Below are 57,671 nucleotides of genomic sequence, written 5' to 3' on the forward strand. Positions count from 1 at the left end.
CGGATACGCTTCTTATGGCCGGACCTCGGGCAATTTAGATTTCTCCCAATACCATACGTACACGGTGGAGTGGGACTCAAGTTATATCCGCTGGTTCGTGGATGGTGTCCAATATAATGAGTTTTACATTGCAAACGGAACCGGAAATACGGAAGAATTTCAGAAGCCGTTTTTCCTCCTGCTGAATCTGGCCGTCGGCGGCAATTGGCCGGGCAGTCCGGATGGGTCTACGCCGTTCCCGGCGCAGATGCTGGTGGATTATGTACGTGTCTATCAGGACCAGGGCGGTACTTCGCCTACTCTTGAGAATGGCGCAGTTTATACCATCGCGTCAAAAGCCAGCGGTAAGGTGTTAGATGTGGTGGACGTCTCCACCGCGGATGGGGGCAAAATTCAACAGTGGACCAATTACAGCGCCAGCAATCAGCGCTTCCGCTTGGATAGCACGGGCGATGGATACTACAAGCTGACCGCTATCCACAGCGGCAAGGTACTGGATGTGCCAAGCGCGAGTACGGCCACCGGCGTGCAGCTGCAGCAATGGACCGACAATGGTACGGATGCTCAACGTTGGCGAATCGTTGATGCGGGCGGCGGATATTTCAAGCTGGTATCCAAAGCCAGCGGTTTAGTGGTGGATGTGTCCGGCGCTTCGACGGCGGACGGTGCAGCGGTGCAACAGTGGACGGATAACGGCACGGACGCGCAAAAGTGGATGTTTACGAAGGTGAACTAAGCAGGATACAGATTCGAAAGAGCAAAAAGGGGCGGGCATCCGCCCTTTTTCAGGTTAGTTAATTTTTGGGAGAGAACGTTGGATTTGGATGCTGGCTGGAATATGTCCGATCCCCAGAATTAGGCTGCAAACCAATAGCGGGACGGAATGCATCAGCAGCGAGGCGCTTATGAAATACAGGACCGGCATGACCGCCATCGGCACGGGAATACCCAACATTGCCGCGTATAAGTAGCGGTACTCGCGTTCATTCCGAAGATAGCGAATCCAGCCACTGCTGTAAATTCCTAAGCTCAGGAGCATTATCCCGAGTGCGATCGATTCAAGTCCGCCTTCCATTCTTATCGCCGAGAACAAGGGTAGAACCATGACGCCTACCCGTCCGAGGTTTTCGGTGATTTGATACATTCGGTTTTGTTTGGTTTCCTTCCATCCGGGTAGGGGCTTCGGGGGCCAAACGATAAACAATAAATTGGGGAGTAACACCGCTGCCGGAATGAGTAAACTGGACACATGCACCATGAGATAAGCACACCTTCTCTTCCCCTGCTTTTCCCTCTAGTTTAGCAAAATTGGACTTGCGGCGATGTGACCTGCATCCCAACGCTTAGGATCTATCAACGATTTGAATGGAGTTGTTACGCCGAATCAGCTCTTCGATGAAACGCTCCTGATCCGCCGGTGAGACCACAACGCTGCCAAGGGCGCCGGTTCGGTAATGGATCTCTATCGCATCACGTGAGGAGATGAGTCGGTACCCCACCCAAAGATTCGGATGACGCGTAATTTGAGTAATCTCCTCATAACGAATTTTGGAACGGAACATACCTCCCTTGACAAATAGCACCTCCTCTTTGAACACATAGGAGATATCGATCGCCAGCCATCCCAGCAAGGCGGTCACAAGCACATCGGGCACGATAAGCCCAACGAGTCCTCCCGACGATAACACCTGTGGATCAAGAAGCAGCGGCCATAGAATCACCAAATTCGCAACCAGAATCAACGCCGTCCAAAGACTTGTGAACAACGGATCTCGTTTTGTTTTGAATCGCATAGCAACCCTCCTGCAATACAGGTTGAATTTCAGGAATTTCTATTTATATCCAAACCTTACCCTCCTCATAACCGATTGGCATGAGATAATGGCAAAAGAAGAACCGATTACATAGGGGGTTAAGGATTGATAACGTACACGATTCGAGAAATACGGAAACCGGACGATTATAACGCGGTCGCCGAACTGATTAACTTCATTGCCTCAGAGCCAACGTCCGGGATGTTATTAGAGGAAGAAGACGCCAAAATTCCGCCGGGCCAGTTGGACTATAACGAAGAGGGGAAACTAACGGGCTGGGATCATCCCAAATGGGTTGCTGAAGACGAGCAGGGCCGGATCATTGCATACGCCCATGCTTGGCGCGCTCCTTGGACGGAGCCGGGCGAGCTCATGTTCACCTTAGTGGTGCGGCCGGAGAAGCGAATGAACGGCGTTGGCCGTGCCATTTACAATGAAGTTCAACGCTGGTCTACCAAAGTCAAAGCCAGTCGTCTGACCATTTACATGAGAGATAACGATGCCTCTTCCTTGGCTTTTGCAACGCGCAGAGGATATGACCAGGAACGCCACACATTCGAGTCCGTACTGGATCTGGCGGCGTTCGATGACGGTAACCTGCTTAGCGCGATTCCTGCAGCTCAGAGCACCGGCATCGAGTTCATTACATTGGCGGATGAGCCCGGTGAAGCTAACGAACGAAAGCTGCATGAGCTATACCAGGCAACTCACCTGGATATCCCCGGATTCTCTGGAAGCTTTCCCTGGTTCGAAGAGTGGAAGAAATGGAGTATCAACCAACCCGGCGTCCGCCCCGAGTGGATTCATATCGCCAAAGACGGGGAACGTTACGTCGGCGTCGTGACGCTTCAGCAAAACGAGCAAACGCAGGCGATGTACCACGAGTTCACCGGCGTGCTGCGGGAATACCGCGGACGGCATATCGCTTTAGCCTTGAAGTTGCTGGCGATCCAGACCGCAATGGGTTGCCGCGTCCCCTACTTGCGGACGCATAACGATTCCATGAACGGTCCCATGCTGCGCATCAACCGCGATTTGCTTGGTTTTCGTGCCGAACCCGGCAGTAATAAGATGATACTGGAGCTAAAGTGATCGCCGAAGGAATTCCTTAATTCTAGCAAAACGCCCCAACCTAAGCTGTATTGTCTAGGTGGGGCGTTTTGCGGTTGAGTTCGTTTCTTTCTATTTTACGATTAAGCCAAGCAGTTTGGCAAAGCCCATCGCTTGTTCCTGAGAAACCGTGCAGCCTACCAAAGCATAGGTTGGAATATCCACGCGTTCAAACGTGCATGTGCTGATATCCATTCCCTTCAGAGAGGTGTCGTTAAAATCAGCCTCATTGAGATCCGACCCCAGAAGCTCGACCTCCTTGAATTTGCAGCCGTAAAAATTCGCGTTTTGCAAGGAACAGTCCTGAAATCTGACCAGTTTCAAGGAGGCTTCCACCAGATCGCTCAAATTCATAACGCAATGTTCAAACGTTACGGAGCCTGCATTGACTTTCGAGAAATTGAGCCCCGTCAACTTGCAATCCTTGAAATGCACCCGATGGATGATCGCTTTCTCCAGCACCGCGTTGGACAAATCGCAATTTTCCAGCACGACATCGGTCATGTCCATCCGCTCGAATACGGTACCAGCAAAAGAGCAGCCCCGGAGCACCACTTTGGATAAAATGCATTTTTCCATGACTTCCTGCTCATAAGACGCGCCCACCACCGTTGCTCCAACCAGTTCATGGTCCTCATCGCGCAACACTTCATTCCAATCGGCTTCTATGAAATCGGCCATGAGCTGCGGGGCGCTAATTTTCGATTTTGCGGTCATTCAGATTCCTCCCCCGTTGGCTTCTTCGCCAATTCATGTACCTCATCTATTAAGGTTCGGAGTTCATGAATGCTCTCGTGGATTCCCTGCGGGTCCGGTCCAAGCTTTCCGTAAACGAGATCCAATCGTTCTTTGTAACGCTCCGGTCGGATGTCAAACGATTGAATGTTGCGTACCGCCTTCTTCTCGTTCAAGCAATAGCGCCCATTTAACGCATAAAGTGCTTGGTTGAGGCTGGACACGCTACGAAAAGCATGCCCGGTTACGTATGAGATATCGTCACGATCGGCACTAGATTCCATAAGCATCAGAGAAAAGCCTGCTTCAAACAGAAACTGCCGTAACATGCCCTCTCTTAATAGAGGCGGGTACGGATGGGTTTGAATTTTCAGCTGGGTCAACCGGTCTTCCCGGTCCCACAAGATCCGGCAAACCGCTACCTCCCCCATATGCATGCTGTTCAGGAAAGCATGAGGATGCCCCGTTTGGTACATCATTTGGACTCTTCCTTCGCAGCAATCCTCAACTGCCTTACCGACAACGGTTATATCCCGGTACAGGAAGTCAACATGATATCCGCCGATGACGAGCCAACCGCCGCCGTTAACCCCCGGTCCCCATTCGCCGATCCCCGTCAGCAAATCGCTACGGTGCTGATCATCAAGTTCCGTCGCGATTTGACTTAACCCGGCGATATCCAAACCTTTCTCGCCTTCATAATACAGACCGATGTCAATATCCGAATCGGGGCGATGGGTATTCGTCGCCCGCGATCCTCCCAGTACAATAGCCTGAAGGCCTTCCGTTCTCTGCAGGCGGGTAACAATCCGCTCTAAGATGTGTTCAATACTCATGGTCGTCCTCCTCTACTCATCAGAACTACTCGATCCGAGTGGATTTTCACTTGGCTTTCCCGCAGCCTCCAGAGCCTCAGCTAAACCTGTTATGTCCAGTCCGTCTGCGGCAAAAGCTCGCCGCACCAGCTCAGGCGGCATAAATTCATCGTATTTGCCCAGATAAGGAGCCTCCGATGCCGCCAGCAGCGCCTCCGGATGGTCGACGGATGCGAGTTCCGCCTGGATGGCGGATAGTAGTTCCTTGGCGCCCGCTCTCCCCGCCACAACCATATAATAGGGTTCCATCGGCACCACCTGACGCAACCCCATCGGGTCCGTCAGATTATGCTTCAGCAAGCGCTCCAGTGTGCGGAATTGCTTACTCCCTGCCCAAGGCAAAATAAACAGCGAGTCGCCGCCCGCCGGAATTACCGGGCTGTTCAATAGCCCGCTTTCCCGGGCTAACCGGCGCGCCCGCTCCAAGCGGTTGGCTGCACCCGGGGCGAGGTACGGGTACAACGTATGCTCCTCCAATACTTGGCGCATTTTCTGCATGACCCGGGTATGGACATCTCCCCCGGCGCCAAGCCAAAGCGTATCCACCTTCCCGCGGGAGGATTTCACGTACACCGCTTTATGCTTGCTGTCCACTTCCTCTACCTTCCACAGCTTCCCGGCCAGCGAGAAGCAATATCCAGGCGGCGGCACGGTGGTGATGCTGCCGATTTCCTCGGAGCCGTTGTAAACGACATGCTCCTCATCGTCCTTAAAGACGGCGTAGAAGCGGAAGTTGTTCACCACCTTCTCCCCGCCAAGTCCGATGATCAGCGTGCCCTCTTCGGTCTGCTGGATGTGGTCGGTCTGCAGCAAATACTGCAGCATCCCCTTGTACTCCTCGGGCTCGACACCGCGAAACGCCGGCAACGTTAACACGGCCCGAGCCAAATCGGCCGGTTCCGCTTCACCGATGCTCTTGAGCGTGCTCATCGTCTGATGGTATAACACGCCTATCGGCTTCTTGCGCAGAGCCACGGGTTCTACCCAGCGCTCACGGACGTATAGCTCGATGACGGCGATGGCCCGCAGCAGCATCCATGGCATCCGGGCAGGCAATTGGGCGTCCTCGTCCTCTTCCTCCGCACAGAGGAACATCATCTCCGACGCCTGATCGCCGCGCCGGCCGGAGCGGCCCAGCCGCTGCACGAAGCTGGAGCAGCTGTATGGCGCGCCAAGCTGGATGACCCGCTCGAGCTCGCCGAGGTCAATGCCGAGCTCCAGCGTCACTGTCGCTGCGGCGACCGCCGGGCCGGGGCCGGAGCGAAGCGCGGCCTCGGTCTCCTCGCGCAGCATCGCGGAGATGCTGCCGTGATGGATATGAAATACGTCGCGCTCCTCCCGTTTGGCGGCAATCCGGCGCAGCTCCAGCGTAGTCAGCTCGGCGTCGGTGCGGCTGTTGGTGAAGACGAGCGCTTTTTTTCGATGGGTGTTGTCATAGATGAAGTTGTAATAGTTCTGCTTAGCCAGCTCCAGATGCTCCGCTTCTCGTTCGTCCCGGGCATCCGGGAAGGAGAAGTGCTCGACTGACAGCTTCAGCTTACGCCCGCCTTGCGGAGAGACCACCTCCACCGGCTGCGGCGTCCCCGCCCCTAGCCAACGAGCGGCAATATCGTAATCGCCAAGCGTAGCCGACAAGCCGATTCGCCTTGGCGAGCAGGAAGCCATACGCTCTAATCGGGTCAACTGGCTGATCACCTGAATGCCCCGGTCCGCTCCCATGAACGCGTGTACTTCATCGATCATGATGTATCGCAGATCATGGAACAATGCGGGGATCGCATTCGGGCGGTTCATCAGCAGCCCTTCCAACGATTCGGGCGTAATTTGCAGAACGCCGCAGGGGCGCTGCATCAGCTTCGTCTTCTCCGCTTGCGCCACATCGCCGTGCCAATGCCAGACGGGCACTTCCCCGTCCCGCAGCAGCTCATTGATCCGCTCGAACTGATCGTTAATCAACGCCTTCAGCGGTCCGATGTAAAGAATGCCGACGGATTCCGAAGGCCGATGATAGAGCTCTGTAAGCGCAGGGAAAAAGGCCGCCTCCGTCTTCCCCGACGCGGTCCCCGACGCGATCAGGAGGTGATTGGGCGTGTCGAACAACACCCGGCAGGCTTCTACCTGGGCATCGCGCAGCGAATCCCATTTTTTGCGGTATATGTATTCCTGAATGAACGGCGCTAACCGGGAGAACGAATTTGCCCCGCTCATAGCTCAAACTCCGCCAAGAAATCGTCCAACTCGTCGGTGCCGCCCTTGTTCTTGGAACCCTGATTCCCGGATGCCGCATACTCCTGCTCCCGTTCGCCCATCAGCTCCTCGAAAGACAAAGACGGCTGCTGATGCAGCAGGTGCAGCACATCCATGAAATCGCGCACAACCTCACGTGTCGTGAGCAGCTCCTCGGCTCCTAACCGATTCACCGCCGCCTGCATGAAAGCGATCAACTGCTCATCGGTCAGACGTACGTCGTACCCAAAATGCAACGCGTGAATTTCGCGCAGCTTCTGCAGCAACAGCAGGATCTCCTCATGCGACAGCATGTCCAACTTCAGGATCGGCGAGGTGTACGAACGCCGTGTCCCGCTGCTGTATCGTCCGTCCATAAGCCGCGTACGAAGCGCGTCGTAGCTGAACAGCCCGCGTCGTTCATCCTCGACGAACTGCGGTGTCCCGCCCAAATAGATACCCAGGTATTGTGCCTTTCCCTGCATCGTGTCATTAAACATCGTCAGCAGCTTCTCGTAATTGCTTTGGCGGGAGACGCTGTTCGTGATTTTGTACAGGTTCACACCTTCGTCGATAAAGAGCAGCAGCCCGCGATACCCGATGCGCACCGCAAACTCCGCCCATAACTTCATGTAGTCATACCAATTGTCGTCATCGATGATGACGCCGACGCCCAGCTCCTGGCGTGCTTCCGTTTTGGTCGGAACCTCGCCGCGCAGCCAGCGCAGGGCGGCTGCTTTCCGGTCATCATCACCAAGCTTGTACCCCGACCAGTAGGCGGCCAGTACCTTGGCGAAGTCAAATCCATGCACCAGGCTCTGCATCTCGTTCGTCACCGCATAAATCCGCAGCTCGACCGCATCATGCAGCTGCGGATCGCCGGGCCGGAGGCCGCTGGCCTGCATCTGCTCTTGTTGGAGGGCAGCGATCCACTTCTGCAGCATCGTCTCCAGCGCGCCGCCGTCCGGCCGCGTCCGGGTCGACAAATGCATCATCAACTCCCGGTAGGTCGCCAAGCCCTGCCCTTTCGTGCCCACCAACCGGCGCTCCGGCGACAGATCCGCATCGGCTACCACAAAGTCGCGGTCCATGGCATAGTTGCGAATCATCTGAAGCAGGAAGCTCTTGCCGCTCCCATAACGACCGGAAATGAGGCGAAAAGCCGCCCCGCCCTCCGCAATATTGTCCATGTCCTGCAGGATCGACGCTACCTCCGGTTTACGCCCGACTGCGATATGCTCTAGTCCTACCCGCGGTACAACTCCGGCCGTCAAGGAATTGACGAGCGCTGTGGTCAACCGCTTCGGGATTTGCACCTGTTTCATCCTAAGTCACCTCATCATTTGAAAACTTTTCCTCTATGTGATCGGTGCTGGCTTAGCATTGTGTTATTAGCCACTTACCAAGCTCCACACGGTAATCCTCCAAGATTTCGTCCCCCTCGACCAAGAGATCCCCGATCCGCTCCATCGCGAGCTCGTTGATTTCATCGACCAGCAGTTCAGGCATAGATCCAGCTTGCTCGGCGATCATTTGGCGTTCTGCAGCACTCTGCCCCTGGAACAAAGCGGCCAGCATCTGCGCCTGGGGCGCGGTAAGGCTCGCGAACAGCTCCTGCCATTCCGCCGGCAGGTTTGCCACACCCTCTCCCTCAGTTTCAATGGTCTCGCGCCGTTCCTCGATCGGAGGCAGAGGAACCTCTTCTGGCACCTGTTCATACCCCCGCTCAAAATCAAAAGCCGGCTGCAGCGGTTCGATAACTGATATCCCCTGAGGGCTTGCAGCCCTCTCTGGCGGCAGGCCCGGCGCTTCCGGCGCAAACGCCAGCGTTAGCTCTTCGCTGAGCAGCATGTCCCGCACTTCGTCGGATTCTTGCTGCAGCTTGCGTAATTTGGCGGTGTTGATTTTCACCTTAGGGATCCGGGCTTTCACTTCTTCCGCCTTGCGACGATCGAATTCCTTGCTCAGGTATCGGTCGACCAACTGTTCAATCTCTGGCCCCAGTTTGATTCCTCGAAGCTTGCCCTTATAACCCATCCGCTCACGCAATTTATTCTCCGTCAGGCGAACGAGCTGGGTCAGGAACGCGCGAAGCGGCGGATGCCCGCTATAAGGCAAAATGGAGACCGGCTTAGTTCGTCCGTACAGATCATGGTCGTACACGGCGCTGCGGAACAGGAAACGGGATACTCTCTGTTCCATCGGCTTATGCAGCTCCAGAATACGGCTTCCCTTGTTCCTTAAGAGATAACCGTCCACCAAAGAGACAACCTTCGGCACATAGTTCCGCAGTTCCTTACGCCCTTGCTCCAAATAAAAACGGCTTTTCTCCACATCATAATCAGTCAGCGTAAGGAGCAGCTCCCAGCTCACTTCCAGCGGATCCGCCGTGAGCCTTCTTCGCCATTCCAGCTCCTTCAGCTCCATCGACAAATTGCGTGGAAGCTTGGCCATCGGCTCCGCTGGCGGCATCTCTAAATCAAACACTAAAGCCAGATCATATAACCATTCCCGCACATAAAGGTCCAGTTTGGGATAACGCTGCCGATACCCTTGCCAGACCCGTTCCATTAACGTGTATCCCTCGGCAGGTTCAGACCAACCGACCCCATGAATTAACTCGTACAAGTAGATGAATAGGTACGACAGGTCGGTATCCGGATACTGTCCGGAGCGGACTTCACTCCGCCAGTATAAATACCATTTCAGCTGCCGTGGCTGCATTTCATCATATGTCGGCCAATACGTCTGAAAAGGGACAAACTCCGCCATTCCCTCTACAGCCGTCTCCAGCTCCTTTGCTTTCTGGACGAACAGCTGCTCCCGCGAAACATAACGAAAGTCCTGACGCCAATCCACCTCACGGTCCCACGGGTCCGGCGCAACAACTCGGCTCACAGGTTCCGCCTTGCCGTTCGCCTGCTTTGTGGCGTCTTCCAATTCCAATTCGGCAAATGTCAAACGAGGTTCCGTTCCTGACAGCTGCTCTTGATCTCTATGTAAATGTTGGCCGAAAAAGCCGCGATTATCGCCCGTTCCATCCTTCATCGTCCCAAAACCTCCGTCACGACCCGTATACCATCGAACCGAAAATTTGTTCGCCTTTTGAATACTATTTTGCCCTCCCTTATAATGAAAAGCAACAGCAAGTTGCCAGGGAGGGCGAAAGTTTGATGAATAAATGGCTGAAGGCCTTATTATTTCTGATCGGGGCGGCCGTTTTGACCCGATTGATCCCATTCTCCGATTGGTTCCGCATGCTAGATACGATGGTTCATGAGTTAGGCCATGCCATCGTCACCTTGTTTGCGTCAGGACAGGTGCTCCGCATTGAATTACACCCTGATCACAGCGGCGTTACCTATTCGGTACTAGCTTCTGGTTGGAGCCAATTGGCGGTGTCCTTGGCCGGTTATATCTCTGCTTCGCTGTTTGCAATAGCGATGTTCTTCGGTTATTCTCGGCAAAATCAAGCTGCTGGCCTTGTCCTCATCAGTATCTTGGCTTTGGCATCGTTGCTGTTGTTTGTACGATCGGGATACGGCCGGGGGTGGTTGATCCTGTTTGTGCTGATCAATGGGGCGTTTTTCTTGCTTGGAGGGCGTATTCGCAATTTCTATTACTTGCTGCTGGCGTTCTTATGCCTGGAGGAGTCGGTGATGGGGCCCGTTACGTTGCTGCTGAATTCCATCGTTTCCCCCAGCCAAGCAGGTGACGCGACCAATCTGGCCCAGCTTACGGGAGTTTCCCCTCTAGTATGGTCATTGATCTTTCTAGGTATCTCATTGATTTGCGCCTTATCCGCGCTGCAATTGTATTGGAATGATCGCAGGCGGAGTCGGGAGAAGAAAAGAATGAGCGGGTCAAGCTCGATAAGCCCTTAAAATCGGCCTCATTGGTCCTTGATGATCGTACATCTCAGCACATGGACATCTTGATTCTCACGAATCATTGCATCGACATCGTCGCTGGATTCTACATGGTCCTTCCCTTTATTTCTCACGATTACACCCAAAACAGTCGTTTCATTAGGGTTTACGGTAGTAGGCTGCATGGTGTGGATCATCATACTATCAAAATCGCCTTTGGGAATTTCGAATCTTGAGCTGGTTACATTTCCTCTCTTCCTGTAAGCAAGTGTCCATCCTTCGTCCCCCTCATTCATGCCAGGGGTCGTTAAATAAAGCCTGAATGGGTTGTCCTGGGCCTGATCAAGTAACGTTTCCAGCCCAAGCACGGATCCTTTGCTTTCACCGTTCACGTATTGATCGATCCAAACATGCACCCGGTCAACTTGGATCTCTCCTGGGTTCACATCAAATACCATCGAATTACCGACACCCGCCGCTTTAAGAACGGCATACTCCTCGTCCTCCATCGGCAAGGTCTGGATGGAAATCCCGTTGATCTCCTGCTTCGGTGAATGATTATCTAGGTCAACCGTCTCTGAACGAATCCCTTCACAACCCGAGAGGACTAAGGCTGTAACTAGAAGACAAGCCAGGATGGGATAAAAATGTCTTCTCATTATGCACCTCACATACTGCTGATGTTAAATCGATTTCCATCCGGATCATAGAAATGAAAACTGACCAACCCTTGAGTCAGAAAGCCGCCGATCCCGGAGGTTTCGATCCCGCGTTGTTTTAAATATTGATGATATTTGAAAAAGTCCTGACGTTCCCGAACCCAACATACTGGCTGGACCTGTCCGTCCACTTTACCCACATAGGCATCGCTGCTTTTTTGTTCAAGCACCCAAAGCGACTTCTCCTCCGAATGATTTAGCTGGAGCTCCATGACCGCGAAGCCTTGGGATGGTTGGTGTTCGACGCACTTCATCCCCAAATGCTGTCCGTACCACTGAACGGACTCATTTAACCGGCTGACCCCCAGCCTGACCCAGGAAGGCGCCAATTCGGAGGAAGGCAGCGACCGATCCTCTTGAAGCGTTAACCGGATCCCCTCGGCGGTAGCCCAAACATCGAAGTACCTGGTTTTGGGGCCCGAATATACGGCAGATACCCGTATTCCATCGGTTACAAAAGCGCGCCGCAAGCGATCCAATTCCCGAGTCCGAAAACACAATCGAAGATCGGGATCCACGGTCCCACGTTCGGCATAATGATGGGGAAGCCGAGTTCCCGTAAGATATGTAACCAACCAGGTTCCGAAGTCCATCTGCGTCATTTTGCCCTCTGAACAACGGGGATCGACCTTCCAGTTTTCTTGCCGCAGCACCTTCCAGCCGAAATACTTCTCAAACCAATCTACGACCTGATCATGATTATCCCACAACACATCCATTGTTTGACCGTCAAAATAAAGCTCGGGGATCTCCTTGCCCGTTGCCATAGGGGAACCTCCTCATAAACACCTGTTTTCAACCCTATTATCGCTGAACACGTCCGAATGATAAAGGAAAATATTTGCAAGAAGCGCCGCTTCCATCTGAAACTTTTGTTCATATAATGCGACTGGATATAACAAAACAAGTTTAAAGAATGCCGATTTTGAGGTAAGATGGTATTCGATGTTTCTATGAGCTAGGGATTGGAAAGGAACGATGGCGATGGATCGGCAGCAGCAAATCATTAAACAAGCCGAACAATTCGTGCAAGAAGTGCACAGCGGTGATGGGAGCGGGCACGACTGGTGGCATATCCACCGCGTTCGGAATACGGCCCTTGCCATTGCTCGCAAGGAGCAGGCGGATGTATTTGTATGCGAGCTTGCGGCTTTGCTGCACGACGTGGCGGACGAGAAGCTGAATCCGTCCAAGGAAGCCGGGTTATTGCGTGTCCGCAGCTGGCTGGATGAACATGTGAGCGATTTGTCCGTTATCCAAGAAGTCATGGAGATCATCTCCACGATGTCTTATAATGGCGGCAAAAATCCTCCAATGTCTACGCTCGCGGGACAAATCGTGCAGGATGCGGATCGGCTTGATGCCATCGGCGCGATCGGGATAGCCCGAACGTTTGCTTTTGGCGGATCCAGAGGCAGATCCATGCATGAACCTGGCCAAGATTTCTCGGATTATGACTATCGCAGCCGCGGAAAAACGACGATCTATCATTTCTACGAAAAGCTGCTCAAACTGAAAGATTTGATGAATACCCGGCATGCCCAAAAGCTGGCCGAATCGCGGCATGAATATATGCTGCGTTATTTGGAGCAATTTTACCGGGAATGGGATGCTACCGATGAACATCAGGATGAACAAACCACAACAAATTCAGGTGATATGAGTGAGAATCGCATTTTTTGATTCAGGCATCGGCGGCTTAACCGTGTTAACGGAGGCCATGAAGAGGCTGCCGAAGGAAGATTTTCTTTATTTTGCCGATACGCTCCACGTGCCTTACGGGACCAAGACGCTGCCCGAAGTGAAGCGATACGTTCAAGAATCGGTCAGTGTCATCATGCAGAATGACATAAAAGCTTTGGTTGTTGCCTGCAATACTGCAACTAGTGCCGCCATTGAAGAACTACGGCGCATGTACCCTATTCCAATCATCGGCATGGAGCCGGCCGTCAAACCGGCCGTCAAACGAAGCCAAGCTGCCGGCAAACGAGTGCTGGTATTTGCGACCTCGTTGACATTAAGCCTATCCAAATATACCGACCTGGTGGCCCGGGTGGACGACCACAAGGTGGTGGATTCCATGCCGCTGCCGGAGCTGGTGCAATATTGCGAACAGCTGCAGTTCGATCGGGAAGAGATCGAGCGTTATTTCAGCCGCAAGCTTTCCGGTATTGATCTTGGGCAATACAGCACCATCGTACTTGGCTGCACGCATTTTCCTTATTACAAGAGAATTTTGCAGCAAATTGTGCCGCCCCATATCGAGCTGATTGACGGCAGTCACGGTACAGTTGAGCGGTTGTGCACGCTGATTGGCAGTTCATCCCTTTCCACTCAGGGGTATATGGGACAAATCGAGTTCAGATGCTCGGACGAAAATCCGGCTTATCTGGACAAAATGGCGCGAGCACTCGATTACCTGCAAACGCAATATGCACGATAAAAGAAGATGCTGCTGATGTAAAAGTCGTGTCCAGACGAGGAGTCGCTCGGGACAGGGCTTTTTTTTCGCGGAGATATAGGGATCGGTTTACTCCATCTCCTCATTTAATATCACCATATGAATATGATCTTCCCATTTCCCGTTGATCTTTAAATACTTTCTGGATGTCCCCTCATTCTGAAAACCCAGCTTCTGGACCACGCGAAGCGAGGCCTGATTTCTTGGCATGATGTTCGCTTCAATCCGATGCAAGCGTAAATTCTTGAACGCATGGTTCACCACCGCTTCGACGGCTTCGGTCATCAATCCTTTTCCTTGTTCCTGCTCATCGATCTTATAGCCCAAATGACAGGATTGGAACACGCCTCTGACGATATTGCTCAAAGCCACCGCCCCAATGATTCTACCGTCAAGGAATAACCAAAATTTACAGAGCGATCCTTCTTGGTTCTTAGCCGCCTCGTCCCGCAGCAATTCCTGTTGAACCGAGGAAGTGTAGAAGTCCTCCGTTCTTAGCGGTTCCCACTCCTCAAGATGGGTTTTATTCCGAACGGCAAACGCCAAGACCTGATCCGCATAGGTCTCATCGATCATTTGGAGCGTCATGCGTTTCGTAGTGATTTCCTTCGTCATAAATGCCCTCACTTTTCTACTTATCCATTTAATAATGAAATTTCTAGATTCACACATTCACTTCCTTTATAAGCTTCACTGAATCCTAGGGTTTCGATCTTTCTCTTCGAGACCTGCCTCACCGGTAGCGTTGTCGTTAGTTCCTTGGCCAAAATAGGCGGGGTTAACCGGATTTCTCTAGCATTGCCCCACCTGGCTTCACAACGCTCCCCTAGTAACGTAGCTTCAAAGCCTTCCCTAAACCAAGGATGTTCCTCTTCTTTGGAAACGCCGGGTTCATTCAGGCAAACGTAAAGTGAGATGTCGTCACATAGCTGCAGCAGCATGAAATGCCTGTGGATAACCTCTTGAGGAACGCTTAGTTTCTCGGTGATCCGTTGCTGCCTTGCTAGCTCGTGCTGATAGAACCGAGAACTCACCTCGTCTAGCGAATCCCTAATGTGCATAAACGAAGCGTAGTGGAGACTGCACAGCAAAGCTGCGTATTCATTCATCGCCTCAACCTCGTCGAGGCCTTGCTGGTATTTTTCAATTTTCGGGGCTAACGGGTAGTCCATGAAGGAGTAAGGCGCCTGGCTCTCCGCATTCCAAATTGGCGAGGCATCCAGCGGGATCCAGCCCCGGTCATGCTGATCTATGGCTAGCAAAGCACTTGATAGATACTCGTCATCCAGAAATAACTCCTTCTCCAAATGGCTGGCGATTTCACCCGCCAAGCGCGCATGGTCATGCTGGGTGATCAACACAAATTCCCGATCCGTCTCTCGAATAATCACGGTACCACCGCCTTTTTCGTTATGTATCTATCCTTTATTCCGATATCTGGGTACTGATGATCCGATGATCCGCTTCTGCTGTCAGCTTAAACTTTGTTCCCTGCTCTTCAGGAAGAAATTGATACCAGAGCCGGACATTCCGATCCCCCGTTGCCTTAATAGACGCAGTAAAGCTCTCCTTTGTCGCATAGCTATAAACCTGGATCGAATCAATTTGCGGGTTTCGGATCACGCCAAATAGAAACGGCGATGGAAAATCATATTTTGTTCCTTTTGTTGATGAAAAATATTGATCCGTCCAGTAACTGTCGGGATCTTTGTCATGGATTGAAGGCAAAGTGTGCCCCCCTCCATATCCCCATTTCCACCCAAGTAACGGCGTTTTTTGGACGTATTCTGCATTGATCGTTTGTCCGTTTTGGAGATCACGAAGAATGAACAGAATTTTGCCACGATCCGTCTCGGCCTCGTATAAGAGATGCCCCTTCATCTCATACCTAACCTTTTCGACCGCCTCAATCGGAGTAGACGAGTATTGGTTACCGATGTAGATGTAGCCGAACCCCAACGCACCTAAAATCAATGCAAGAATAGTTAGCTTTTTCATAGATCCTCCAGGAAGTGACCTCTTGCTTCATTATAACGGAACCTAGAGCCGTTATTTGAACATTTCCCGCTCATTTCCCATGCTAACGGAACCATAAGCCGCTATTCGGCTAAAAATGGAGCTGCTGGGGCCTATTTCGACCCAATAAGGTCTCCTCGTTCCGCTAGAGTTCACAGTCTCGTGTTTACAGCCAATTAAGGTCCCTCAGTTCCGTAAACACTCGACCCACCTTCCTGCGAAGGTGGGTCGAGTTCAACAAGATGATTAGAAAGACGGCAACTCCACCCAAACCCCGGGCGTTTCCGCCGCTTTCATTCCATACTCGATCACGGCGATCACGGCTACGGTTTCCGCAGGATCGACCACAGGCTGGCCGGTTTCGAAGAACGTCACCATATTCCGGATGAACGGCTCGAAAAAATTGGAAACCGCAGACGCCTGCGTAAAGCTTCCGTTGCCGTATTTGATACCCAGCGTAAAAGGGCAGTTGTCCCCCAAGTGGTGGATCGTAGCGCGGCAGCCTTCCCCGAAATCGATGAGAAGAGCGGGCGAATCCGCCGTTCCGGTATACATTACGCGCTGCGGATCCGCTCCCATCAGGCTCACGATGGGCTCGATTTGGTGGATCGAATAGTTGTCAAAAGCGCCGGGCCCCCAGCTGCTGATCGTTTGGATCCCTGCCGGGTCGATCGCCGCAAATTCGCTGGCAAAGCGGAGCGCGGACGTCGAATACATCGGCGTACCGTGCCTCGCGGCCAGTTCGAATAGGCGAACCGCTGTTTCCCGATCGGGTGCGAACGTCTTATCGATGTACGTCGGTTTGCCCGACTGCAGAGGAAGCTGAGACAACTCCTCGTGGAACTCCGGATTGTCGGGAGATAACACAATCAAGTAATCGCTCCGCTCGACGACGTCTTGGATGGTCGGCAACAATTCGATCCCAATCTCCTTGCACCAGGCTTCGTTCGTGCGTCCGTTTTCCTTGTCTCTTTTCCCATATGCACACGTCACCTTCATGGCACCAGACGTAGCCTGCTCAATCCACCCGGGATATTTGTTGGCGTGGAACTGGTCGAGGTGAAGGTCGATAAATCCGATATTTTTCATGGGATCGCGATTTCCTCCCCCTCGTTAGACGAATCATAAATGGCCTGGATCATCTGGGAGGACAGGATGACCGTGTCGATGTGGGAGGACTGCTTCTCTCCCGTCTCGATACACTCCAGGAACCCGTCAATTTCCTGTTGATACATATTGTTAGAGGTGAATTTCGGTGTCATTTCGGTCAAAGCGCCGTCTGTCGCCGTATAGAAGGTAAAATCTCCGCCGTAGTTCAACCGGATGCCGCCCTTATCGCCCAAGAAGTCGATAAACATTTCCTCGACTCCGATGTTTTGGGCCCAAGCTCCGTTTAAGGAGATCGTGGGGCCTTCGGTGCGGATCAGCGCGGTCACGAAATCGTCGACATCATAGGTGCCGGTATAATCCGGCGGTCCAGCCCACATTTTGAGGTAAGTATAGTTCGCCATATCTTTCCCCAGCTTGGAGTAAGCCTGCCCGGTGACGGTTTTGGGTTTCGGATCGCCCGCGCAATACATGACGATGTCGAGGAAATGAACCCCCCAATCGATCAACGCGCCGCCGCCGGCAATGGCCTTCGTGGTAAAAGCACCGCCCAAGCCTGGAATCGATCGGTGTGAACGGAAGCTGGCATAGACATGATACAACTCGCCAAGCTCGCCGTTTTGGATCATTTTTTTGATGCGATTCACGCTTTCGTTATACCGGTTGACTACACCGATATTCAGAATTTTGCCCGTCTCATGCTGGACCTGCTGCATCTCCAGGGCTTCCGCATAAGTGCGGGCTGCCGGTTTTTCGCACAGGACATGCTTGCCTGCCCGCAGGCAAGCGATGGCGATGGAGGCGTGGGAAGCATTTGGCGTACAGATGGATACCGCATCGACCTCTGGATCTTCAACGATCTGCCGGTAATTCGTGATGGCCTGGCCGCATTCGTATTTAACGACGGCCGCCTCCGCCCGATCCATCAGAATGTCGCAAAAATACTTGATATTCACATGCTTGTGAGCTAAGTAGGACGGGATATGAGCGTGGTTCGCAATCGTGCCGCAGCCAATCACGGCAATGGTTACTTGGTTCATCGGCTTACCTCCTACAACGTGAAATAGTCGCTTCAAGAAAGTCTATGATGATTCCTAGCATACCAGATCCATCTTGAATTGAGATGAGGTCGAGAGCGAATGCGCATCAGATTACCATAAAAGGTCACCCGCCTCCCGTACCGTTCTCCGGCCGAACCCTCTACAATGAATGCAATCATGGCATTCTTACGCCTAACTTATAAATCCAAATCAAAAGGAGAAACCATGCGATGAAACGCGAAATGCAGGCCGATATCGTGATTCTCGGGGGCGGGACCGGAGGAACCGCGGCGGCCCTGGCCGCCGCGGCTTCGGGCAAAACCGTCATCATGACGGAGGAGACGCTCTGGATCGGCGGGCAACTGACCAGCCAGGCCGTTCCGCCCGATGAGCACCCCTGGATTGAGCATTTTGGTTGTACGAGAACGTACCGGAATTTCCGCGAAGGCGTCCGCCAATATTATCGCGAGCATTTTCCGATGACGTCGACGGCAAGGAACTTGCCCGGGCTCAATCCCGGCGGCGGCATCGTCAGCCGGATCAGTCATGATCCGCGCGTCGGCTTAGCCGTGCTGCAGCAGATGCTGGCTCCGTACATTCACAGCGGAAGGTTAACGATTCTGTACGGCTACCGCATCCAAAAAGCCGAAACCGCCGGGGACTTGGTGAGCAGCGTTACGGTGCGTCATCTCGGCACCGGGGATAAGCTCGTGCTGCAGGCCCCGTTTTTTATCGATGCTACCGAGCTTGGCGAGTTGCTTCCGTTGGCTGGCATCGAATACGTGACCGGTGCGGAATCCAAAACGCAGACCGATGAACCCCATGCGGTGGATGGAGACCCCGCGCCTCAGGACATCCAGGGCTTTACTTATTGCTTCGCCGTCGATTATACGGAGCAGGAGGAGCATCTCATTGACAAGCCCAAGATGTATGATTTCTGGCGGCAATATCGAGCGGATTTCTGGCCCGATCAACTGTTAAGCTTAACCGGTGTGAGGCCTTCCACGAATGAGCCGGTTGAGTATGAAATTTTCCCGGGTCACGGTGGTAAATTCCCGTTGTTCCAATACCGGCAGATCCTCGAACCCGCCCATTTTGACAACCGCTACGGATTTCGTCCGCTTTCTCTGGTCAACTGGCCGCAGAATGACTATTGGCTGGGCTCCATCATCGACGTCCCGGAGGAGGAAGCCGCGCGTCATCTACACCAGGCCAAACAGCTGAGCTTGTCGCTATTGTATTGGCTGCAAACCGAAGCCCCAAGGCCGGACGGCGGTCTAGGTTATCCGGGTTTGCGTCTGCGCCGCGACGTCGTCGGGACGGAGGACGGACTCGCCATGGCTCCTTATATCCGCGAGTCAAGACGAATTCAAGCCGAGTTTACGGTTCTGGAGCAGCATGTCGCTACGGCCTCCCGGCCGGACGGGGTGGCCGAATGGTTCCCGGATTCCGTTGGAGTCGGCTGTTACCGCATCGATCTGCATCCGAGCACAGGCAACCGGCCGTATATCGACATTTCCTCCTTGCCTTTTCAAATCCCGCTGGGCAGCTTGATCCCGAAACGGGTCAAAAACGTGCTGGCTGCGGGCAAAAACATCGGGGTCACCCATATCACAAACGGCTGCTACCGGCTTCACCCCGTGGAATGGAATATCGGCGAAGCGGCAGGGTATTGCGCCAGCTTCTGTTTGGACCGTAACCTCTTTCCTACCGACGTACGCAATCATGAAGAGACCTTATCCGATTATCAACAGCGACTCCTCAATCAAGGGATTGAATTGCAATGGCCGAAGCTGCGTCCGGTTTGATTCTGTAAAAGGTAATGCCAGCCCGCGGATGTAACCATCCGCGGGCTGGCATTTTTCAATTTCAAGCACTCTTATGGATTGATTAGCCCCGCCAGCCGCAGCATTCGGGCGAGAACCGCCGCCGCTTCCGCACGGGTTGAAGAGGCTTCGGGAGCGAACAGTTCTGACCCGCGTCCCTTCATTAATCCGGAATCCACCACAGTTGCAACAGCTTCTGCCGCCCAAGCCCCAATATGGCTGCGATCCTCGAACCCGGCCAGCATGGAATTCGGAATACCAGGGGCAACCTCTGCACCCGCCAGCTTCAGGGCTCGAACCAACAGCACGCTCATCTGTTCCCGCGTAATTTGCTCGTTCGGACGGAATTCTCCGCCATCAAAACCCTCGATCAATCCGTGTTCCACCGCTGCTGACACCACGTCCGCATACCATGCGCCGGAGCTTACATCCTTGAAGCTGGCCCCATTTCTTTGCACCGATAGTCCAAGAGCACGGACCAGCATCGTGGTAAACTGCGCTCTTGTAATCGGATCGTTTGGACCAAAATGCGAATCTGAGCTGCCCTGGATGACCGTTTTGGAGGCTAACATCACAACTTCATCTGCTGCCCAGTGACCGTTCATGTCCGTAAAGGTCTTCCGGTGCGAAATCGCCGCATACGTGCCGCTTTCCTTCAACCGGAAGGTGATCCGGAACTTACCACCCTCTTCATTGAAGATGGCAGGTACGAACGTATAGCCATTCAGAGAAGGTTCCAGAAGCAGAACCGTCGTTGTATCGGCATCAACGGTTCCTACAAGCGGTGCGGTCGTCAGCTTGGCGTCGGCTCCCTTAAAGGCCGGCAAGGCAGTCAAAACGTTCCCCTGCCCCCAGAAGAGGGAAACTTCCAGCATAGATCCGAGCAGGCTAGCCTGCTTCGGTAACAAACCGTTTAGCCGAGCCTCCTGCCCTTTCTCAGGAATCCCGATGCGAATCAACAAGCGATCCGCCGCCCCCCTCTGATTTAGAGGTTCATTCAACGCCTTCACAGGCAACTCCAACCTTCCTAACGAAGACTCCAGATGGATGACACCATTCGGCAACTCCTTCACTACCGCCTCCAAACCCTGGATGGGGAGATTCAGGGTGATGACATCGGCTGTTTCAATGAAGCTGTATTGCAACTGTTGCGATTGGACCGGCTTCTCACGAAGGCTCTTCACCTCTTCGAGCATCCGTGTCAGATCCGCTTTGACATCAACGAGGTGTTGCCCGTTCCCCGTTGTTTTCTTCTGGATGCTCAACCGTTCCGGCTTCGCAGGTGGGATTGACGCGGACTGCGAACCGCTGCTGCTGCCGGATGAACCGGGTTGGCCGGGATTGGAGCCGCCATCCCCGGTGGACGTGCGAATGATTTGCACCGAATCGCTATTGGTCTTCAGCTCATCCACATATACATCTACCTGCACGAAGTTGATTCCTGTCGTTAAAGGTACGCTTACAGTAAAAGCACCGGTTGCCGATAGGGAAGCTGAGTCTCCGTTCACTTTGACGGTAGGCGTCCCAGGGCCGAGCACCTCGACCATTCCTTCCAGTTGATAATGGCTATCTCGTGTCTCCCGCTGCTCATCGTCCATCAGGCCGCTTAATACGGCTGCACGAACCTGATCGCCCACCTCGTAAGCATTCGCTACGAGCTGCCGGTTTGTTCTTGTCCCCGAAGGGTCGATCGTCGAGATCACGAAGCCGCCAGACGGAATCACGCTATTGTTCTCTTCCGGCGCGCCCCAGCTCCAATTGATCGCTTGCCTCCGGTTCGCAACACGAGTGACGACTCCCGTATGATCCACGACCACCTCAACGCCAAAGTGATTGGTTCCGGTTGTCGTTCCGTAAGCATCCGTCATGACGTTAATGTTGCCCTCTACCCGGTTCACATTGTAGTAATGACCTTCCAGGAACGTATCGGCGCTGTCGGGCAAGCTCATGCCAAGCTGGTAATCCTTCACCCACTCGCGGTCCTGCAGCGCCGCCTTGGCAATCGCCCAGTTGATCTGGGAGGCGTCGAACAGCATCAGCCCGTTGGTCGTTTTCAAGCCCGCTTGGAATACCTCGCGCTGAACGGCAGGGAGCTGTACATTATTTAACGCAATTCCCGCGTACAATGGAATTTCCCCGTTCGTGACGATGTTCCCGAGCGTAATATACTTCTGGATCTCCTGACTGGTCGTCTGATAGGCGCCGATCATCAGAAAATCCAAATATTCAATATATCCGGTATCGTAATACTCCGGCGTATAAATGGATTCCACCGGCAAGCCCAGAGAAGGATGGATCCGGAAATTCTTACTTCCCCAGTTTACCCCGTTGAGATAATACGTCTCATACCAGGATCCCACATAGGAGGACACTTTGATAGTTCTTCCCGTTTGAGCCTCGTAGGAATCCACTAACGATTTGACTTCGCCAAAGAAGCTCTGGATGACGCCCGAACGGAACTCCCACCAGTCCTGAATGAGCTGGCCATCCACTCGGGCATTATTTTCATAATAGAAAATATCATTGGGCCAATGGTTTAACGTCTTGCCGTGCTGGAGCAAAAACTGCTCGAACTTGACCCTAGTCTCCTCGCTGAAATCCGCGCCTTCGTTGTCATACCGCCCGCGGTCGTGAACCACGCCGTCTACGTCATAATTTTTGATGATCTCCTCAAACGTCTTGAGCTGGTATTCGCGCACCTCATCGTTAGCCGGATTGACGAAAGCCACCAACCCTTGCTTCGCACTTTCCCGCAGCCGTTTGATCTCGCCGTTGTTCTCCGCGTAGTGCACGCGTTCCTCCCAATCCAGGTGGTCATTCAGGACGGCGAACTCGTTATAGGCGATCGATCCCTCGGCAAATACGTTGATGGCCGCATGAATTTCCAGCCCCAGAGCGTGGCCATGATCGATAAATTCCTGCAGCAGATCCAAGTCTGGGCTGGCCCCTGCCTTCTCCGGAGCTTGGATTTCGCTGACGTACGGCCTGCCGGTCAAATCGTTTTTCTTGTAAGAGACATACCCTTCAACGCCTTTCACATCAAAAGCGATGGAGGTCACTCCACTATCCTTGGCCTTCTGAAGAAAAGCAAGGACCTGTTCGCTGGTTTGGAACTTTTTCGCGTTTGAGGCCTGATCTACCCACAGAAGCACTTGCTTCTCTTCGGATAAATTATCCCTGGCAAACACCGCAACATCCCGTCGATCCTGTTCAATTCCGTTCTTCAGCACTTTGATTTCGATATAGTTGGTACCTTTCGTTAAGGGATAGGAATAGCTGAAAGCCCCGTTCTCTTCAAAAGGGATCGCGCTCTCATTCACCAGCAACTGGATGGCCGCCGGATTGTCGATGTTCTCGATCGCCCCCGAGATGAGCGTGCTGCTCTCCGTGACTGTGTACATCCGCTGATTGTTCAGCTGGAGCCGGGCGATCAGACCGTTTCCGCTCATCAGGTCCCGAACCGATACAACCTCCCCATTCTTCCGAAGCTTGATCACATCTCCAACCTTGAAATTTTCCGCCAGGAAACGTTTAATGTAATTGCCGGCATAACTGTTATCCTGCGCCATCAGCACGTAACCTTCCTCTGGAATATCAAGAGAAGTGGGCCCGGTCCATACGGGAGGCTGGCCATTGATCGAAGGATTAATTACTTGTAAGACGCGATTGTTGGCATCAACCTGGACCGCGACATTCGTCTGAGGAATCACGAGGGAAGTACCGTAATCTCTCGTAAACAAAGCTACGATATTCGGAACGCCTGTCACATCTTTATCGATGTAATTGATCTGAATCCGCGGCCCATCGATGTCTATCGAGATGTCCTTCGGTGCCGCCTCGACTTCGATATAGTCCTGATTCTCCGAAGGTTCATACGTAATCGTCAGCGTGTTCGTTGCGATCTCCTCCCCAGTCTGGAGCAGCCTGATCGTAACCGCGTTTGCTCCAGGACTTAAGTACACATTCTCGCGAAAAACCCCTTCCGCCGATAGCTCGGCCGGATCCCCGTTCACCATGACGGCAAGCTCCAGCTTCGCGTCGTAGTTCGCCACAAATCCAGCCACTTCGATGACAGGAATGTCCACGAGGGTCTGGTCCTCTGTGAGGATCATCAGCTCCGGAAGCTGTGGTTCCGGGTCAGGATCTGGTTCGGGTTCGGAGGCAGGTGGAGGCTCAGGCGTAGGCTCCGGTTCCGGATCTGGCGATAGTGGAAGAAAATCAGCCGCCGTCACTTCCACTCCCGCTCGCATCAGCTTCACGCGATCCCCGGTATGGTATCGCTCATAAAGCGTCTGCCGATAACTCGACTCCTCCCAAGTGCTGATCCCTCCAGCCAGTACGATATACCCTCCATCCGGAATCAGGAGCATCTGCTCCTCATCCCAGGTTGTCGGGGGATCGTCTAGTGGGCCAACGACCTCCTGCACCAGACCCGCTGCATCCACGGCGACCGCAACATGTCGTTCCGGAACTCGAACTTCAAGGGCGGTATACGCAGCGTCGGTTACAGTGGCTCCGCTTGTGTATAAGGCGAGATAATCGGCCTTTTCCTCGAGCGAAGCTTCCGTCACATTCATATCCGTGAATTCCAGTGAGGTACTACCGTCCTCGGTGACAAACTGCACCGGTTCCCTTTCAACCTCTTCAGCGCTCGATGAGTCCTCCATCCCGGCGGCCGAGGAGATCATCGGCGTGCCGGGCCAGAACAACGCCGCGATCAAAGAGAGGCAAATAAGCCCGGCCATCCGTTTCTGCAACGTACGCTTCATCCGCTTCCCCCTTTCCATTCAAAGAGTGTCTTTACTTCGTGGACTGGAACCACTCGTTCGCCGCAGCGACCATGTCGGCTCCGCCTTCCGCTCTCCATTGCGCCAGGAATGGATCATATTGCTCGATTGGCTTCGCCCCCGAAATGAATTGCAGCACGTTATCATCCAACAACGTCGTTAACTTGAGGAGATTTTTGGACACGGCTTCAATTGGCGGTGCCGTCGACATCGGATCCACGACGATCAAGCCCTCGGCGTTTTTCTGGAAAGCTTCAAAATGCGCCTGAAGCACCGGATCCTTCCGTACGCGAGCCTGCCAGTAGATCGGATACTTCTCTTCGTCGACGCCCGTCATGAAGCTGCTGGCGTTGTTTAATTGATCGTTGAAGATCGGGAGAATCGGATAATATTTGTCGTCCTTCACCTCATAATGAACGCCTTCCTGACCGAGGGCGATGCCTTTGAAGGTCTCCGGCTCCAGCTTTGCGTTCAGAAAATCCATCGCCGCTTCTTTATTCTTAGAGGATTTCAGAATGCCGATATACCAGGTCGTGTTCGCCTTTGCGCCAACAACCGCTTTCCCATCCGGTCCCTTCAGATAAGGGATAATGGACGTCTTGGCTTCGGGGAAGTTTTTCTGGAGCGCAGCGATCGTTGATCCCGCATTCCACCAAGCCAGCTTATACATGGCCGCATTGCCGCCGGAGAACTTCTCGATCGATTCTTGGGCGGTGTTCAACGGGGTTTCGGTATCCAGCAGGCCTTCCTTATACAATTTGCTCATGTAAGCAATGTACTCTTTCATCTCCGGCTGCTCGGCCCGGTGTACCAGCTTACCGTCCACTTCCTTCCAATCGGTGTACACGCCAAACGTCGTGGCAATGTCGCCGTAGATGGAATCCTTGCTCATCGTCAGAGGGATGACGTTTTTCTTTTCTTTGATTGTCTTTAGCACCGTATACAGCTCATCGCGGTTCGTCGGAATGGACAAGCCGAGCTCATCCAGCCAATCCTGTCGGACGACTAGCTCCTCGCCGATGCTCACGCCTGCTCCGGTCTCCGGAATGCCGTAGATCTTCCCGTCGATCGTTGCGCTGGCGAAGGACTCCGGCTTGATCGACTGTTTGATGTAGTTGCCATGAGCCTCCAGAAGCTCATCCATCGGCTCGAGCGCTCCTGCCGAAGCCAGATTATAGAACTGGGCTGCATTCAGCTTGGCGATATCATAGTTTTCTTTGCTGGACACCATTAAGTTCAGTTTCTCATCCGCATTCTCCGCAGGAAGCAATTCATAATCCACATGGAATCCGGTTCTTTCCTCAATGTACTTCGCCACATATTCGGTTTTCGGGTCAAACAACCCGTATTGCATGATCATCCGTAGATCTGGTTTACCCGAGTTATCCCCGCCGTTTGTTCCTTCCGACGATGCATTCGTTGTACCGCCCGAAGGCTCAACCGCAGATGGTTCGGACGTTCCGCCTCCTCCGCCGCATCCGGATAATACCAACGCGAAACTTAGAATGGCGGTAAGCACCGCCGATGTTTTCATCTTAAAAATCATGAATAACCTCCTTAATATGCATTTTGTTATAGGGGGAATCCTGCAAGCGGAGCGCATCACCTCCTTCAGGAGTTGTTATCCTTAATCCAACCGAATCAACCTTTAATCGAACCGACCAGCACGCCTTTGACGAAATATTTTTGCAGGAAAGGATATACGAGCAGAATCGGAATGGTTGCAAGAAGGATCGAAGAGGCTTGAATCGACTGAGGGGTTGTATTAATCGCGGCATCGACGTTATCCTTGAGGAAATCGCCGCTGGATGACACGAGAAGCTCCTTCAAGTAGAGCTGCATCGGCTTGATCGCCGGGTCGCTGATGTAGATCATGGCGGAGAAATAATCGTTCCAGAACGCCACGGCAAAAAATAATCCGATGGTGGCAAGCACCGGCAGCGATAAAGGGAGCATCACCGACGCCAAAATGCGGATATTCCCCGCACCGTCCAGTTTGGCCGATTCCTCCAACTCCTCTGGAAGGCCTTCGAAGTAGTTTTTGATAATCAGCATGTTGTACACGTTCACCATCGCAGGGAGGAATAGAACCGGAAAGGAATTGACCAGGTTCAGGTTCTGCATTAGCAGATAAGTGGGAATTAACCCGCCGCTGAACAACATCGTAAATACGAAGATCAACAGAAGTCCCTTCCTGCCGCGCAGCCGAACCTTTGACAACGGATAAGCCGTCAGTGTCGTCAGGAACAGACTGCAAACTGTCCCAACCACGGTGAGGGCGATGGACACTTTGAGTGAATTCAGGAACATGGAATCTTGGAGCACATATTGATAGGTCTCGAGTTGAAGGCCGACCGGCAGCAAGCCCACCCTTCCGGAAATCACGGCGCTTTCGCTGCTTAGGGACTTGGCGAGCAAATTGACGAAAGGCAGCAGCGTCGTCAGCCCCAACAAGATAAAGAAGATGTAATTGAAAATGGTAAAGCACTTCTCGGAGAACGTGGTTTTCATCGTCCCCCGAGGCGCTGGTAATCCTTCCAAAGCTTGATTAGCTTCCATGCCTTCCCTCTCCCTTCCTTACCAAATCCCGCGCTGCAAATATTTACGGCTGGCTGCGTTCCCGGCGATGACCAGCGTAAAGGAGATGACCGCTTCAAAAAGTCCCACCGCCGTTGAGAAGCTGTAATCCTGACTGCCAAGCCCTCTGCGGTACACATACGTGCCGATGACATCGGATACTTGATAAACCACAGGATTGTACATGACTAAAATTTGTTCGGTCCCGGCCTCCAGTACGCTGCCGAGCCGCAAAATAAACATCAAGACGATAATCGGCGCGATCCCCGGCAACGTAATGTGCCAGAGCTGCTTCCATCTGCCCGCCCCGTCCATTTTCGCCGCTTCATAGAGCATCGGATCAATCGTGGTGAACGCGGCCAGGTAGACAATCGTGCTCCAGCCGGTCTCCTTCCATCCCGCCGAAGTGATCAGCACGCTTCGAAATACGCTGTTATCGAGAAAGAAAGCAATCGGCTCCATCCCCATCCCGGCCAGCGCCTTATTGACGATCCCTCCGTTCGTTGACAACAGATCCATAAATAGTCCGCCAACGATGACCCAGGACAGGAAATGCGGAAGGTAGATCACCGTTTGCACCGTCCGCTTAAAGATCATATTTCGCATCTCATTCAACATGAGAGCGATGACGATGGGTAAAGGGAACAAGATGACGATTTTTAGGAAACTGATGATGACCGTATTCTTGAACACTTGGGCAAAGTCCGGCGATGTAAACAACTTCTCGAAATGCTTCCAGCCGACCCACGGGCTATCCGCAAAACCGCTGAAAATATTGAAATCCTTGAAGGCAATACTTATTCCGTACATCGGCGTATACTTAAACAACAAAATAAACAAGATGCCCGGTACGAGCAGCAAATAGAGATCCCATTCCTTCCAGATGTCGAGCCCCAGCCGGCTCCAATAGCCGCGTTTGGGCTTGGGCTTGATCGTCCTGGCTGATTCGGGCCCTGGCCCGATTTTCAATTGCATCCTCTTGCCCCCTTCCCCTGTCATTTGTCCACTTGTGATAACATTGTAAGTTTGGAGCGGGTGGGCTGAGTAGGCGAGAGCAATTACTATTTGTGGTAATATGATGGTTTATCAACCTATGAATGGGTAAAAATAGAAGCCTTGCGGCTTCTATTGGCGTGGAGCTATGATCCGATCGATCGACATGGGGAGTACGATGAAGGTTAAGCATGAACGTGCCCTGTAGGCTCCGAGCTCAAATCTCGCTGACGCTTGCCATGGTGCTTATTTCGGGATAATTTAGGGATTTCCCATTCTAACGCTTGCCAGAGAGCTTATACGTGGAAAAACAGCTCCTTTTCCGTAGAAAACCGACAAATAAGCTTTCTGATCAGCGTTAGATTGACAACCACGCCATAAAGACCCAAATAGCGTTGCTCACAAGCGTTGGAGTTCGCTAACCCTTACACTCCCCAGGGTTCACCCCCCAATACTTGCGGAAGACCTTGGTAAAGTAACTCACATCCCGGTAACCCACCGAACGAGCGGCGTCGTACACTTTATGACCATCCTGCAGCAGCGATTTAGCCCGCTCCATTTTGCGAGCAAGCACATAATCCGAGAAGGCGACCCCCATCTCCTGCTTGAACAACCGGCTTAAGTACGAGGAATTGATATACATGCGGTCCGCCACCGTGTGCAGGGTTAGTTCTTGATCCATCTCCTCATTCACCAACCGTAGAATCTCCTTCACGACCTGATGGCTGTTCGCATTGCGTTGCTCCTTCACGTAGGCCACGATCCGGTTAACGATTCTCGTCATATGCGCCCAGGTCTGCGTTTGGGTACTCAGTAAACTCATGTTATGGATAAACTTCGCATCTTCGCCAAGCACCTGTTTAATCGTCCACCCCCGCTTTTGAATCATACGGGTAAACAGGCTATGCACAAAAAGAACCGACTCATGGAACTCGTCCGAAGTCTCCATCTTGGAAACCAGTTCATCCCATATCCCCTGCAGCGCTTCTAGGGCTTTGACCTCGTCCGCGGTCTCCATCGCAATCTCCAGCTCCTTCTCCAGATTCGGCTGGATCGCGAAGGGCCGAGTATTCTCCCCAGCCGTTTCTCGGTATGGAATGATGAGATCATGCCCGTACACAACCCGCTCCTGCAGGGCATGGCTAGCCTGCCGGTATAACGAAACCAGGTGCTCTAAGGGGCCTGCCCCTGCGCTAATTCCCGCGCTGACGGTTCGATGCAGCATTTCTTTGGTTCTGGAGAGCAGTTGGGACAAATCCGCATTCATCCGCAGCAGCGCCTCGCTCGCCTCTGTCTCAGGGCCAACTACGAACACCATCATCAGATTCATGTCCGAGTCAGTCGCGATCCACCAACTTGGAGGCGTTAACAGCTCCTTGGCCAGGAGCTGCAACGTAAACTTCTGGATCTCCGCCTTCTCCCCATCCTCTGGAGATGGATCCAGTTCCATCGCGGCAACCGCAATCCGATCTTCCGGCCGCAGCGGGATTTGTAACTCTTTGCATTTGCTCAAGATCTCCCCGCGTCCAACCTTACCGCCGGCCCACTGAAGAAAGAACAGGTTTTGCAAATGAGGTAGATTGGACAACCACTGCTTCTCCAAAGCCGCTTGACGCCGCCATTGTTCTAAATCCTGCTGCAGCTGACGTCGAGCTTCCAGCACGGCATCCAAAATCTCCGCTTCGCCGGCAGGCTTCAGCAAATACCGCGAAACCCCATGTTTCAATGCGGTTTGAGCAAATTCGAAATTATCGTGCCCGCTTAAAATAATGATCTTCATCAACCTAGTAAGTAGGCCGCGCGCTTTAAGCTCTTGTAACAAAGACAGTCCGTCCATGCCCGGCATTTGCACATCGATCAACATCAGATCCGGCTTCTTCCGTTCCATGAGCTTCAACGCATCCAGGCCGTTAGCCGCCGTGCCGATCATGTCGATTCCGTGTGACTCCCACAAGATATTATAGGCAAGCGCCTGGCGCAGCCGGGGCTCATCTTCCACGATCATCAGATTCATCCCGTTCCCCCTCCCATGGAATGGATAACAAAACAGCTGTTCCTTCTCCCCACACGCTCTGAACCGTCAACCTCGCTTCCGGTCCGTAATACAATTTCATTCTGCTCAGCACATTGCGCAAGCCAAACAAGTCTTTCGCCTGCTCATCTTCCTGCGAATAGGCGGAAACCTTGCGGAGATCCATATGGTCCAGCTCCTGCTGGATATATTGGAGCCGCTCTTCCTCCATTCCCGGGCCATTATCCTCCACGCGGATAAACAATGTCCGCTCCTGTTCAACCCAACTGGAGATGACCAGACAACCGTCCGATTCTTTCCCTTCCATCCCATGGATAATCGCATTCTCCACGATCGGCTGAAGCAGCAGCTTTAACAACGGAATCCGCTTGCTCCGCTCCGATATCCGATATTCCACACGGAAATTGTCCATGAAACGAAGCTGCTGGATACGCAAATAATAATTCAAGTGGACGATGCTCTCTTCGATCGTGAACACCTGCCGACCCTTGTTCAGGCTGAGCCGGAAGAAGCTGGAGAGGTTCATCACCATCTCGCTGATCTCCTCTGCATCGTAATTTTTGGCCATCCAGTAGATGGAATCCAGCGTGTTGTACAAAAAATGCGGGTTAATCTGGGATTGCAGAAAGCGGAGCTCCGTCGTTTTCAAGCGCAGCTGCTGCTCATAATGATCTTCGATCAGGCGCTTCTGCACCATGGCCATTCGATTAAAGGATTGAATCAAAAATCCAAACTCATCCTTCCGATTCGTACTGACATGGATCCCCAGCTCCCCGTTGCCGAGTCGTCTCATCCCCTTGGCCAATTTCAGTACGGGGGAAGCAATTCCGCTATACACGACCCAGGATACGGTAAAGGCAAGAATCAGACTCAGCCCGATAATCGCAAAGGTAAACAGGCGCAATTGATCGGTCTCTTGATACAGCTCCCTTTTGGGCTGGACCATGGTCAATCGCCAGGTCGAATAGGAAGATTCCATCGTGACGGTCATATCCTGGTCCGGGAGATGGGGGGCCGATGGTTTGCCAACCTCAAGCAGCACTTCTCCCTGTTCATTTGATAACGCGATTCGGCTGTTCTCTGAAGGCAGCAATGTTTTGATAATATTCAATAATTTATTCTTACTGAACGACACGACGAGCAAATTGGCTTGCCGATCGCTGTTGTACAAATCCATCGCCCGCAGAAGCGAGATGCTGTCGGTGTTCGTCAATTGCCCAAAAGTCACCCCGTCCGTAACCGCATAGTCCACCTTTACATAAGAGATGCCTGTCCCGTTATGACGGGCGGTCTCCACGAACCATTCTTTCTGGGCGTCCCCTGGCAATTGTTTGCCGCCATAATGGGTGGAGATCAGCATGCTTGAAGCGGGATGATAGACCGAAATTTGCGAGATATATCGGTTAACCGAAACGGAGTTCGACAGTTGTTCCAAAATATAAGAGAACGCCAGGATCGATTGCGGCGAGAAATCGCTGCCGTTTTCGTTCAACAGTGCATTCATGGCAGGATCCCCGGCAATCAGCGTTGAAATCTCCTCGACGTTCTGGAAGACCAGGTCCAAGTGGTTCATGGCCGAGGAAAGGGCCGTTTCGGTTCGCTGGACCGCCTGGTTATAGAGGATATCGCGCGATTTCTCCACCGCAAACAGACTAATCAGGACTAACGGAAGCAAGATGAGTATAAAATATCCGGTCAGCCGGAATTGAATATGGTGCGAAAAACGGTTCATGATCCATCGAATCACCGTACTCCTCCTCCAAGCCGTGCGGCTCTGCGATTACTTCCTGCTTTCGAACCAGCGATTGACTTCTTTCGTTATTTCACTCCCTCCATCCGCTTTCCATCGCTCGACATATTGGTCAAACGCATCCAACGGTTCGATCCCTAAAATGATTTTGACAAATACGTCCTCCAATCGAGTCAAATTCTTGCTGTATTTCCCCATCGCCGGCGTCGGAATCCCATAAAATGCGTTAGACATAATATTGCGGTGAACGGTCTGGATATTGTTATACAGGTTAAAATCGCCTAGCGAGTCGAGGCGTTGCTTAAATAACGTTTCATCGGGGACGTCCACCAAGGACTGATAAATCCCCCGGTACAGACTCTCGTCATGCAAGGCGAAATCCGTAACGATCCGATCCCCTTCCCGCCGCCAGATTTCATTTTCAAAACCGAGTTTCAATGTTTTATAATCACTCGCGATAAAATCCAGCAATTGAATCACCTCAGCTGCATGCGGGGAATTCACCGGGATGACGTTATAACCGCGAATGAGGTCAATACCGTTTACGCCTTTGTCCCCCTTGGGCCCTGTAGGATATTCCAACGGAATCCAGCGAGCGTCCGGGTCCCGCTTCATATTGGCAGCGATCGGTCCGCGCGTATCGTACCAGGTTGCTGAGAATAACCCCACTTTTCCGTTCTCGACCTTCTCGAACAAATTCGTCTGAAGGTTTAACGGGAATTCTCGTTCCAACAGCCCTTCTTGGTACAACCGGGCCAGAAAGCCAAGTGCTTCTTTCGTTTCTGGCAGAATATTTCCATAAACCAAGTGACCGTCACGTTCAAACCAGGTATCCAGCTGCGTACCAAAGGCGCCGAAGAAAGGAGAGGATCTCCCAAGCTCGGCCGTAAACGTTAAACCCACGGTGTCTTGCAAGCCATTGCCGTCCGGGTCGTTCCGGGTGAAGGCTTGAAACACGTTGTAGTACTCGTCCAGCGTTTCCGGAGGGTCCAGACCCAGCCGGTCCAGCCAGTCTTTTCGCGCATACATCAATTCGATGCCGGTCACTTCGTTTAAGCTAGGCACCGCATAAATTTTGCCGCCGTACTTGACTCTATCCCAAACTTCGGGTGGAATTTTTGCTTTCAGGTGAGGGCCGTACTGTTCGATGAGATCATCCAAGGGTAACAGCGCCCCTTGTTTGACATAATTGTCAAACCATACAGGTTCATAGGCGTGCAGCATGTCGGGGAGGTTCCCCGAGGACATAATGACGTCGAGTTTTTCGTCGTAGACCTCGGTGGGGGGCGTGTTGACCTGAATATCCAGGCCGGTCTGCTCTTCGATATAATTCAAATAGCGGTTGTCGTTCTCATCCATGCCCTCGGGAAAAGTCATGCCCAGATTGGAGATGACGATGCTGACCTGAGGACGAGATCGCTGATCTCCAACAGTAGGCGGGTCCTCGGCTTGTCCGGGGAGACTGCATCCCGTAAGCTCTATGGCGATCCCCACTATCAACGTCAATAATTGAAGCAACCGGGTGTTCCTCCGGGGCAGAATCGATCGTATTTTCATTGTGTCCATGTCCCTCCTACTCCCTCTAGATCTGATCAGACCCGCTTTATCTCTCTCCTATAAACCAAATTATACATAGCGACGCCTAGAGAATTTGTCGAACGTTGAGGGTGGACATCTAGAAAAAAACTAAAAATAAATAGGGAAAATCATTTTATACCATGTTAGGATGCGTATGGAATCAATTACGCTTCATCCAAGGAGGAATAATATGGAGTTCAAGGTCGAAACACTTCCCCGTTATCAAATTGCTTATGCGAGGCGCGTGGGACCCTATGGCCCTGTAAATGTTCAGACGATGGAGGAGATTAAAACGTGGGCGGAGAAAAGTCACCTATTGAATCACTCGGCGATTCTGTTCGGAATTCCACAGGATAACCCGAATACGACGCCACCGGAGAACTGTCGGTATGACGCGTGTATCGTTATTTCGGCGGATGAGGTCCAAAGGGTAGCGTCCCCCATAAGTATGGGCGAACTCCCCGGAGGGGATTACATGGTGTTCACAATCAAGCACACTACTCAAGACGTTCAGTTAGCTTGGGCCGAATTGTTGCCGACCCTTCATACCAGGGGATATCAAATCGAAGACAAACCTATCATGGAACGTTACACCGGGGAAATGCTCCGCAGCGAATATTGTGAAATTTGCGTACCTATTACAAGTTTGAAGTAAGCAAGATCAGCCCCAACCCGGCCGTTGATAATTATTCCAAGGCCGGATTGGGACTGATCTGATTCCATCATCACGATCCAAACTCATTCTTGTACTCATCGACAGGATCCCATTGTGACCAAGCTCCTTCGAGCAGGTTCCCCTCTGGATCACGGAAATAAAAATACTTGGCTTCCCCGTTCCCCAAGATCCTCAAATCTTCCACTTCGACCCATGATCGGAAACGGATTTCCGTTGCGCAGAATTTCAAGACGATGAGGCGTTTCCGTCTCAATCAACAATAACGCAATCGAATGTTGATGCGGGTGATGCAACACGGAGGTTGACCGTTTTCTCTTGGATGCCTCCGACGATCCAACCGTATTCGACCGCCACAATATGATATAACGTAGGAAGGATGTGTCCGAGTCCTTCCGTGCGTTTCTTCATCAATTCTTCCTCGCTTACTGTCTCGCACCAGTCAAACCAATCGCGGCGAACTTGCCAGTTATACTCGAATAATTTCAACATCCCTGATCCTCCTTCAAAATCCCTGAGATTTCGTACATGTTCCACATCCAAATAATTAGACACAGTAGGCAAATTTTCCTTCCTATGGAACAAATGGAATCCGGAATGGACATGCCGTTTTTTTTCGGACGATTTACGGAAGTATTCACATAATCTTAGAGCGCTTACAATGGTAAAAAATGTTTCTCTATTTCAAAAAGGAAGTGAGGAGATTCTGATGTTTGTGTTCCTTGCTAAGCGAAAAGAAAGATTCCTCAAACTGCTCGCCGCGCTATGCATCGCTTCTCTTCTTCCGCTTCTCCCGATTGGCCCCCTCCCAATGGTCTCAGCTGCTTCCCTTGTAACGATTGATACCCCTGCCCACGGAGATGAAGTGGAGGTAGGAACGCTTACCGTTTCGGGTCAATATACGGAGGCGTACAACATCGTCCTGATCGTCAATGGCACGGATCAACTGCCGACCCGGACGGACGGCGAAAGCGGCGAAACCTCTGGCGTATGGAGTGCGGAGCTGGACACCAGCCGCTATGACGGCGAGATCACACTGCTTGCCAGAGGAACCCAAAGCACGACCCGATACGGGGTATCGAGTCAACCGATTACGATCCGCGTGGATAACCCCCAGGTGTCGAAACCCGTCGTCTCCATTACGAATCCGCTGGATGGGGCATCGCTTAGAGGGAAGTCCACCCCGATTCACATTTCTGTAGACTCCAGAAATCGTATCCGCTTGGTAGAAGTTAGAATCAACGGCGGAGCATGGCAGAAAGCCGTTAAGTCTGGAAGGCTCTATAAATATAACTGGAATACCAAAGGCCTCGGCGACAAGACCTCCAGTCTGGAAGCCAGAGCGACCGATGAATTTGGGAATATGGGTCGCAGTATGACCGTCTATGCTTCCACGGGGGGAGGAACACACGAACCCGTCACGATCAAGAAGCAGGACCGCGCCATGTGGATCTGGGAGAAGGCAGCCTATAATCTGTTCCTGAACCCCGGTTCCCGATCCGCGCTAAAAGCTTTGGCCGATGACACGACCACCTTTGATTCGGATCCAATCACAACCTTCTACATCGGCGTGTTCCCCTACGGCGGAGTCGATATACTCGAGGAATACCCCGACAAGGTACGAGATTTTGTGAGCTGGGCGCACAACAACGGCTACCAGGTTCAGGCCTGTATCGCGGGCGGGACAACACCGCCATACATGGGAGCTCTGGCCCCTTATCATGAATATGCCATCCAGGAAATTGAGAAGGTCATCAACTACAATATTGCAGCCGCTACGGGCGAACGATTCGATGGCGTCAACGTGGATATCGAACCGTATATCCTGCCTGAGTTCAACGCGGAGAAGCCTTCGGTTCAACTGCAATACCTCGATGTGCTTCAGAAAATGATTGATCGCCGGAACGCCGCCGGCATTGACCTCCCCTTCGGACCGGCGATTCCTCGATGGTTCGACAGCAGCGAGGGCGCGAAGGAGATTACGTGGAACGGGCAAACCAAATGGTTATCCGAGCACGTTCAGGACCTCAGCGATTATATCTCAATCATGGATTATCGCGACGTTGCGGATGGGGGAGTCGGAATCATCGCTCAAGCGCAAGGCGAACTGAGCTACGCCAATGCGATCGGCAAGCCGAATTCCGTTGTGATCGGCGTTGAAACACTCGATATCGCAAGCAGCGGCGATCCGGAAACGATCACGTTCCGCGAAGAGGGGCGCACGTATATGGAAGCAGAGCTGGATAAAGTGTATGCGGCATTCCAATCCGATCCAGCCTTCGCCGGCATCGCCATGCATCATTACGACTCGATCCGCTGGCTGCCCTCCACCTGGGGCCCAGACGGCCATCTCTGGCGCGTCAATCCCGCAGATACGGAGCCGCCTTCCGCCCTTCCCGGTCCGCCGCTGGCCTCGGCTGCCGGTTTTCAGTCGGTGCAGCTAAGCTACGGGCGAGCCACGGACAACTCTGACATTGAGCATTATATGATCTATCGCGGCACGGAACCCGATTTTTCGCCGGATGACGTGCATTTGGCCGGGACCTCTAGAAACTTGACGTATATGGACACGGGATTACTCTCAAATACGACCTATTACTATAAGGTCGCAGTCATGGATATCAGCGGCAATATCGGGCCGGCGACCTCTCCGGGGGCATCCGCAACGACGGCGACCTCCTCCACATCTATGAAACCGATGATCGTCGGAAATATGGAGGTCACCTTCAACGGAACACGCGCCGAAGTCCGCATGGAAATCATTGATCTTGAGACCGGCCAAGGCGTCCCAGCCGCTGTGTATGGGCGATTTACCCAGAGCGGAGGGCGTTACATTGAAATGACCACCGATGCGGGCGGCATCGCCAACGGTTCGTCCGAAGCTTTAACCTACCCGTCCGGTGAAGTTGGCTTTTTGCCTCAGCGAATCGTGGCTCCCGGTTACTACTGGGCGTCGGCCTATGACCTGAACCGGAACATCACCGCCGTCTGGCCGCAGCGTTAATCCCTGGCGTAGACTAATACAACCGATACCGTTCGATGGCCCGGCGAAGAGAAGCGATCTCTTGCCGGACTAATTTGCAGCCGGTGAGATCATTCGCGGCTTCCTCCGGGATCACGCCGGACAATACAAGGCACCCAAGCATACGCAATATATATTGATCCATCGGGCGGATAAAGGTACTCTCGGCATAGCCGTCCACCCGAGCGGATAACGCCATGAACCTTGCATAATCTCCATCGGCATACGCCTGCATCAGATCATACTGAATGTTCGGGAACGCGGCGCCTAATCCGACCAAGGCGCTGCGAGCCCCGCGCATCAGCGAATACCCGAACATTCGGTCCTCCCCGGTAATCAGCAGTTGCTCCGGGAATTCTTCAGACATGAGCACGGACACGTCCTGCAGCGTCATCACGCTGTCGAGCGTCGCCATTTTGATCCCCACTGACATCTCAAGGGACAACAAGGCTCTTAACACTTCAACGGAGTAGGCGATTCCCCCGGCCTCGGCATATAAATAAAACAAAATGAGAGGTTTCCCCAATTGCCCTAACGCTTGATGATAATCCACAATGGCTTGATCCCGTTCCGCTGCGGGGAGCTCTTGGAGAATCGAAGGCGGAAAAACAAGCAGGGCATCCGCTCCCCCCTGAACCGCATCGGCTGCCATGGCCAAGCTTTCCTGCTTCCATCGATCTATCTTGGCCGCGCCCAGAAAACGGAGGTCAGGGATCGCTCCAACGCCCGCTACCAACAGCTTGGATTCCCCAAGCGCCGCTCTCCACGTCTCTAGAACCGACATCCGTTCCGAACGGTCCATATGTAACCCCCGTCCTGTGTGAGCCCAAACGGCCACCCCTGCGACGGATTGGGACGCAAGATACCGGGCATAAGCCTCCTGAGCCTGCAAGTGAATCCGTCCTTCGCGCGTTCGCGGCACCGGAACCGCCGGTACCAGTCCCCATTGCAAGGTTTGTCTTACCCCGCTCTTGTTCATTCGTGTTCCTCCCTCATGAAGAAATCGCGTCCCCGCTCCCGGTACCACGAGGTCACTTCGCGAAAAGAAGCGATCCCCTCCCGATGTCCGATTTCCCCAGTTTCTCTTAAGTGAAGCATCCAGGTGACCAATCCTGTTACCGGATGGAAATACAACTCATGCAAAGCCCGTTCCGTTTTGCTGCCAATGGTCATGCCATACGCGCTGGAGGGCAGTTGAAACAAGGTGTGCATCTGCAAGCTTTCGGCGCCGCGCAACGCGTATTCCAGCGCCATCTTACCGGAGTAAACATCCCCTGTCCCCGAAATGGCGGGAACAGGCACCGACAGCTCACCTTCCAACTCCAATCTGCGTAATCTGCAGAGCAAACGCAGATTGCGCCGACTTAAATCGGGCCCGCCGTAGGCGACCCCGCCTTTTCCGGTATCCAGATGAGCACAGTCATAGAGCCGATTGGCATAAATGAGGTAATCCGGTCGAACCTCGCCTTCCTCGATCAATGTCGTCATCGTCCGCAGCTGAAAGTCATCATCAAATACCGTGTTCATCAGTTTGATGCCCAGCTGAAGTTCGCCCGGCGACAAGGTCGATTGGATCAACTTGGGCACCTCTCGATACCATCGCAGGATGGCCTCCTGCTGCTTCGCTCGATCCGATCCGGCCAGGGTCGGGCTAAAGTCTTTTTCCATTTGCAGCGGATCGCTTCCCGTGAATTGCCCCCAAACCTGAGCTAAACTTTGTGTTGTATGACGATATTCGTCCAGCGCAAAATCGTCGTCCCCCGCCGGCAAATGATATTTGCAGGAAGGCACAACAACGGTTCCCCACTCTCGCCCCAGGCGCAGTGAGGTTGCGAAGAAGCTCAGGTATTCCGCGAACGAACCATGCCACCCCCGTCCATGCCAAGTGACGTTCCAACCGGTGTCCCCTGTCTCCTTTCCCACGATGGGCTCCACCTTCATCCGCGTGTCCTTGATGGCCCAAGCCTCCATCCCACGATGGCCTTGTCCGTTTTCTGCGATCACGGTCTTTAACACGACAAACCCCAGGCCGGCCTGCGCATCCGTACGGACTTGGGCTTCATTCAACGACAACTGGCCGGCGGCTTTGCCAAACGGGTTCTTGATCGGAGTCAGTCCGTACCTTGATGAGACGTCGATGCCATATGCCTCCATCAAATAAGCCTCAACCCGATTAGGTAGACCGGTATCTCGGAACCGTTCATAGTCGCGGCGGATCCGAATCTCATCCGTTTGGCGGAGGCTGGGCACGGCAGGCAGTATCAGGCGGTCCATTTGCTTCATCCCCTTTGGAATAACACTATATCCTGATTTGTATGCCAGCCCTGCCCCCGTTTTGTCCTCCGAAACACCTATTTTTATCTAGTCAAAAGAAACCGTCGATGTGCAGCGCGTAAATCTGTCTGGGGCGTCCGCGACCCACCGGCTGTTCCTCCCCCACGATGGTGGCTAACTCGTATTTCTCTAAGGCGGCCATGATTCGCCGGGCGCTGCGCAGGGTGATTCCGAATCCCTCGGCCAGCTGCGCCGCGGTTAAGGCCCTGGTGTCCAGCCTGCGGCATAAGGAGATCAACCTGTTCAACGTTCCGACGCTGAGGCCGGCTTTTTTGGCCATGGAGATCAGCTCCGGATCTTCGCTGCGTGCCGAATATTTCAAGGTCAGCTCTGATCCCATTGGCCCGTAGACCTGCCCGTCCTGCATCATGAGAAAACAGTTGCCGCCCCCGCCCGCTTTGGCTTTAAGCAGCGCTTCCCGCGCTTTCCCTTCCGCTTCGTTCGCCGTTCGGCCTAGACCAATTCCGATGCTCGCCCTCCACTGCAGCCGCTCCATCACTTCCAGCAATAGCGGGGCTTGCTCGAATTTGCGAGTCACCTGTTCAATGATCCCCCGCGTCGTTATGAAGGAGACCTCGCCCGAATCCGTCCAATTGATCAATGACTGCGTCTCCTCCCCGAAATCGATCAGGATTTGCTGGAGGATAATCTTTTTGCGTTGGACCTCGTAGTCGGAAGCCGCCTCCTTCACAACCCGCTCGAAATGATCGATGTTCAGTATGCCGATGGCCATTTGCGTACTGGATAAACGCAGGCTCTTGCCTTCGAGAAGCGCTCGATTCAAGACATCCCGAATGGACGATTGCGTTGGCACGACGCGAAAGGCGGGAACGCCCAGCTCAACGAGCTGCTGATACACCGAAGTGACGCAAGTGACGGTGGCCGCGACGAGCCCCTGGCTCCACAACTCGTAGTGAAAGGCGACCAGGTCTTCATGGCGCGTACCAGCGCTGTACGGTTTGACGTAGATTTGCCGGCGCACCAGGCCAAGCTCGTCTAACTGCTCCTCCAGTTCATGACGCAGGAGCACATCCACACTAATGCGGATTTCCCCATCCATCTCCAGCAACTGGGTACGATAAAAATCAAACAGCACCTTATACAACGTCGTCCCGGAATATTGCACATGCACCATCGGCAGGCCGGGTTCGCTATCGAGTGCGAGCTGATAAGGAATCGGACCCGTAAACAGCAAGATATCCGCCTGCTCCCGAACGCGGGCCACGACTTCGAGCGTATCCTGCTCATGCAGATAGGGATTCGGGATCATGGTGAGCTCCTGGAACACGCTGCCGACTTCCACCACCTTATCGACCAAGTCGCTTGGACCAATTACCGCCACATTGAGGTTCAAGGACGATCGTCACCTCCGATGGACAATTCCCGGGTCACTTCGATGAGGGAGAGTTGCGTTAACTCCAGGACCCGATCGCCGAAATATTCAAACGAGAGAAATCCGTCATACTCAAGCTCCGCCAGCTTTCGCAGGATTGCGCGATGGTCGCTGTCTCCCTGCAGCACGGGAACGGGAACACTTTGGGCCCAGTCCTGGTGGTTCCATCGATAGTTCTTGAAATGAACGTGGGAAATCCGGCGATAAAACCGGTCTAGGACGGGCAAGGGATCTTGATGATCGACGAAAAAATTAAACCCGTCATAGATCAACTCCAACTCCGGGCCGCCGCGATCCAGTAGCTTGGCAATGGTGTCTTCGGTGTCGGCCAACGTATCGTTGTGCATTTCGATGGCCAATCGAACGCCATGCTCTGCACAAGCTGCGGACGCAGCCGACAGACCGGATACGACGCTGTCCCATACAGAGGGGGTTGCTTCACGAGACGGCAGATGACCCGCGAATGTGCGTATCCTTGGGCAGCCCAGTTCCTTGGCCCAATGGGCAGCCCTCTTAACCTGCTGGAGATCTAGTTCCCAAGCTACCTCGCTTTTGGAAAAGGAGGCATACGTACTGATTGCCGGAACGCGTAGCCGGTGCTCCCATAAGTACCGCCCAAGCTCGTAAGTCGTACCGCCGTCATCCAGATACGATTCGATGTGGCCGTCCCAAAGCTCAACTCCATCAAGCTGTGACCGGTTTGCTGCCTCCAGCACCTCCTTAAGGATCATCCCTTTGAGTCCGGTGGAGCAGATACTAAACTTCATCCCGTGGCGGTTAGGCTCAGTCGACAACCTGTTCCACCCCCATAGCCTGCGAACGGTACACCGCCTCCAGCACGGTGATCACGGACTTGGCGTATTCGCCGGAACACTCCGGCTCCGAGTATTGTTCGATGGCATCCAGCAGGTCATGAAGCTGTGCGGCAAACGGAGATTCGGCGTATTGGGCGCCATCTCCGTCCACTGGCTCATACTCCCCGTTACGGCTGATCCATAGACCTTGGTGCGAAACCAGCCTGGCCATTCCGCCGGTAAAAATCAGCTCCGTTTCATCCTTCGCCACACCCGCATAACCGGATTGGACGATCACCGCGCAGATGCCGCCATCCGTTTCCGCCAACACCACACCGCTGCCTTCTACATTGCCGATCGGCGCTTCATAGCTGAGCATCGCCTTAACCTTGGTCACACGGGTTCCGGTTAACCACTGGACTTTATCGATCGAATGGGCGCCCAAATTCATCAGGATGCCGCCTCCGGCTTTCTCCTTCTCAAGGAACCAACGCGGCCGCTCCTCCTCAAAATAGGCTTTGTGCCGGGTGTCGTGAATCGCCACCAGCTTGCCCAGCCTGCCGCTTTCGATCAACGCTTTCGCTAACCGGTTCGCCGGCAAATAATGCTGCGTATGCCCGACCAACAAGGTTACGCCTGCTTCTCTTACCGCGGTTAGAATCGCCTCGCAAGACGCCGAACTGATCGCCATTGGCTTCTCCAGCAGCACATGGCAGCCCTTCGCTGCGCAGAACACGGCGCATTCCTCATGCAAATGATGCGGCAACGCGATGATGGCGATGTCCGGCTTTTCCTGAACGATCATCTCACGATAATCGTCGTATAAGTTCAAGCCATATTCTGTCGCCACCGCCCGCCCCTTGACCCCATCCGGTTCCGCTACCGCCACCGCGGTCAGCCGCTCCAGCCCTAACTGCCGAATCGCGTCCAAATGATTTCGCGAAATGCCGCCGGCCCCGATCAATGCTACCCGGTAACTCATAAACTCCCTCCTTTAGCGCCCTATTTGATGCCAGCGGAATTGCTGCCTTGGCACAATCCCACCGCCTTTACTTGATGCCGGCGGAATTGCTGCCCTGCACGAAATATTTCTCCGCGAACAGGAACACGAGCAAGATCGGGATCAAGCTCATCAACGCGGCGGCCACCATATACTGCTCATTGCCTGACCATTGACCGGCCATGGACAAGATCCCAATCGGCAACGTAAAGTTCTCCTTCGAAGTCAAGAAGATGGCCGGGGACAAAATTTCGTTCCATTTCGTCATGAACGTGAATACCGCTAATGTTGCGAAGGTCGGCTTGCACATCGGCATAAAAATCCGCCAGTAAATCTGCATCGGATTGCAGCCATCCAACCGGGCCGATTCCTCATAATCCCGCGGGATGCCCAGAAAAGCCTGCCGCATCAGGAAAATGCCAAACGGCTGGGCCAGCCATTCGATGATCCAAAGCGGGGTCAGCGTGTCGAGCAAATGCAGCGACTTGAAGATCACAAATTGCGGAATGATGAGGACGACCGGCGGGATCATCATCGTCCCGAGGACGACGAGGAACAGCGTATTTTTCAAGGGAAATTTCAGCCTAGCAAATGCGAAGGCCACCATGGAGCAGGAGATGAGCGCGCCAATCACCGACAGCACGGTGATGATGACACTGTTCATCGTATATTGGCCAAAGGCTCCCAGCTTCCAGACTTCGGCGTAGTTACTCCACTGCACAGGAGACGGAAACCACTCGGGTGGGAATTTGGTGTATTGGGCGTAGCTCTTCAAGGAATTAAACACCGTCGTGAGAAAAGGCAGCAGCATGATCAGCGAACTGAAAATGATGACCGTATAACCGGCGATTTTTTTCTTCCTCATTCGTAATGCACCCACTTTTTCTGCAACGTCATTTGGACGACCGTCAGCAAGAACAGAATCACGAACAGCACCCAGGCGATTGCGGAAGCATAACCCATACGCAGGAAGGAAAAGCCCTCCTGATACAAGTAAATCATCAGTACAAGGCTTGCTTTGTTCGGCCCGCCTGCGGACGAGGCGTCCATTGCGCCGCCAGTCATGACGTAGATTTGCTCAAACGCCTGGAACGTCGAAATCGTACTCATGATCAACACAAGGAACGTGGTGCCCGAGATAAGCGGCACGGTGATTCGGCGGAACTTCTGAAGCGTGCCGGCGCCGTCGATTTCGGCCGCTTCGTACACCTCGGACGGGACATTTTGCAGTCCAGCCAAATAAATCACCATGATATAGCCGATCCCTTTCCACACCGCAATCAGCACGAGCAGCGGAATGACGAGATGCTCATCCTGCAGCCACTTCTGAGGATCCAGACCCATCGATTGCAGGAGCGAGTTGGCAAAACCAAACCTCGGGTTGAACACCGCGTCCGACACGTACATAATGACCGTCCAGGAGGAGATGACCGGCAAGAAATGCGCAAGCCGGAACAGCTTCAACGCCCGCAGCTTTTGGTTTAACGCGACCGCAAGCACGAGGGCAAAAAACGTCTGCAGCGGCACAAACAAGATCGTGAAATAAACGGTGTTCCCCAGTGCCTTCCAGAAGACCGGCTCATGCAACAACTTGGTGTAGTTGTCCATTCCAGTCCATTGGGGCGGGTTTAAGATATCATACTCGGAGAAGCTGAAATACAAAGAAGCGAGAAGCGACCCGAGTACAAATACGAGAAAATGAACGAGATAGGGGGTCACCATCAGGAGCCCCCATTTGCCGTCGTTATGCAATCGACTTCGTTTTTTGCGGATCGGCGGAGTCCCGGTATGAGCCAGGTCTCTCGCCTTTAGGTCTGCCGTTTTTTCCGCCATGTTCATCACGCTTTCTTATCGAATTGGGCATCCGCCTCTATTTCTTATAAAATTCATCCAACACCTGTTGAACGTCCTTATCGGCTTGGGTTAAGGCCTCGTCGACGCTGATCTCGCCTTCAAAAGCCCGGTTGATGTTGTCCCCGAACTTCCCGACCCATTCGCTCCAAACCGCGTTGACGTCCAGCGTGCCGGCGAATTCGAAGCTGTCGAGGAACGCCTTCTTGTTCTCCGGCTTGCCGCTCAGGAATTGTTCGGAGTTCGCCACTGATTTTTTGACCGGCACCGCTTCCCCCAGCGCTGCCCATTCATTTTGTGCTTCGTCTTCGGTCGCCCAGTATTTCACCCATTCCCAGGCCGCGTCGCCTTTTGCGCCTTCCGCTTTCTTGTTGATGACCCAGGAATTCGCGATGACCGGGGAGAACCGTTTGCCGTCCGGCCCCTTGGGCAGCAGGGTCACGTCATAATTCAGCCCCGCCGCATTGGCATCGATCGTGCGGGCATAGATCCCGATGCGCATCGCAGCCGCTTTACTCGGGAATGGGGCCATGTTGCTTTGGAAGCTTTTCAAATCAGAAGGGGTGGTTAACAGCTCGCTCTGCATGCCGTCTACGATCCATTCCATCGCCTTCTTGTTCTCCGGAGTATGAATGATCGACTTTGTCAGCGATTCGTCCAGGACGCCCCCGCCGTAAGACTTCAGCACCGTCATCCAACCTTCGGTAATGCTGAAGAACGTTAAGCCGTATTGCGCGACTTTGTTTTTGTCAAAAGCGGCATCCGTCGCATACGCTCCGTTCGAATCCTTGGTCAGCTTCTCGGCCGCCGCCTTGAGATCATCCCAGGTCCAGTCCTCGGTTGGATAAGCAACTTTGGCTTCTTCGAACATATCCTTGTTGTAGTAAAGGACCGCGATTTGAATGCCCTGCGGTACGCCCCAATATTTCCCGTTCGCGTCTTTGTTGAAGTCAAGACCGTAATAGTCGTCCTTCTGCAAATCCCGTTCGATCCATTCGGTCAAATCCTTTAAGACGCCACGCTCTGCGTATTTCGGGACGAGCACGCCGTCGGACAGCCAGAGATCAGGCGCACTTTCGGCGGCAATCTGCGTGTCGAGCTTCTGGAAGAACTGATTATACGGCGAGGACTCCGTCTTGATCGTGATGTTCGGATGCTTCTCCTGAAACTTGGCGATGAGCTCCTGCATCTTGGCGTCGGTTTGCGCCGAGGAATAATAACCAAGTCTCAGCTCCACCGGCTTATCGGCTGTTTCCTGCGGCTGATTCTGCTGCTGGCCTTCCGTCTGTCCTCCGGTCCCTCCGTTCCCGCCGCCATTCGTGGACGGAGTCCCGTTTCCTCCCCCGGAACAAGCCGAAATCAACAACACAAACGTCAATATGACGATTGCTCCGATCCCTTTCCGTTTCATGCCCTGACGTCCCATTTCCATCCCCCTTGCTTATTTCCCACCCCATGTAAGCTATTTCAAGAAGGTCGATGGGAGTGGTGTTGTGATTATCTTCAAAGTAATGGACCCCAAATTAGAGTTCAACGTCCTTAAATCGACCCAAAATCGTCCGCGCTCTAGACGTTTACAATAAAAGCTCGATCGGGGCAGCTTGCCGAATGAGACCGGCGAACCAGCAGCACATTCCCGCTGAGGTGGACACCGGCAAACTGATAACCCCGAGGCCCTTGGTACGAAAATAACACCGCATCCTCCCCGCCATCATGCGTAATCGATAGGGCCATCGCCAGCTCCTTCGAGACCGGACTGCCATAGCTGTCCAGAACGTCCAGCTGCCGGAGAACCGGCGGGGCCTCGCTCTGCCGCCGGGCAGGGTACAATACCGTAACAAACTGCGTGAATCTCTGACCGGATTGGCGGAGCACCACTTTGTTGGCGGGCGTCTTTTCGTTATAGTGGCGGGAAATCCAGCTGGGTTCAACCTCGATCTTCACCGGGTCAAGCGGAAGGATCCGCAGCACCGGTCCATCACTGCCAACGGCGTCTCCGATCACGAGATGGCCATCGGGTTGGAACCGCACTTCTAGGCCTTCGGCCAAATGAAACGGCAACGCATAGGCGTGCTCCTCCTCACCATGAGAGAGACAGGTGTCGACGACAACCCAATAATCCGGCTTCACAAACAGGATTTGCCGCAGCACCTGAACCGGTTGGGGAAAACGCCAGTAGCCGTCATGGCCTCCTTGGGCAAAATCGTATTCCGAAGCGGTCCGCCATACGCGGCCCAGTGAACGAGCGACGTTCTTCCACTTCCAGGAATCCACGTAATCCGATATCGTCCGTCCATCAACGGAAATCGTATTATGTTGGAACGATTCCTTGAAATACTGGCGTTCCCGGTTCTCCATGTAAGTGTACCGTCCCGGATCGACCAGAAACTCGCGGCCGTAAGCAAACAAGCTGATATGCAGGGCATCGTCATGGCCGTGGGCCCGAATCACATCCATATGACCGTTATCGAACCAGAGATAACGAGCCGTAGGCTGCCAATCGCTGCGCATGAAGGCATACCCGCCTTGCGTCAGCTCCTTGGAGACGAATTCCGGCGGAGTCGCTTCAAGTTTCTCGTAAAGCTCGAACCCTTTTTGCGTGAAATACCAGATTCCTTCGTAATCCAATGCGTCATACGCTTGTGATTTCAAATCCCCTCGCCGGTACAGCACCGCCCCTCTTGCGAGCACATCACGAATATCTGTACTGTCGCTGTCGCTAAAATTCGGCTGCCGTCCATCCGGCTGAATGATCGTCAGCGAGGCGGTGTACATGCGGTTTAAGGTATCGTGCAGGATGGGCGGAAGCGCAATGCCGTTAAGCTCCGCAAGCCATACCGATTCGAACAGGCAATGCAGCACCTCGTGATGGTACATGCTGCTCTGTTCATTTTGCAGGCCGTCGTCAAAAACCTGGAGCGGACACATTCCGACCAACCTCTGGATCGCGGTTTCCTGCCAGCTTGTCGCCTCCTCCAGTTCGGGAAATAAAAGCGCTAATTGAAACAAACCGTTTGTTTCGAGAAATCCCCAGTTGCTTTGCCGGTCATGCGAAGTATAGGCGATGTACAGGTACATCCCGTGCCGACGAATTGCTTCGAGGAATAACGCCTCTTCCTCCGCCCCCCAATGCTCTGAGCTGCGGACGCAATAGTAGCCTTTAAGCCAATGGGTGATTCGGATGCCGCTGTCCAGCTTGCGCCAGGTATCCTTGACATTGAAGTTACGATCGGCGCTCGCCCGCACTTCTGCTTCAGATAGCGGGTTTTGCCCCATCCAATCCTCCAGCAGCCGGATATATGCCAGCGCATAAGATTCTTGGCCGGTTAACCAGTAAGCTTGCCCCAGCTCACCCATGTACCTCGCCCGGTTCAGCATCACAAGCCATTCCAGATCCTCGTTGTGCCGGTAAACCCAATCGATGCCGTTCGGGAAGGCTACCTCCTCTTCACAGCGCTCCATATCCCATCGATGGGTGAAAATAAACGTGTTCCGCTCAGCCAAATCGGCCCGGTGCAGCACCTGCTCCATTTCCTCGGGCCAATACTTGCGGCAGGTATCCACGATAAAGGGTCGATCCGCCTCGTTCCAGTAAAAACGCCGTGTTGCGGTCTTTGCTTGTTCACTTAGCGCCATTCGCTCTGTTTGCCTCCTCCCATGCTGACTTCATTGGCTATTAGCCAACCTAATGCTCTGCAAAGCCCAGCCACTCTTCCAATCCTTCTTGGACAAACTGATCATCGTTAAGATCAGGATATGCGTGATAGACGCGATCAATTTCTGCAATTTGTTCGGGTGACAGCTCCTCCTCCGGGTCGAGGCACCATCGACCGGCCAACAAGCCTTGGCGTCGCAGCACTTCATGGATGCCGGGAAGACAACCTTGAAACCCGTTAGCCGCATCAAAAAAAGCTGCATTCGCATCGGTGATCCTTACGCCCCGGGTTAGTAGCTCCTCAGGGATGGGGGCACCGCTGTCGCGAAGGGCGATGATCTCCTCCATCAGCTCCACCGCTTTAGACGTCCATACCGCCCAGTGGCCCAACAGACCGCCGACGATCCGTTGTTCCACCGTTTGCCCCGCAGGGGTACGGAAGTTGTACACCGTGAGTAAATCCGCAACAAGGTTATCGTCGTTTCCGGTATAAAGTGCGATGTCGTCCCGGCGGCTGGACTCACATACCGCTCGCACTACGTCCAGCGTCTGGTAGCGGTTAAAGGGGGCGATTTTGATCGCCATAACCCCCGGCAGTTCCGCCAGCTCGCGCCAAAACGCGTAGCTAAGCCGCTTCCCTCCCACCGCCGGTTGCAAATAAAACCCGCAGACGGGAAGCACTGCAGAGATCGTTTCGGTGCGGCGGATCAGTTCCGCCTCGCTGTAGTCCGACAGCCCGCCGTTGCTGACCAGCCCCAGGTCATACCCGAGACCGGCGGCCAGCTCGGCTTCGCGAACCGCCTGCTCGGTTGGGCCGCAGATGCCCGCTACCTTGAGGAACGGGCGCTGAAGCCCGGCGGCTTCCACCTCCTCGGCAGCTAGGCGGAGCACCGGCTCGAACAATCCGATTTCAGGGTCGCGGATCTGAAATTGCGTGGAGTGAACCCCTACCGCGATCCCGCCGCTTCCAGCGGCGATATAATACCGCGTTAACGCGCGTTGTCTGCGCTCATCCAACCGGCGCGCGGCGTCCAGCGCCAGCGGGTGCGCGGGAATCACCGCTCCGCGATGCAGCAGCTTGCGCAGCTCGGGTTTCAACTGGGGTTGCTCGCCCATCAGAACACCCCTCCCCTTTCTTGAAAATGCGTATGTTTACCTAACGTCTCTCCGCCCGCCTCTACCCAATCCGCCGTCCAACGTATCATCTCCCTTAGTGAAACCCGTGGATAACCCAATAAAGCATGCGAAGCGGAGGCATTGCTTAATAACGCCGTCGCCTGCTCCTCCCCGGTGAATACCGGTTGGATCCCGAAGTCTTCCCCAAACCGTTCGGCCAGCCAACGGATCGATACCGTCTCCGGTCCGGTGACGTTTAATGTTTTCGGGGGCGAATCACAATGCAGCAGAGAACGGATGGCCATCTCATTGGCGTCCCCTTGCCAAATGACGTTCACCAGGCCCATGTTAAGGTCAATGGATTCCTGTTCCTTCACTGCTTTGGCTACCTCCAGCAAAATGCCATACCGCAGATCAATTGCATAATTCAGCCGGAAGTTGACAAGCGGGGTACCGTTTTTACGGGAAAAATATTCAAACACCCGCTCCCGCCCCAAGCAAGATTGCGCATATTCGCCGATTGGCGCGGGTGCAGTTTCTTCCGAAGCCCCACCCTTGGAGACCGCCGTTAGCGGGTAAATATTGCCGGACGAGAAAGCCACGATCCGCGAGGCTTTAAATTTCTCCGCCACCCGTCCCGGCAAATAGGCATTCATGGCCCAGGTATAATACTCGCGTCCAGCTGTTCCGAATTTATGCCCAGCCATGTAAATGACATTCCGCGCCTCCGGCAGGCGTGACAACGCTGCTTCATCCAGTAAATCCGCCGAAAGGGTGCGGATGCCCGAATCCTCCAGCTCCTCCCGCAGAGAACCCGAGGAGAAGCGGGAAACGCCGGTGACCCTGGCATTCTTCCCTGCGGATGCCAAGCCCCGGGCAAGCAGCTTGGCTAAGCTGGGGCCCATTTTCCCCCCGACCCCCAGAATCAGCACATCGCCTTCGAGTTGGACCAGGTCCTGAATTAGCCGATCCGAGGGCTCGCTCAAACGCTGCTCCAGCTCAAGAATCGTTTTCAATTCACATCACCTCATCTCGTTTTCCCCTTTATGGTAGAAGCGTCCGGAATTCCAGACAACGACCTTATATCGTCCTAAAAACAAAACAGGAGGGAACCGGCCGCCGCCGATTCCCTCCTATCAATCTATGCTATACCTTCTTGGACAAGAGAATTTCGAGTGGATCCTTCTCCTGCAATAAACACCCGACATCGATATACCCAAGCTTCCGGTAGAAATGCTGCGCCTCTTCGTTGGACTGCGTCGAGGTCATCACGACTTGGAAGCCCATCTCTCTCATTTGTTCTTCCCAATGCAAGACGACCTGTTTGCCAAATCCCTGACCCCGATAAGGTTCGTCAATCCAGATTAGATTCATAAACGGCGTGTTGTCCCAAAAATAATTGAACCTCATCCAGCCGATCTCTTGGTTGGATTCCCGTAGAATGTAGATCTCCTTCGCCTTAATCTTGGTTGAAATCAACGGCTTTGCGAGATGTTTGTCCCTTTCACTGATATAACCGAGGTCCGCTTCGGTGGCGAAATCCATGTTCATCTTAGCTCCCCCTGTTCGTTATCCATGCAGAGGTCCTGGATCTGTCCAATGATTACAGGGAAGTCGCACGGATCCTTGATGACAAATAAATATTCCGCTTCTTCCGGGCCTGGTCGATCCTGTTGCGAACCTCTTTGTCGTTGCAGAATTTCCGAAAAACTAGACGCATTCCGAAAAACCTTATGATGTCTCTGCGTCTTTTCTACTCGTTCCTCTAGCAACTTGTAGGGCAACTCAAAGTAAACCAGAATTCGCTGAAATCCCTTCTCCTGAAAATAGCGAAGTACCTTCCTTCGCGAGGGTTCATGCAAATTCGAATTACTCAATAGGATGTGCATGTGACTGTGCTCTACCGCATACGCCACAATGGTATTGGTGATAGAGAACTTTAACATGTTTGGCCCTTCCGAAGGGCGTAGTTTCATATAATGCTTGTTAATAAACTCCGCATGATTGTCCTGATCAATAACAACCGCATCTTGCTGCATGACTTTTTCCAGCTCCGTGGCAAATGTCGTTTTTCCACTGTGCGTCATTCCGACCGTCATGATTACAAAGCGGTTCATAACTGTTCAAACTCGCTTTTTAATACACTCATGAAAATGCTATCCCAATATCGTCCCACTCGGTAGATCTTCTGTCGGAATCTCCCTTCCTCTTTGAACCCACATTTGAGATAACATTTATAAGCTCTTTCGTTATACTCATATACTTCGAGATCAATGCGATTTAAATTGAGTTCTTCGAAAGCAAATTTCAATAATAGCCGAATGGCTTCGGTACCGTACCCTTTGCCCAAGCACTCTTTTCTTCCGATGACAATCGCTAGGGAAGCAAATCGATTCTTCCAGTCTATTCTGTATAAATCAATTTGACCTAGATATTCCAAGGAATCCTTGGCCCCAATGACAAAATTTTTGTTACTAGTCTTCCCTTCAACCATCGTCCGAAAGAAGGTTTCCGTCTCAACCCTGGAATGAGGATATAAGAAGTTATCAGATAGAGTGCTGGTTATTTCTGGATCATTCACCCATTGTTGAATAAAGTCCAAATCCGAATCACGGTATTCCCTAAGAATAATCTCATCTCCAATAAGATGGGGCATCTCAGTTCATCCTTTCGAAGTTAATCAATCTCCTTAATAAACGCCACGATTCTTCCGGCTTCCCTAAAACCAATGCGCTGATGAAACGCTTGGCTTACATGGTTATCCCATCCTGTGTCCGACCCCAACTCTTTACATCCCAGAGATTTCGCCCAAACTTCCCCCGCCTCCACCAATTTCTTGGAGACGCCTTGGTTTCGTTGACTCTCGTCAACGTAAATGCCTTCCATGTACCCGACGGGACTTGAACTAGAGCCTTCGACGTAGTCAAAGCGAAGAGACATATGCAAGAATCCGATATAGTTAGCATCAATGGCAGCAAGAAAGACCTTATCTTTCTCGGATACTAGCAAATCTTCGAACTCACCTTGTAGTTCCGTCCATTTATGTTCCGGCCAAAGCTTCAACGCCAAACGAGTTACGGCATCAAGATTCGTTGGATTGGCTTGCTCAATTCTCATTGGATTCCCCTCCAATGCATTGTCCCTTGCCCCAATAACCTGGTGTTAAATCAAAACCGATTTCCGCTTTGGTTTCCCGGTTATCTTCGGTAGACCAACAATGGAAACCGCATGTCCCGATGAGCTCCTTGGTATCCTTGCTAAACAATCCATATCGGCAACCAGAATCATGGACATGGAAGGCGATGATCTCTTCAGCCTCCTGGATGTCTTTACAAACCTTAATATCCATAAATTTCGTGACCTCCGGCACCGAAAAATGCCTGTAGACCGCATCTGCATCTTCCAAAGTTAATTCTCTCATGAGTAATCTCTCGGTTTCCATATTCGGATAATTCATTTTAAACCGCCTTCAATTAGGGTGTTAAGTCCAATCCTCAAAATGCTCCTCAAGGAATCTGACTTCCTTCTCGTAGTGAGCTAAATGGCCTTCTTCAACAAGCTTGAGAAAGGCCGGGTCTCCGGCAGCGGCACGATCGGATAAGGTACTGCACATGGCTTGGATTCGAGAAATGACCCAATTCTTAAAGTCTCCAGGGACTTCCATCCCGTAAGATTGGAAGAACAGCTCAATCCTATTTTTTCGCCAAGAAGCATGATTCTCCCGAGCATAAGGAACAACCTCGCGATCCACTTCTCCCGGTGAAAAAGCAGTAAGCGGAACGGAAGTATACAAGGTGTAGGCGATATCCCACAACCGAGGACCGGGCCCGGCCATATCAAAATCAATGATTCCAACGGGCCGTTGGTGATCAAACACAATATTATACAATGCCGCATCGTTATGACAGACCACTTCATGCCTCGATTCATCGGAGTAACGGTTGACCGATTCATGGGTGGTTGCAAATCCTTCAGTGGCATCATGATAACTTCTCAAGAGCTTAGCCAACTCGGTAAGCACGCTGTCCGACCACATATATTGATCGATTTCAGGATAGTTGTTCCCCGGCACATCGCCTTCAAGATAAGTTAGCATTTCTCTCCCCTGATCATCTTGCCCCAAATATCTCGGGGAGTGGGCAAAACCTTTGGATTCAAGGTGTTTGAGTAAATCATACACATAAGGGTTGGGCTCCGCCTTTCTGCGTACGGTTCCCCCTACTTTCACGACCTGATTAATGTTACCGCCGTTCAACATTTCTTCGTGTTCGGACAAGATGTAAACCTCCCATCGATCGATCATTGCTTCAGATTTCTTTTATAAATATGTCCATGGGTAACTAGAAATAAGATTAGATTATAGAGCAAACTAAACGACACAGCATACAGCCAAATACCGAAATCCCATGAAAAAATAGGGAACCCCACTATGTCTTGATCTGAACTATTAAATGCATATAAAACCAAAGATACACCAATCCCTTCTAATCCGAGGATCCACATGAAAATAAATCCTAATACCTTTGTTTTGGAACTAAAATAAATTAAATTTAACATCCCCACAACGTAATAACTAATAATCCAAGTCATTTTACTGCCCAGGGTGTAGGTATCTGCCTGAAGTAACTCGTCAATTCTCGGATTCAGGAACTCAATCAAACGAATGATCGATAGCGGTACGAGAGTATAAATAAAGAGGAAAAGAACAAAGAGTATAAAGCGTCTCACCGTACACCCTCCTACAAATCTGATTAGAAAAACCAAACTACTTCCAAAGACGCTTTACATCAATTGCCTTATCCCTAGTAACCCCCAGCTCATACACATCCGGATTCGTAAGCCGACTCCATGCCTCAAACCCAAATGAATCATCAAAGTGTTTCAAGATTAGTGCCATTAGATTTCCGTGCGTCACCACAACGATATTCCTTTCCGGCCGTTGGATGAGATCTTGGATGGCAACAACTCCCCGGGTCATCGCCTCATGTGAGGATTCACCACCAGGTAACTTCAATTCGGGATCTTCAAACGACAGCCTTAAGTGATCCATCCAATCCGGCAAATCGATAGCAGACAAAATCCGCTCACTGAGTCGATCATCTCTTTGTATGGGTAAAGTTAATCGTTTTGCTAGCGGCTGGATCGTTGAGATTGCCCTTTGGTAGGGGCTGGTCACAATGCTATCGATAGATCGGTCACCTAACAAATTCGCCAATTGCTCCGCTTGAAGCCGCCCCTCTTCCGCAAGTTCCGCCGAAGGCTCCTGACCGTTTGCCTTACAATGCCTGATGAGAAAAATACGTTTCATCATATCACCCACTGCTTATTGATAGGGATGGTCCTCTAGGTCCTTGATTGACTATACACGTTTCGTCCTCTGATCTGGTACTTGTTGTAGTTCAATCCCTCTATGATTGCAGTCCACTCTCCGAAGGCATGAATAATCACCCGCTTGTGATCCACTCCTCCTTTAGTAGTCCATAAATCACCTTATCCACAAAACGGTCGATGAACCATTCCGCTTGGCGCAGGGTGCCTTCTCGAACAAATCCAATGTTTTCAGGGATTTTTCGGCTTTTTAAGTTTTCAGGTTGAACTCTAATTTCGATACGATTGAGCTCTAGCTCTTCAAATACATACCTAACAACTTCGCGACATGCTCGGCTTATGACACCTCTTCCTTCAAAGTCTTGGGCAAGTCCCGGTTGCATTTTTATGAATGGATCTTGTAATGAAGTCCTTAACATCTTCAAAAGTATGAGTATGATGCGGAAATTCAAGCCACCTGCCAAAATGATCCCGGTTGTTTTGAATAAGCTCGAACAAATTAACGGTATGACTTAGGTCAAACAACTCAATCTGTAGTTTTTCATCAATTCTTCTTCGCATCGAATCACCCCCGATTAGCCCATTACCTAAACGATCCCTTTGGTTATCTGGGGATACACCACACTCAAGATTACCGATGCTATTAACATAATAAGCAGGATTCTAGGATACTTCTCCCTCAAATAACGAAGCGTCTGGTACAGGCAAAATAATAATAGAGGAATTGCAATTAAGGAGCTAATATGCCACTGGGTCTGCCCATCCTTCGTCCAGCTACCAATCCCACTGAATTCCAGGAAGCAGTCCAATAATGAATAACCGTAAACGTGATTTGTGGCTAGGATCAACAATATGAAATAGACCGTCATCCATAGCCAGCCTTTGTTCACCTGATGACCTTGTTTCATTATTAAAGACCTCCGCTATTCGATCTTCATTTCCTTTACGAAAACCGCGGTACCTCTGATGGATATCTCCAAATCCTGATTTTGATCTCCTCTTGTGGCTTGCACGAATACTCTTCCATCTCTCCCGATTTCCATCCCCTGCTCAACGAGAAACTCAACCTTTCTCTCTACTTGATTCATATAAGTTAAATAATACGCTCCCATTACACCCGAGGCCGTTCCCGTAACCGGATCCTCTATGGTGCCTGAATACGGAGACGAGAAATGTCGTGCATGCATAAATGCACCCGGGTCGTGCGTTTCCATACAAAAAGGATGGATAGAAGTCCTTGGGTTTTCTTTCAAGATGTCAGGAAATATGCGATTCTTGGGGGCCATTTTCATGAATGAGGATAACCTTCGAATGGGGACTAATAATGTCCAGGTTCCTGTACTGCCATAGACGATGGGGAGGGATGATTCGATTTCGCTGCTGGTCAAACCCAGGGATTCCGCTAACAGTTCAACGTCCCCGCTAAATGAGAGGAATTGCGGACGATCTTGCCTCATTTCAATCTCCAGCGTAGGATCCGCCGTCTTCAAAGAGACCGGCAAAACTCCGGCACGGGTTTCAATCGAAAGAGAGGTTTTTTCCTGCAAAACCCCTTTATCCTTCAAACAATGGATCGAGGCTATGGTCGCATGCCCGCATAAATTGATCTCGTGCCCGGGAGTAAAATACCTCAACCGCAGATCGGCTACGCTGGACTTGAGCACAAATACGGTCTCATTAAATCCCACGGCGCTAGCGATCTGCTGCATATCCACATCACTTAAGGAATCCGCATGAAGAACGACGCCAGCCGGATTTCCGTAGTTCGGTTTGGTTGAAAACGCATCATAATGATAAACTGTGATCCTATTCATCCTTAAACCCACTTTCAAATTTAGGCTGCACCCTTCCATAATTATACAACCATAGTTAGGAGGCGGAAGCAACGATTCTGTTATAAAAAAGACCCCCGCCAACGCAGAGGTCTTATCCTAAGGAGTCTATGATTCTTCCATCAGCTTCGTTTTGATCTCCGGGACCGACATTCCCTCGGAACGCAGTTGCTTGATCCAAGAGATTCGTTCTACCGTTTCTTCCCGCCGGTACCGGCGCGTCAGATTCTCTTCAGCCTGCTCGAACGGCAGCATGCCTTCTTCCGTGTAGAACTTCAAGGTACTGTAGCGGGTCGCCGTCAGCCGCGCCAGTTCGCCGATCGTCACGAACTCCGAGGCCAGAATGGCTTCCATGGTACGTTGTCTGGACATAGGGGCAGGACTCCTTTAAATCGGGCGTTTCGGAAGCAGTCGTACCCCTTGGATCGGGATGCGCACCGTGACAAAATGAGGAACCGCTTCATAAACCAGATTATCGATTTTGATCGTGGGAATCTCTCCGTCCTTCAGCACAGTAAATACATGACCTTGCGCCTCAAGCCGCTCTTTGACGGCCTCTAGGCGTTGCTTGGAGTTGGAGAACCAGGCCTCCGTCTCAATAAACACCGCCTGCGTGCGATCCAGCAAAGGGAACAGGAAGAGCATGCCGGTGCCGACCGAAGTGCGAATGAACGTTTTCTTCATACGTAAAACATGCTTGATCGCAAATTCCCATCCCCGATAGATTTGAATCGGAAATAGCGTATGCGCCAACGAATTGCTGGGGTCCAACTCGTTCATTCGTGCCGCCACAAGGTCCAGTTCATTCCGCGAAAAGAGATCTGGCAAGCAGCCGCTCTCCCGCAGCAGCCACAAAAGGCAAATCGCATCGTCGCTGACCTGTCCCTCCTCCAGGATCTCCGCACGGAACCCCTCCGTCATCCTCGTATATTCATCAATCGGACAGCGATACTCCTTGATCGATAAGCCTGCCGATTCGTAATACATATCGCAACCGAGCAAATTCGGGATCTCCTCCAAGGCCCCGAGATCCGACAGAGTCTTCGCCATGACGAGCTCAAAACGAGCCAACTTCCTTTTGGACAGCGAAGAAGCATGCTTCAACCACCAGAACAAGTCATGTTGACGACCGCGAGCTTTCAAACGAACCCCATCGAG

52 protein-coding genes and 1 pseudogene (2 of these 53 cut by a window edge) are annotated in these 57,671 nt (G+C 52.5%); 8 read left to right on the forward strand and 45 right to left on the reverse strand.

All coding sequences use genetic code 11. The features are described 5' to 3' along the window. Nucleotides 1–736, forward strand: partial view of an RICIN domain-containing protein gene (locus M0651_RS11030; RefSeq protein ID WP_372490938.1) — the 3' portion only. Its footprint begins 515 nt before the window's first position; only the last 736 of its 1,251 coding nucleotides appear in the window; its start codon lies beyond the left edge, outside the window; the stop codon is at nucleotides 734–736. Between the two features lie 54 nt (nucleotides 737–790). Here the strand turns inward: M0651_RS11030 and M0651_RS11035 are convergent, their stop codons facing one another. After that, nucleotides 791–1,144 (reverse strand): hypothetical protein, encoded by a 354-nt coding sequence (locus M0651_RS11035; protein ID WP_248551801.1) that lies wholly within the window; start codon nucleotides 1,142–1,144, stop codon nucleotides 791–793. Nucleotides 1,145–1,343: 199 nt separating this feature from the next. Beyond that, entirely contained in the window at nucleotides 1,344–1,793 is a 450-nt protein-coding gene (locus M0651_RS11040) for a PH domain-containing protein (protein ID WP_248551802.1), read from the reverse strand. 126 nt (nucleotides 1,794–1,919) lie between these two features. On the opposite strand from M0651_RS11040, the gene M0651_RS11045 reads away from it, so the two are divergent. Continuing rightward, on the forward strand, nucleotides 1,920–2,906 hold the full coding sequence (locus M0651_RS11045) for a GNAT family N-acetyltransferase (RefSeq protein ID WP_248551803.1): 987 nt from the start codon (nucleotides 1,920–1,922) through the stop codon (nucleotides 2,904–2,906). A gap of 90 nt (nucleotides 2,907–2,996) precedes the next feature. Here M0651_RS11045 and M0651_RS11050 read toward each other — a convergent pair whose 3' ends face one another. From M0651_RS11050 to M0651_RS11070, 5 genes are read right to left on the reverse strand one after another with little or no spacing between them, the layout of a single operon-like run. Further along, a complete protein-coding gene (locus M0651_RS11050; protein ID WP_248551804.1) occupies nucleotides 2,997–3,641 on the reverse strand; it encodes a pentapeptide repeat-containing protein in 645 nt (214 codons plus the stop codon). Further along, entirely contained in the window at nucleotides 3,638–4,495 is an 858-nt protein-coding gene (locus tag M0651_RS11055; RefSeq protein ID WP_248551805.1) for a nucleotidyltransferase domain-containing protein, read from the reverse strand. The genes M0651_RS11050 and M0651_RS11055 overlap by 4 nt, the downstream gene beginning before the upstream one ends. Before the next feature lie 12 nt (nucleotides 4,496–4,507). Further along, nucleotides 4,508–6,742: a DEAD/DEAH box helicase gene (locus M0651_RS11060; RefSeq protein WP_248551806.1), complete on the reverse strand. Its 2,235-nt coding sequence runs from the start codon at nucleotides 6,740–6,742 to the stop codon at nucleotides 4,508–4,510. Further along, nucleotides 6,739–8,085, reverse strand: coding sequence for an ATP-binding protein (locus tag M0651_RS11065; protein ID WP_248551807.1), 1,347 nt, complete (start codon nucleotides 8,083–8,085; stop codon nucleotides 6,739–6,741). Before M0651_RS11065 ends, M0651_RS11060 begins: the two co-directional genes overlap by 4 nt. Before the next feature lie 52 nt (nucleotides 8,086–8,137). Next, nucleotides 8,138–9,808, reverse strand: coding sequence for a TerB N-terminal domain-containing protein (locus tag M0651_RS11070; protein WP_248551808.1), 1,671 nt, complete (start codon nucleotides 9,806–9,808; stop codon nucleotides 8,138–8,140). Nucleotides 9,809–9,933: 125 nt separating this feature from the next. Here M0651_RS11070 and M0651_RS11075 point away from each other — a divergent pair, with 125 nt between their 5' ends. After that, complete coding sequence (locus M0651_RS11075) at nucleotides 9,934–10,644, forward strand: M50 family metallopeptidase (protein WP_248551809.1); 711 nt, start codon at nucleotides 9,934–9,936, stop codon at nucleotides 10,642–10,644. An 8-nt stretch (nucleotides 10,645–10,652) separates the two neighbouring features. Here M0651_RS11075 and M0651_RS11080 read toward each other — a convergent pair whose 3' ends face one another. After that, nucleotides 10,653–11,288, reverse strand: a complete 636-nt coding sequence (locus M0651_RS11080; protein ID WP_248551810.1) for a YgaN family protein — start codon at nucleotides 11,286–11,288, stop codon at nucleotides 10,653–10,655. A gap of 8 nt (nucleotides 11,289–11,296) precedes the next feature. Continuing rightward, nucleotides 11,297–12,115 carry a VOC family protein gene (locus tag M0651_RS11085; RefSeq protein ID WP_248551811.1) on the reverse strand — a complete coding sequence of 273 codons (819 nt, stop codon included), beginning with the start codon at nucleotides 12,113–12,115 and terminating at the stop codon, nucleotides 11,297–11,299. 217 nt (nucleotides 12,116–12,332) lie between these two features. Here M0651_RS11085 and M0651_RS11090 point away from each other — a divergent pair, with 217 nt between their 5' ends. Beyond that, nucleotides 12,333–13,031 (forward strand): HD domain-containing protein, encoded by a 699-nt coding sequence (locus M0651_RS11090; protein ID WP_248551870.1) that lies wholly within the window; start codon nucleotides 12,333–12,335, stop codon nucleotides 13,029–13,031. After that, the gene (murI, locus tag M0651_RS11095; protein ID WP_248551812.1) at nucleotides 13,012–13,791 is read left to right on the forward strand and encodes a glutamate racemase; all 780 of its coding nucleotides are present in this window, start codon (nucleotides 13,012–13,014) and stop codon (nucleotides 13,789–13,791) included. Before M0651_RS11090 ends, murI begins: the two co-directional genes overlap by 20 nt. A gap of 87 nt (nucleotides 13,792–13,878) precedes the next feature. On the opposite strand, the gene M0651_RS11100 is transcribed toward murI, so the two are convergent. The 5 genes from M0651_RS11100 to M0651_RS11120 form a co-directional block, all read right to left on the reverse strand. Then, nucleotides 13,879–14,424: a GNAT family N-acetyltransferase gene (locus M0651_RS11100; RefSeq protein WP_248551813.1), complete on the reverse strand. Its 546-nt coding sequence runs from the start codon at nucleotides 14,422–14,424 to the stop codon at nucleotides 13,879–13,881. Nucleotides 14,425–14,444: 20 nt separating this feature from the next. Next, on the reverse strand, nucleotides 14,445–15,200 hold the full coding sequence (locus M0651_RS11105; RefSeq protein WP_248551814.1) for a DUF3891 family protein: 756 nt from the start codon (nucleotides 15,198–15,200) through the stop codon (nucleotides 14,445–14,447). A 34-nt stretch (nucleotides 15,201–15,234) separates the two neighbouring features. Further along, entirely contained in the window at nucleotides 15,235–15,807 is a 573-nt protein-coding gene (locus M0651_RS11110; protein ID WP_248551815.1) for a hypothetical protein, read from the reverse strand. Nucleotides 15,808–16,071: 264 nt separating this feature from the next. Beyond that, nucleotides 16,072–16,914 (reverse strand): Gfo/Idh/MocA family protein, encoded by an 843-nt coding sequence (locus M0651_RS11115; RefSeq protein ID WP_248551816.1) that lies wholly within the window; start codon nucleotides 16,912–16,914, stop codon nucleotides 16,072–16,074. Beyond that, entirely contained in the window at nucleotides 16,911–17,972 is a 1,062-nt protein-coding gene (locus tag M0651_RS11120; protein WP_248551817.1) for a Gfo/Idh/MocA family protein, read from the reverse strand. Before M0651_RS11120 ends, M0651_RS11115 begins: the two co-directional genes overlap by 4 nt. 230 nt (nucleotides 17,973–18,202) lie before the next feature. On the opposite strand from M0651_RS11120, the gene M0651_RS11125 reads away from it, so the two are divergent. Then, nucleotides 18,203–19,780 carry an FAD-dependent oxidoreductase gene (locus M0651_RS11125; RefSeq protein ID WP_248551818.1) on the forward strand — a complete coding sequence of 526 codons (1,578 nt, stop codon included), beginning with the start codon at nucleotides 18,203–18,205 and terminating at the stop codon, nucleotides 19,778–19,780. A gap of 71 nt (nucleotides 19,781–19,851) precedes the next feature. Here M0651_RS11125 and M0651_RS11130 read toward each other — a convergent pair whose 3' ends face one another. The 7 genes from M0651_RS11130 to M0651_RS11160 all read right to left on the reverse strand — a co-directional run bounded on the left by M0651_RS11130 (nucleotide 19,852) and on the right by M0651_RS11160 (nucleotide 33,494). Then, the gene (locus M0651_RS11130; protein WP_248551819.1) at nucleotides 19,852–24,567 is read right to left on the reverse strand and encodes an S-layer homology domain-containing protein; all 4,716 of its coding nucleotides are present in this window, start codon (nucleotides 24,565–24,567) and stop codon (nucleotides 19,852–19,854) included. Nucleotides 24,568–24,598: 31 nt separating this feature from the next. Further along, complete coding sequence (locus M0651_RS11135) at nucleotides 24,599–26,131, reverse strand: extracellular solute-binding protein (protein WP_248551820.1); 1,533 nt, start codon at nucleotides 26,129–26,131, stop codon at nucleotides 24,599–24,601. Between the two features lie 95 nt (nucleotides 26,132–26,226). Then, the gene (locus M0651_RS11140; protein WP_248551821.1) at nucleotides 26,227–27,144 is read right to left on the reverse strand and encodes a carbohydrate ABC transporter permease; all 918 of its coding nucleotides are present in this window, start codon (nucleotides 27,142–27,144) and stop codon (nucleotides 26,227–26,229) included. An 18-nt stretch (nucleotides 27,145–27,162) separates the two neighbouring features. Beyond that, nucleotides 27,163–28,137 carry an ABC transporter permease gene (locus tag M0651_RS11145; protein WP_248551822.1) on the reverse strand — a complete coding sequence of 325 codons (975 nt, stop codon included), beginning with the start codon at nucleotides 28,135–28,137 and terminating at the stop codon, nucleotides 27,163–27,165. A 436-nt stretch (nucleotides 28,138–28,573) separates the two neighbouring features. Continuing rightward, nucleotides 28,574–30,169, reverse strand: a complete 1,596-nt coding sequence (locus tag M0651_RS11150; protein ID WP_248551823.1) for a response regulator — start codon at nucleotides 30,167–30,169, stop codon at nucleotides 28,574–28,576. After that, nucleotides 30,144–31,934 carry a sensor histidine kinase gene (locus M0651_RS11155; protein ID WP_248551824.1) on the reverse strand — a complete coding sequence of 597 codons (1,791 nt, stop codon included), beginning with the start codon at nucleotides 31,932–31,934 and terminating at the stop codon, nucleotides 30,144–30,146. Before M0651_RS11155 ends, M0651_RS11150 begins: the two co-directional genes overlap by 26 nt. A 33-nt stretch (nucleotides 31,935–31,967) precedes the next feature. Beyond that, nucleotides 31,968–33,494: an extracellular solute-binding protein gene (locus M0651_RS11160; RefSeq protein ID WP_248551825.1), complete on the reverse strand. Its 1,527-nt coding sequence runs from the start codon at nucleotides 33,492–33,494 to the stop codon at nucleotides 31,968–31,970. 211 nt (nucleotides 33,495–33,705) lie between these two features. Here M0651_RS11160 and M0651_RS11165 point away from each other — a divergent pair, with 211 nt between their 5' ends. Then, entirely contained in the window at nucleotides 33,706–34,170 is a 465-nt protein-coding gene (locus tag M0651_RS11165; RefSeq protein WP_248551826.1) for an AraC family transcriptional regulator, read from the forward strand. Nucleotides 34,171–34,500: 330 nt separating this feature from the next. On the opposite strand, the pseudogene M0651_RS11170 reads toward M0651_RS11165, so the two are convergent. Continuing rightward, a pseudogene (locus tag M0651_RS11170) lies at nucleotides 34,501–34,680 on the reverse strand (DinB family protein); the annotation flags it as partial. 217 nt (nucleotides 34,681–34,897) lie between these two features. Here M0651_RS11170 and M0651_RS11175 point away from each other — a divergent pair. Then, on the forward strand, nucleotides 34,898–37,192 hold the full coding sequence (locus M0651_RS11175; protein WP_248551827.1) for an Ig-like domain-containing protein: 2,295 nt from the start codon (nucleotides 34,898–34,900) through the stop codon (nucleotides 37,190–37,192). A 13-nt stretch (nucleotides 37,193–37,205) separates the two neighbouring features. Here the strand turns inward: M0651_RS11175 and M0651_RS11180 are convergent, their stop codons facing one another. The 23 genes from M0651_RS11180 to M0651_RS11290 form a co-directional block, all read right to left on the reverse strand. After that, on the reverse strand, nucleotides 37,206–38,189 hold the full coding sequence (locus M0651_RS11180; protein ID WP_248551828.1) for a dihydrodipicolinate synthase family protein: 984 nt from the start codon (nucleotides 38,187–38,189) through the stop codon (nucleotides 37,206–37,208). Next, nucleotides 38,186–39,484, reverse strand: a complete 1,299-nt coding sequence (locus M0651_RS11185) for a hypothetical protein (RefSeq protein ID WP_248551829.1) — start codon at nucleotides 39,482–39,484, stop codon at nucleotides 38,186–38,188. Before M0651_RS11185 ends, M0651_RS11180 begins: the two co-directional genes overlap by 4 nt. A gap of 91 nt (nucleotides 39,485–39,575) precedes the next feature. Next, nucleotides 39,576–40,898, reverse strand: a complete 1,323-nt coding sequence (locus tag M0651_RS11190) for a helix-turn-helix domain-containing protein (protein WP_248551830.1) — start codon at nucleotides 40,896–40,898, stop codon at nucleotides 39,576–39,578. Next, nucleotides 40,895–41,731, reverse strand: a complete 837-nt coding sequence (locus M0651_RS11195) for a sugar phosphate isomerase/epimerase family protein (RefSeq protein WP_248551831.1) — start codon at nucleotides 41,729–41,731, stop codon at nucleotides 40,895–40,897. Before M0651_RS11195 ends, M0651_RS11190 begins: the two co-directional genes overlap by 4 nt. Further along, nucleotides 41,721–42,713: a Gfo/Idh/MocA family protein gene (locus M0651_RS11200; RefSeq protein WP_248551832.1), complete on the reverse strand. Its 993-nt coding sequence runs from the start codon at nucleotides 42,711–42,713 to the stop codon at nucleotides 41,721–41,723. Before M0651_RS11200 ends, M0651_RS11195 begins: the two co-directional genes overlap by 11 nt. Nucleotides 42,714–42,780: 67 nt before the next feature. Continuing rightward, entirely contained in the window at nucleotides 42,781–43,596 is an 816-nt protein-coding gene (locus tag M0651_RS11205; protein WP_248551833.1) for a carbohydrate ABC transporter permease, read from the reverse strand. Further along, the gene (locus M0651_RS11210; RefSeq protein WP_248551834.1) at nucleotides 43,593–44,564 is read right to left on the reverse strand and encodes a carbohydrate ABC transporter permease; all 972 of its coding nucleotides are present in this window, start codon (nucleotides 44,562–44,564) and stop codon (nucleotides 43,593–43,595) included. Before M0651_RS11210 ends, M0651_RS11205 begins: the two co-directional genes overlap by 4 nt. A gap of 37 nt (nucleotides 44,565–44,601) precedes the next feature. Then, nucleotides 44,602–45,993 carry an ABC transporter substrate-binding protein gene (locus tag M0651_RS11215; RefSeq protein ID WP_372490942.1) on the reverse strand — a complete coding sequence of 464 codons (1,392 nt, stop codon included), beginning with the start codon at nucleotides 45,991–45,993 and terminating at the stop codon, nucleotides 44,602–44,604. A 155-nt stretch (nucleotides 45,994–46,148) separates the two neighbouring features. Beyond that, nucleotides 46,149–48,218, reverse strand: a complete 2,070-nt coding sequence (locus M0651_RS11220; RefSeq protein ID WP_248551836.1) for an alginate lyase family protein — start codon at nucleotides 48,216–48,218, stop codon at nucleotides 46,149–46,151. Between the two features lie 49 nt (nucleotides 48,219–48,267). Further along, entirely contained in the window at nucleotides 48,268–49,353 is a 1,086-nt protein-coding gene (locus M0651_RS11225) for a dihydrodipicolinate synthase family protein (RefSeq protein ID WP_248551837.1), read from the reverse strand. Beyond that, the gene (locus tag M0651_RS11230; protein ID WP_248551838.1) at nucleotides 49,353–50,369 is read right to left on the reverse strand and encodes an NAD-dependent epimerase/dehydratase family protein; all 1,017 of its coding nucleotides are present in this window, start codon (nucleotides 50,367–50,369) and stop codon (nucleotides 49,353–49,355) included. The genes M0651_RS11225 and M0651_RS11230 overlap by 1 nt, the downstream gene beginning before the upstream one ends. A gap of 130 nt (nucleotides 50,370–50,499) precedes the next feature. Continuing rightward, nucleotides 50,500–50,904: a GNAT family N-acetyltransferase gene (locus M0651_RS11235; RefSeq protein ID WP_248551839.1), complete on the reverse strand. Its 405-nt coding sequence runs from the start codon at nucleotides 50,902–50,904 to the stop codon at nucleotides 50,500–50,502. After that, nucleotides 50,901–51,470 carry an ATP-binding protein gene (locus tag M0651_RS11240; RefSeq protein ID WP_248551840.1) on the reverse strand — a complete coding sequence of 190 codons (570 nt, stop codon included), beginning with the start codon at nucleotides 51,468–51,470 and terminating at the stop codon, nucleotides 50,901–50,903. The genes M0651_RS11235 and M0651_RS11240 overlap by 4 nt, the downstream gene beginning before the upstream one ends. Beyond that, the gene (locus M0651_RS11245; protein ID WP_248551841.1) at nucleotides 51,467–52,009 is read right to left on the reverse strand and encodes a GNAT family N-acetyltransferase; all 543 of its coding nucleotides are present in this window, start codon (nucleotides 52,007–52,009) and stop codon (nucleotides 51,467–51,469) included. The genes M0651_RS11240 and M0651_RS11245 overlap by 4 nt, the downstream gene beginning before the upstream one ends. A gap of 20 nt (nucleotides 52,010–52,029) precedes the next feature. After that, on the reverse strand, nucleotides 52,030–52,470 hold the full coding sequence (gene aac(6'), locus M0651_RS11250) for an aminoglycoside 6'-N-acetyltransferase (protein ID WP_248551842.1): 441 nt from the start codon (nucleotides 52,468–52,470) through the stop codon (nucleotides 52,030–52,032). Further along, entirely contained in the window at nucleotides 52,460–52,810 is a 351-nt protein-coding gene (locus M0651_RS11255) for a GNAT family N-acetyltransferase (RefSeq protein WP_248551843.1), read from the reverse strand. The genes aac(6') and M0651_RS11255 overlap by 11 nt, the downstream gene beginning before the upstream one ends. Nucleotides 52,811–52,834: 24 nt before the next feature. After that, nucleotides 52,835–53,629 carry an aminoglycoside phosphotransferase family protein gene (locus M0651_RS11260; protein WP_248551844.1) on the reverse strand — a complete coding sequence of 265 codons (795 nt, stop codon included), beginning with the start codon at nucleotides 53,627–53,629 and terminating at the stop codon, nucleotides 52,835–52,837. 23 nt (nucleotides 53,630–53,652) lie between these two features. Next, complete coding sequence (locus M0651_RS11265; RefSeq protein WP_248551845.1) at nucleotides 53,653–54,081, reverse strand: hypothetical protein; 429 nt, start codon at nucleotides 54,079–54,081, stop codon at nucleotides 53,653–53,655. Nucleotides 54,082–54,118: 37 nt separating this feature from the next. Beyond that, a complete protein-coding gene (locus M0651_RS11270; protein ID WP_248551846.1) occupies nucleotides 54,119–54,664 on the reverse strand; it encodes a histidine phosphatase family protein in 546 nt (181 codons plus the stop codon). A gap of 133 nt (nucleotides 54,665–54,797) precedes the next feature. Continuing rightward, nucleotides 54,798–55,133, reverse strand: coding sequence for a GNAT family N-acetyltransferase (locus M0651_RS11275; protein WP_248551847.1), 336 nt, complete (start codon nucleotides 55,131–55,133; stop codon nucleotides 54,798–54,800). 471 nt (nucleotides 55,134–55,604) lie between these two features. Next, complete coding sequence (locus M0651_RS11280) at nucleotides 55,605–56,495, reverse strand: PhzF family phenazine biosynthesis protein (RefSeq protein ID WP_248551871.1); 891 nt, start codon at nucleotides 56,493–56,495, stop codon at nucleotides 55,605–55,607. A 126-nt stretch (nucleotides 56,496–56,621) separates the two neighbouring features. After that, entirely contained in the window at nucleotides 56,622–56,885 is a 264-nt protein-coding gene (locus M0651_RS11285; protein WP_248551848.1) for a helix-turn-helix domain-containing protein, read from the reverse strand. A gap of 15 nt (nucleotides 56,886–56,900) precedes the next feature. After that, nucleotides 56,901–57,671, reverse strand: partial view of a GPP34 family phosphoprotein gene (locus M0651_RS11290; protein ID WP_248551849.1) — the 3' portion only. The gene runs 237 nt beyond the window's last position; only the last 771 of its 1,008 coding nucleotides appear in the window; its start codon lies off the right edge, out of view; it ends in the stop codon at nucleotides 56,901–56,903.

The organism is Paenibacillus mellifer (genome assembly GCF_023195895.1).
Classification (GTDB): Bacteria; Bacillota; Bacilli; order Paenibacillales; family Paenibacillaceae; genus Fontibacillus; species Fontibacillus mellifer.

Bases quoted from the DNA above. Each gene is read 5' to 3' on its own strand.
- M0651_RS11035 (WP_248551801.1), bottom strand. From the start codon at position 1,144: ATGTATCAAATCACCGAAAACCTCGGACGGGTAGGCGTCATGGTTCTA.
- M0651_RS11040 (WP_248551802.1), bottom strand. From the start codon at position 1,793: ATGCGATTCAAAACAAAACGAGATCCGTTGTTCACAAGTCTTTGGACG.
- M0651_RS11050 (WP_248551804.1), bottom strand. From the start codon at position 3,641: ATGACCGCAAAATCGAAAATTAGCGCCCCGCAGCTCATGGCCGATTTC.
- M0651_RS11055 (WP_248551805.1), bottom strand. From the start codon at position 4,495: ATGAGTATTGAACACATCTTAGAGCGGATTGTTACCCGCCTGCAGAGA.
- M0651_RS11060 (WP_248551806.1), bottom strand. From the start codon at position 6,742: ATGAGCGGGGCAAATTCGTTCTCCCGGTTAGCGCCGTTCATTCAGGAA.
- M0651_RS11065 (WP_248551807.1), bottom strand. From the start codon at position 8,085: ATGAAACAGGTGCAAATCCCGAAGCGGTTGACCACAGCGCTCGTCAAT.
- M0651_RS11070 (WP_248551808.1), bottom strand. From the start codon at position 9,808: ATGAAGGATGGAACGGGCGATAATCGCGGCTTTTTCGGCCAACATTTA.
- M0651_RS11075 (WP_248551809.1), top strand. From the start codon at position 9,934: ATGAATAAATGGCTGAAGGCCTTATTATTTCTGATCGGGGCGGCCGTT.
- M0651_RS11080 (WP_248551810.1), bottom strand. From the start codon at position 11,288: ATGAGAAGACATTTTTATCCCATCCTGGCTTGTCTTCTAGTTACAGCC.
- M0651_RS11085 (WP_248551811.1), bottom strand. From the start codon at position 12,115: ATGGCAACGGGCAAGGAGATCCCCGAGCTTTATTTTGACGGTCAAACA.
- M0651_RS11090 (WP_248551870.1), top strand. From the start codon at position 12,333: ATGGATCGGCAGCAGCAAATCATTAAACAAGCCGAACAATTCGTGCAA.
- M0651_RS11100 (WP_248551813.1), bottom strand. From the start codon at position 14,424: ATGACGAAGGAAATCACTACGAAACGCATGACGCTCCAAATGATCGAT.
- M0651_RS11110 (WP_248551815.1), bottom strand. From the start codon at position 15,807: ATGAAAAAGCTAACTATTCTTGCATTGATTTTAGGTGCGTTGGGGTTC.
- M0651_RS11115 (WP_248551816.1), bottom strand. From the start codon at position 16,914: ATGAAAAATATCGGATTTATCGACCTTCACCTCGACCAGTTCCACGCC.
- M0651_RS11120 (WP_248551817.1), bottom strand. From the start codon at position 17,972: ATGAACCAAGTAACCATTGCCGTGATTGGCTGCGGCACGATTGCGAAC.
- M0651_RS11125 (WP_248551818.1), top strand. From the start codon at position 18,203: ATGAAACGCGAAATGCAGGCCGATATCGTGATTCTCGGGGGCGGGACC.
- M0651_RS11130 (WP_248551819.1), bottom strand. From the start codon at position 24,567: ATGAAGCGTACGTTGCAGAAACGGATGGCCGGGCTTATTTGCCTCTCT.
- M0651_RS11135 (WP_248551820.1), bottom strand. From the start codon at position 26,131: ATGATTTTTAAGATGAAAACATCGGCGGTGCTTACCGCCATTCTAAGT.
- M0651_RS11140 (WP_248551821.1), bottom strand. From the start codon at position 27,144: ATGGAAGCTAATCAAGCTTTGGAAGGATTACCAGCGCCTCGGGGGACG.
- M0651_RS11145 (WP_248551822.1), bottom strand. From the start codon at position 28,137: ATGCAATTGAAAATCGGGCCAGGGCCCGAATCAGCCAGGACGATCAAG.
- M0651_RS11150 (WP_248551823.1), bottom strand. From the start codon at position 30,169: ATGAATCTGATGATCGTGGAAGATGAGCCCCGGCTGCGCCAGGCGCTT.
- M0651_RS11160 (WP_248551825.1), bottom strand. From the start codon at position 33,494: ATGAAAATACGATCGATTCTGCCCCGGAGGAACACCCGGTTGCTTCAA.
- M0651_RS11165 (WP_248551826.1), top strand. From the start codon at position 33,706: ATGGAGTTCAAGGTCGAAACACTTCCCCGTTATCAAATTGCTTATGCG.
- M0651_RS11175 (WP_248551827.1), top strand. From the start codon at position 34,898: ATGTTTGTGTTCCTTGCTAAGCGAAAAGAAAGATTCCTCAAACTGCTC.
- M0651_RS11180 (WP_248551828.1), bottom strand. From the start codon at position 38,189: ATGAACAAGAGCGGGGTAAGACAAACCTTGCAATGGGGACTGGTACCG.
- M0651_RS11185 (WP_248551829.1), bottom strand. From the start codon at position 39,484: ATGGACCGCCTGATACTGCCTGCCGTGCCCAGCCTCCGCCAAACGGAT.
- M0651_RS11200 (WP_248551832.1), bottom strand. From the start codon at position 42,713: ATGAGTTACCGGGTAGCATTGATCGGGGCCGGCGGCATTTCGCGAAAT.
- M0651_RS11205 (WP_248551833.1), bottom strand. From the start codon at position 43,596: ATGAGGAAGAAAAAAATCGCCGGTTATACGGTCATCATTTTCAGTTCG.
- M0651_RS11210 (WP_248551834.1), bottom strand. From the start codon at position 44,564: ATGGCGGAAAAAACGGCAGACCTAAAGGCGAGAGACCTGGCTCATACC.
- M0651_RS11215 (WP_372490942.1), bottom strand. From the start codon at position 45,993: ATGAAACGGAAAGGGATCGGAGCAATCGTCATATTGACGTTTGTGTTG.
- M0651_RS11220 (WP_248551836.1), bottom strand. From the start codon at position 48,218: ATGGCGCTAAGTGAACAAGCAAAGACCGCAACACGGCGTTTTTACTGG.
- M0651_RS11225 (WP_248551837.1), bottom strand. From the start codon at position 49,353: ATGGGCGAGCAACCCCAGTTGAAACCCGAGCTGCGCAAGCTGCTGCAT.
- M0651_RS11235 (WP_248551839.1), bottom strand. From the start codon at position 50,904: ATGAACATGGATTTCGCCACCGAAGCGGACCTCGGTTATATCAGTGAA.
- M0651_RS11240 (WP_248551840.1), bottom strand. From the start codon at position 51,470: ATGAACCGCTTTGTAATCATGACGGTCGGAATGACGCACAGTGGAAAA.
- M0651_RS11245 (WP_248551841.1), bottom strand. From the start codon at position 52,009: ATGCCCCATCTTATTGGAGATGAGATTATTCTTAGGGAATACCGTGAT.
- M0651_RS11255 (WP_248551843.1), bottom strand. From the start codon at position 52,810: ATGAATTATCCGAATATGGAAACCGAGAGATTACTCATGAGAGAATTA.
- M0651_RS11270 (WP_248551846.1), bottom strand. From the start codon at position 54,664: ATGATGAAACGTATTTTTCTCATCAGGCATTGTAAGGCAAACGGTCAG.
- M0651_RS11280 (WP_248551871.1), bottom strand. From the start codon at position 56,495: ATGAATAGGATCACAGTTTATCATTATGATGCGTTTTCAACCAAACCG.
- M0651_RS11285 (WP_248551848.1), bottom strand. From the start codon at position 56,885: ATGTCCAGACAACGTACCATGGAAGCCATTCTGGCCTCGGAGTTCGTG.